54 protein-coding genes (1 of these 54 running past the window's edge) are annotated in these 56,513 nt (G+C 72.3%); 29 read left to right on the top strand and 25 right to left on the bottom strand.

What is annotated here, in order from left to right; all coding sequences use genetic code 11:
* Positions 1-306: transposase (locus D7I43_RS09590; RefSeq protein WP_240032908.1), on the bottom strand; the 306-nt coding region annotated here is incomplete at its 3' end.
* A 230-nt stretch (positions 307-536) separates the two neighbouring features.
* Between D7I43_RS09590 and D7I43_RS09595 the strand changes: the two genes are divergently transcribed.
* The gene (locus D7I43_RS09595; RefSeq protein ID WP_204985179.1) at positions 537-734 is read left to right on the top strand and encodes a hypothetical protein; all 198 of its coding nucleotides are present in this window, start codon (positions 537-539) and stop codon (positions 732-734) included.
* Positions 735-736: 2 nt separating this feature from the next.
* Positions 737-1,051, top strand: a complete 315-nt coding sequence (locus D7I43_RS09600; RefSeq protein WP_120328092.1) for a hypothetical protein — start codon at positions 737-739, stop codon at positions 1,049-1,051.
* 307 nt (positions 1,052-1,358) lie between these two features.
* Here the strand turns inward: D7I43_RS09600 and D7I43_RS09605 are convergent, their stop codons facing one another.
* Both D7I43_RS09605 and D7I43_RS09610 read right to left on the bottom strand, forming a co-directional pair.
* Complete coding sequence (locus tag D7I43_RS09605) at positions 1,359-2,108, bottom strand: DUF2637 domain-containing protein (protein WP_120328093.1); 750 nt, start codon at positions 2,106-2,108, stop codon at positions 1,359-1,361.
* A complete protein-coding gene (locus tag D7I43_RS09610) occupies positions 2,105-2,497 on the bottom strand; it encodes a hypothetical protein (RefSeq protein WP_120328094.1) in 393 nt (130 codons plus the stop codon). Before D7I43_RS09610 ends, D7I43_RS09605 begins: the two co-directional genes overlap by 4 nt.
* A gap of 259 nt (positions 2,498-2,756) precedes the next feature.
* Here D7I43_RS09610 and D7I43_RS09620 point away from each other — a divergent pair, with 259 nt between their 5' ends.
* Together D7I43_RS09620 and D7I43_RS09625 are read left to right on the top strand one after the other, a co-directional pair.
* Positions 2,757-3,032 (top strand): type II toxin-antitoxin system Phd/YefM family antitoxin, encoded by a 276-nt coding sequence (locus D7I43_RS09620; RefSeq protein WP_120328359.1) that lies wholly within the window; start codon positions 2,757-2,759, stop codon positions 3,030-3,032.
* Entirely contained in the window at positions 3,029-3,286 is a 258-nt protein-coding gene (locus D7I43_RS09625) for a Txe/YoeB family addiction module toxin (RefSeq protein WP_120328095.1), read from the top strand. Before D7I43_RS09620 ends, D7I43_RS09625 begins: the two co-directional genes overlap by 4 nt.
* Positions 3,287-3,378: 92 nt before the next feature.
* On the opposite strand, the gene D7I43_RS09630 is transcribed toward D7I43_RS09625, so the two are convergent.
* The 5 genes from D7I43_RS09630 to D7I43_RS09650 form a co-directional block, all read right to left on the bottom strand.
* Entirely contained in the window at positions 3,379-3,609 is a 231-nt protein-coding gene (locus tag D7I43_RS09630; protein WP_120328360.1) for a winged helix-turn-helix domain-containing protein, read from the bottom strand.
* Between the two features lie 189 nt (positions 3,610-3,798).
* Positions 3,799-5,001 carry a hypothetical protein gene (locus D7I43_RS09635; RefSeq protein WP_120328096.1) on the bottom strand — a complete coding sequence of 401 codons (1,203 nt, stop codon included), beginning with the start codon at positions 4,999-5,001 and terminating at the stop codon, positions 3,799-3,801.
* Between the two features lie 346 nt (positions 5,002-5,347).
* Positions 5,348-5,614: a hypothetical protein gene (locus D7I43_RS09640; protein WP_120328097.1), complete on the bottom strand. Its 267-nt coding sequence runs from the start codon at positions 5,612-5,614 to the stop codon at positions 5,348-5,350.
* A gap of 253 nt (positions 5,615-5,867) precedes the next feature.
* Positions 5,868-6,329, bottom strand: coding sequence for a MarR family winged helix-turn-helix transcriptional regulator (locus D7I43_RS09645; RefSeq protein WP_120328098.1), 462 nt, complete (start codon positions 6,327-6,329; stop codon positions 5,868-5,870).
* Between the two features lie 85 nt (positions 6,330-6,414).
* Complete coding sequence (locus D7I43_RS09650; protein ID WP_120328099.1) at positions 6,415-7,377, bottom strand: phosphotransferase enzyme family protein; 963 nt, start codon at positions 7,375-7,377, stop codon at positions 6,415-6,417.
* Positions 7,378-7,539: 162 nt separating this feature from the next.
* Here D7I43_RS09650 and D7I43_RS09655 point away from each other — a divergent pair, with 162 nt between their 5' ends.
* On the top strand, positions 7,540-7,989 hold the full coding sequence (locus tag D7I43_RS09655) for an iron chaperone (RefSeq protein ID WP_120328100.1): 450 nt from the start codon (positions 7,540-7,542) through the stop codon (positions 7,987-7,989).
* A 64-nt stretch (positions 7,990-8,053) separates the two neighbouring features.
* Here D7I43_RS09655 and D7I43_RS09660 read toward each other — a convergent pair whose 3' ends face one another.
* Positions 8,054-8,758: a beta/alpha barrel domain-containing protein gene (locus D7I43_RS09660; RefSeq protein ID WP_120328101.1), complete on the bottom strand. Its 705-nt coding sequence runs from the start codon at positions 8,756-8,758 to the stop codon at positions 8,054-8,056.
* Complete coding sequence (locus D7I43_RS09665) at positions 8,748-9,329, bottom strand: hypothetical protein (protein WP_120328102.1); 582 nt, start codon at positions 9,327-9,329, stop codon at positions 8,748-8,750. Before D7I43_RS09665 ends, D7I43_RS09660 begins: the two co-directional genes overlap by 11 nt.
* A gap of 207 nt (positions 9,330-9,536) precedes the next feature.
* On the opposite strand from D7I43_RS09665, the gene D7I43_RS09670 reads away from it, so the two are divergent.
* From D7I43_RS09670 to D7I43_RS09680, 3 genes are all read left to right on the top strand, one after another.
* Complete coding sequence (locus D7I43_RS09670; RefSeq protein WP_120328361.1) at positions 9,537-10,355, top strand: class I SAM-dependent methyltransferase; 819 nt, start codon at positions 9,537-9,539, stop codon at positions 10,353-10,355.
* Positions 10,352-11,545, top strand: coding sequence for a hypothetical protein (locus D7I43_RS09675; protein WP_120328103.1), 1,194 nt, complete (start codon positions 10,352-10,354; stop codon positions 11,543-11,545). Before D7I43_RS09670 ends, D7I43_RS09675 begins: the two co-directional genes overlap by 4 nt.
* 133 nt (positions 11,546-11,678) lie before the next feature.
* The gene (locus D7I43_RS09680; protein ID WP_120328104.1) at positions 11,679-12,515 is read left to right on the top strand and encodes an SCO4651 family lipoprotein; all 837 of its coding nucleotides are present in this window, start codon (positions 11,679-11,681) and stop codon (positions 12,513-12,515) included.
* Between the two features lie 192 nt (positions 12,516-12,707).
* On the opposite strand, the gene D7I43_RS09685 is transcribed toward D7I43_RS09680, so the two are convergent.
* Positions 12,708-13,388, bottom strand: coding sequence for a type 1 periplasmic-binding domain-containing protein (locus tag D7I43_RS09685; protein WP_120328105.1), 681 nt, complete (start codon positions 13,386-13,388; stop codon positions 12,708-12,710).
* A 173-nt stretch (positions 13,389-13,561) separates the two neighbouring features.
* Here D7I43_RS09685 and D7I43_RS09690 point away from each other — a divergent pair, with 173 nt between their 5' ends.
* From D7I43_RS09690 to D7I43_RS09700, 3 genes are all read left to right on the top strand, one after another.
* Positions 13,562-14,779 (top strand): HupE/UreJ family protein, encoded by a 1,218-nt coding sequence (locus D7I43_RS09690; protein ID WP_120328106.1) that lies wholly within the window; start codon positions 13,562-13,564, stop codon positions 14,777-14,779.
* A 124-nt stretch (positions 14,780-14,903) separates the two neighbouring features.
* Complete coding sequence (locus D7I43_RS09695) at positions 14,904-16,874, top strand: purple acid phosphatase family protein (protein WP_120328107.1); 1,971 nt, start codon at positions 14,904-14,906, stop codon at positions 16,872-16,874.
* An 85-nt stretch (positions 16,875-16,959) separates the two neighbouring features.
* Positions 16,960-18,027, top strand: a complete 1,068-nt coding sequence (locus D7I43_RS09700; protein ID WP_120328108.1) for a COG1470 family protein — start codon at positions 16,960-16,962, stop codon at positions 18,025-18,027.
* 3 nt (positions 18,028-18,030) lie between these two features.
* Here the strand turns inward: D7I43_RS09700 and D7I43_RS09705 are convergent, their stop codons facing one another.
* Both D7I43_RS09705 and D7I43_RS09710 read right to left on the bottom strand, forming a co-directional pair.
* Entirely contained in the window at positions 18,031-19,179 is a 1,149-nt protein-coding gene (locus D7I43_RS09705) for a low temperature requirement protein A (protein WP_120328109.1), read from the bottom strand.
* Between the two features lie 92 nt (positions 19,180-19,271).
* The gene (locus D7I43_RS09710) at positions 19,272-20,846 is read right to left on the bottom strand and encodes a carboxylesterase/lipase family protein (protein WP_120328110.1); all 1,575 of its coding nucleotides are present in this window, start codon (positions 20,844-20,846) and stop codon (positions 19,272-19,274) included.
* Between the two features lie 153 nt (positions 20,847-20,999).
* On the opposite strand from D7I43_RS09710, the gene D7I43_RS09715 reads away from it, so the two are divergent.
* A complete protein-coding gene (locus tag D7I43_RS09715) occupies positions 21,000-21,578 on the top strand; it encodes a TetR/AcrR family transcriptional regulator (protein ID WP_120328111.1) in 579 nt (192 codons plus the stop codon).
* 133 nt (positions 21,579-21,711) lie between these two features.
* Positions 21,712-22,176, top strand: coding sequence for a hypothetical protein (locus D7I43_RS09720; RefSeq protein WP_120328112.1), 465 nt, complete (start codon positions 21,712-21,714; stop codon positions 22,174-22,176).
* A 95-nt stretch (positions 22,177-22,271) separates the two neighbouring features.
* Here D7I43_RS09720 and D7I43_RS09725 read toward each other — a convergent pair whose 3' ends face one another.
* Positions 22,272-24,593 (bottom strand): glycoside hydrolase family 65 protein, encoded by a 2,322-nt coding sequence (locus D7I43_RS09725; RefSeq protein WP_240032909.1) that lies wholly within the window; start codon positions 24,591-24,593, stop codon positions 22,272-22,274.
* A gap of 253 nt (positions 24,594-24,846) precedes the next feature.
* On the opposite strand from D7I43_RS09725, the gene D7I43_RS09730 reads away from it, so the two are divergent.
* Positions 24,847-25,476, top strand: a complete 630-nt coding sequence (locus D7I43_RS09730; RefSeq protein ID WP_120328113.1) for a phosphatase PAP2 family protein — start codon at positions 24,847-24,849, stop codon at positions 25,474-25,476.
* 139 nt (positions 25,477-25,615) lie between these two features.
* Here the strand turns inward: D7I43_RS09730 and D7I43_RS09735 are convergent, their stop codons facing one another.
* Entirely contained in the window at positions 25,616-26,422 is an 807-nt protein-coding gene (locus D7I43_RS09735) for a prepilin peptidase (protein WP_120328114.1), read from the bottom strand.
* A 665-nt stretch (positions 26,423-27,087) separates the two neighbouring features.
* Here D7I43_RS09735 and D7I43_RS09740 point away from each other — a divergent pair.
* The 12 genes from D7I43_RS09740 to D7I43_RS09795 all read left to right on the top strand — a co-directional run bounded on the left by D7I43_RS09740 (position 27,088) and on the right by D7I43_RS09795 (position 36,438).
* Entirely contained in the window at positions 27,088-27,618 is a 531-nt protein-coding gene (locus D7I43_RS09740) for a hypothetical protein (protein WP_420870191.1), read from the top strand.
* A 110-nt stretch (positions 27,619-27,728) separates the two neighbouring features.
* Complete coding sequence (locus D7I43_RS09745) at positions 27,729-28,589, top strand: hypothetical protein (RefSeq protein ID WP_240032884.1); 861 nt, start codon at positions 27,729-27,731, stop codon at positions 28,587-28,589.
* A gap of 31 nt (positions 28,590-28,620) precedes the next feature.
* Positions 28,621-29,280, top strand: coding sequence for an SAF domain-containing protein (locus D7I43_RS09750; RefSeq protein WP_120328117.1), 660 nt, complete (start codon positions 28,621-28,623; stop codon positions 29,278-29,280).
* 2 nt (positions 29,281-29,282) lie between these two features.
* Complete coding sequence (locus D7I43_RS09755; protein ID WP_120328118.1) at positions 29,283-30,083, top strand: CpaE/TadZ family protein; 801 nt, start codon at positions 29,283-29,285, stop codon at positions 30,081-30,083.
* Positions 30,073-31,593, top strand: coding sequence for a TadA family conjugal transfer-associated ATPase (locus D7I43_RS09760; RefSeq protein ID WP_120328119.1), 1,521 nt, complete (start codon positions 30,073-30,075; stop codon positions 31,591-31,593). The genes D7I43_RS09755 and D7I43_RS09760 overlap by 11 nt, the downstream gene beginning before the upstream one ends.
* A complete protein-coding gene (locus D7I43_RS09765; RefSeq protein WP_120328120.1) occupies positions 31,554-32,501 on the top strand; it encodes a type II secretion system F family protein in 948 nt (315 codons plus the stop codon). Before D7I43_RS09760 ends, D7I43_RS09765 begins: the two co-directional genes overlap by 40 nt.
* 52 nt (positions 32,502-32,553) lie before the next feature.
* Positions 32,554-33,438: a type II secretion system F family protein gene (locus D7I43_RS09770; protein ID WP_120328121.1), complete on the top strand. Its 885-nt coding sequence runs from the start codon at positions 32,554-32,556 to the stop codon at positions 33,436-33,438.
* Between the two features lie 24 nt (positions 33,439-33,462).
* Complete coding sequence (locus D7I43_RS09775) at positions 33,463-33,666, top strand: hypothetical protein (RefSeq protein ID WP_120328122.1); 204 nt, start codon at positions 33,463-33,465, stop codon at positions 33,664-33,666.
* Positions 33,667-33,845: 179 nt separating this feature from the next.
* Positions 33,846-34,256: a TadE family protein gene (locus tag D7I43_RS09780; RefSeq protein WP_240032910.1), complete on the top strand. Its 411-nt coding sequence runs from the start codon at positions 33,846-33,848 to the stop codon at positions 34,254-34,256.
* Positions 34,241-34,720, top strand: coding sequence for a TadE/TadG family type IV pilus assembly protein (locus D7I43_RS09785; protein WP_120328124.1), 480 nt, complete (start codon positions 34,241-34,243; stop codon positions 34,718-34,720). The genes D7I43_RS09780 and D7I43_RS09785 overlap by 16 nt, the downstream gene beginning before the upstream one ends.
* The gene (locus tag D7I43_RS09790; RefSeq protein ID WP_120328125.1) at positions 34,717-35,136 is read left to right on the top strand and encodes a hypothetical protein; all 420 of its coding nucleotides are present in this window, start codon (positions 34,717-34,719) and stop codon (positions 35,134-35,136) included. The genes D7I43_RS09785 and D7I43_RS09790 overlap by 4 nt, the downstream gene beginning before the upstream one ends.
* A gap of 9 nt (positions 35,137-35,145) precedes the next feature.
* Positions 35,146-36,438, top strand: coding sequence for a LysM peptidoglycan-binding domain-containing protein (locus tag D7I43_RS09795; protein WP_120328126.1), 1,293 nt, complete (start codon positions 35,146-35,148; stop codon positions 36,436-36,438).
* Positions 36,439-36,442: 4 nt separating this feature from the next.
* Here the strand turns inward: D7I43_RS09795 and D7I43_RS09800 are convergent, their stop codons facing one another.
* Positions 36,443-37,294 carry a Rieske (2Fe-2S) protein gene (locus D7I43_RS09800; RefSeq protein ID WP_120328127.1) on the bottom strand — a complete coding sequence of 284 codons (852 nt, stop codon included), beginning with the start codon at positions 37,292-37,294 and terminating at the stop codon, positions 36,443-36,445.
* An 84-nt stretch (positions 37,295-37,378) separates the two neighbouring features.
* On the opposite strand from D7I43_RS09800, the gene D7I43_RS09805 reads away from it, so the two are divergent.
* Positions 37,379-38,143 (top strand): crotonase/enoyl-CoA hydratase family protein, encoded by a 765-nt coding sequence (locus D7I43_RS09805; RefSeq protein WP_120328128.1) that lies wholly within the window; start codon positions 37,379-37,381, stop codon positions 38,141-38,143.
* A 117-nt stretch (positions 38,144-38,260) separates the two neighbouring features.
* On the opposite strand, the gene D7I43_RS09810 is transcribed toward D7I43_RS09805, so the two are convergent.
* The 8 genes from D7I43_RS09810 to D7I43_RS09845 all read right to left on the bottom strand — a co-directional run bounded on the left by D7I43_RS09810 (position 38,261) and on the right by D7I43_RS09845 (position 53,665).
* Positions 38,261-42,547, bottom strand: a complete 4,287-nt coding sequence (locus tag D7I43_RS09810) for a discoidin domain-containing protein (RefSeq protein ID WP_120328129.1) — start codon at positions 42,545-42,547, stop codon at positions 38,261-38,263.
* 115 nt (positions 42,548-42,662) lie between these two features.
* Positions 42,663-45,494 (bottom strand): discoidin domain-containing protein, encoded by a 2,832-nt coding sequence (locus D7I43_RS09815; protein ID WP_120328130.1) that lies wholly within the window; start codon positions 45,492-45,494, stop codon positions 42,663-42,665.
* A 233-nt stretch (positions 45,495-45,727) separates the two neighbouring features.
* Positions 45,728-47,365, bottom strand: a complete 1,638-nt coding sequence (locus tag D7I43_RS09820) for a glycoside hydrolase family 13 protein (protein ID WP_120328363.1) — start codon at positions 47,363-47,365, stop codon at positions 45,728-45,730.
* 84 nt (positions 47,366-47,449) lie between these two features.
* The gene (locus tag D7I43_RS09825) at positions 47,450-48,337 is read right to left on the bottom strand and encodes a carbohydrate ABC transporter permease (RefSeq protein WP_120328131.1); all 888 of its coding nucleotides are present in this window, start codon (positions 48,335-48,337) and stop codon (positions 47,450-47,452) included.
* A gap of 12 nt (positions 48,338-48,349) precedes the next feature.
* Positions 48,350-49,303 (bottom strand): carbohydrate ABC transporter permease, encoded by a 954-nt coding sequence (locus D7I43_RS09830; protein WP_120328132.1) that lies wholly within the window; start codon positions 49,301-49,303, stop codon positions 48,350-48,352.
* Positions 49,304-49,384: 81 nt separating this feature from the next.
* On the bottom strand, positions 49,385-50,764 hold the full coding sequence (locus D7I43_RS09835; protein WP_120328133.1) for an ABC transporter substrate-binding protein: 1,380 nt from the start codon (positions 50,762-50,764) through the stop codon (positions 49,385-49,387).
* 352 nt (positions 50,765-51,116) lie between these two features.
* Positions 51,117-52,118: a LacI family DNA-binding transcriptional regulator gene (locus D7I43_RS09840; RefSeq protein ID WP_120328134.1), complete on the bottom strand. Its 1,002-nt coding sequence runs from the start codon at positions 52,116-52,118 to the stop codon at positions 51,117-51,119.
* 71 nt (positions 52,119-52,189) lie between these two features.
* Complete coding sequence (locus tag D7I43_RS09845) at positions 52,190-53,665, bottom strand: dihydrolipoyl dehydrogenase family protein (protein ID WP_120328364.1); 1,476 nt, start codon at positions 53,663-53,665, stop codon at positions 52,190-52,192.
* A gap of 189 nt (positions 53,666-53,854) precedes the next feature.
* On the opposite strand from D7I43_RS09845, the gene D7I43_RS09850 reads away from it, so the two are divergent.
* Positions 53,855-54,922: a serine hydrolase domain-containing protein gene (locus D7I43_RS09850; protein WP_240032885.1), complete on the top strand. Its 1,068-nt coding sequence runs from the start codon at positions 53,855-53,857 to the stop codon at positions 54,920-54,922.
* 48 nt (positions 54,923-54,970) lie between these two features.
* Here D7I43_RS09850 and D7I43_RS09855 read toward each other — a convergent pair whose 3' ends face one another.
* Entirely contained in the window at positions 54,971-55,927 is a 957-nt protein-coding gene (locus D7I43_RS09855) for a phytoene/squalene synthase family protein (RefSeq protein WP_120328135.1), read from the bottom strand.
* Between the two features lie 200 nt (positions 55,928-56,127).
* Here D7I43_RS09855 and crtI point away from each other — a divergent pair, with 200 nt between their 5' ends.
* A protein-coding gene (gene crtI / locus D7I43_RS09860; protein ID WP_120328136.1) for a phytoene desaturase family protein crosses the window boundary here: on the top strand, positions 56,128-56,513 show its start. It continues 1,096 nt past the right edge of the window; the window shows 386 of its 1,482 coding nt (coding positions 1-386); its start codon is at positions 56,128-56,130; the stop codon falls past the right edge of the window.

The raw sequence follows: 56,513 nt of genomic DNA on the forward strand, positions 1-56,513 counted from the left end.
GTCGATCACCGCCCGGGACATGTCCAGTTGACCGGCGGCCCGGAGTCTGCCCAGTAGGACCTCGTGCAGTCGTTGCCACACGCCGGCGTCGTTCCAGTCCCGCAACCTGCGCCAGCAGGTCATCCCCGACCCGAACCCGAGTTCCTGGGGCAGGTACTCCCACGGGATCGCGGTGTAGAGCACGAACAAGATCCCGCACAACACCTTCCGGTCATCAAGCGGCTTACGACCGGGATAGCGCTGCCGACGAGGCGGGCGGGGCGGCAGCAATGGCTCGATCTCGGCCCACAGGTCGTCCGAGACGATCCACGGCGGCTGCTCACCTCGCCTCACGGCCGATCACTGTAGTTGATCGTCCACGAGGGACAAATCCACCTCCGCCCAGATCATTCTGTTAGGAGTTCTTAGGATGCGCGATCTGGAGTTTGTTCACCCGTTGACTCGGCTGTGACCAACCGCGCCTGTTAGTCGATCTTCTAACTAGGTAACCTCAAGAGGCAAGGAGCGTTTACCACGTGTCACGTTCCAGGCACACAGTGAAGGAGCTTGAGGATCTCCTCCGGAAAGCCGAGCGACGGGGCTGGAAGATCACCGGAGGGGGGCGCAAGTACTTCAAGATGTACTGCCCCTGCCCGGCAAAACACCTGAAAACAGTGAAATGCACCCCCTCAAACCCGAACTACCTGAGAGATTTGACCGGTCAGCTCAAGAGGGCCACGTGCTGGGAGGACTGATCATGCGACAGCATCGAATCGCGATACAGATGACGTTCGAAAGCACGCCGCACGGCACCGACGAGCAGTTCGAAGAGTTCCTCGACGCAGTGCAGGAACATCTGGACGAACTCGGCTGCGAGGTGCAGATCGCCGCAAGCCTCGCCGACCGCACTGCGGAATTTGCCTCGAGCATCGAGGCGCTCAACTTCGAGAGCGCGGTCAACACCCTGCTTGTCGACATACGTACCGCACTGCACGCGGCCGAGTGCCACACAGACAACTGGCCACAGTACGTGGCAACTGACCGGAACCTGCGGGAACTGCAAGACGTCTGACTCAGAGCCTGCAGAGCGCCCCGCCCACCTTCGGGTGAGCGGGGCGCTCTTGTGCATTGCGGCTACCGTCATATGCACCGTTAGCCCTGACCCGGCACACCGAACGGCCCGCCAGGCGTCATCCTGGCGGGCCGCGTCACTTTCCTTCGGCGACAGACCCCATCGTTGTCAGGGCCTCCTCAATGAGCGGGTACGGCACTGTCGTCCGTTCACACCGCCATCGCTCGTCCTCAGCCAAGCCTGGTCGGTGTGATCGATGGAGCAGGGCCGCGTCCGACACCAGCGGGGATGCTCCTTGGGCGCGCCATCACCTTCGAGAACCGTCTGCTTGTAGTGCCGCATGCTCGGGCTTGCCTGCAATAAGGCGTCGGACATGACGTTCGGACACACCGGCGGCCACGGCTAACTCTGCCGGGCTGGCCTGCGGACGCTCGGCGCGCAGCCGGGCCACGGCATCAGCGGTCTGCTCCGGGCGCACCGTCGTCCGCTTGCGTCGCACGTTGCGCCGACGTGGAGGTGCCGGTACCTGACTTGTCGCCGCACCGTCGGTGATTCCAGCCCGCTGCGCTCCGTTCGCCTCAGTGGTTAAGGAAACCGGTGGGTCTGACTCCGGTGGTGGCACAGACGCGGCGTTGCCAGCAGGCGGCCCCTGCGGGTGGGCGGCATCTGACGTTCGGTGATTGCTCCGTGGGGGCGGTTGCCATTTCGTGAGCATCTCCACGACCAGCAGAAGCGCCACGGCTGGCCAGGCAGCGACGATCCGTGCCCCAGGGCTTGGCTCGGCGGCGGCAATGTTCGCCGCCACGCTGGCCGCCACTCCCGCAACGAATGCGACCCGGGCCGACCAACGCACGCTCCGTTCGGCGCGTTTGTCCTCGACCATGGCCGCCGACGCGACGACGAGCATCCCGTCGACCGACAGCGGCAGCACATAGGCGACCTCGGGACGCTCACCGAACCTCAACGCCACGGCCACCATGTGACTCCACGACGACCAGGCAGCAATCCCGGCCACCGCCACCGTGCTCACGTCTCGGGCAAGCCGGGTCGGCGTCATCGGTCCACCCCCGGACCCATCCGTCGCTCGATGGCCCGGACCTCGGCGGGCTCCACGGACGGACGTCCGCCGATGTCCAGCAGCGTCTGGACATCAGCCCATCGCCGCCACCGTCGGACGACGTCGCTGGCGTCGAGGCCGGTCGCTTCGGCGATGTCCGTCAAGTCCGCACGCGCTCGCAGTGCGGCGTGGATCATCGAGGGTTGCCAGCGAGTCCACCAGGACACCACCGCAGCGGACAACGCCAGCTCCGTCAGTGCGTCATCTCGACCGGATTCCGCCGTCCGAACGACGGCATGGTCGTGAAGATCGAGAAGGAGCTTGAACGGGTTGATCTCTTTCGCATCGGCGAACCGCACCGGCGGTTTGGGCGGTCGGGCCGGGTTCACCGGGTGCCCCCCGACCCCCGTGAACTGGGAAAACTCAGTGGTAGCGGGTCACCGGCGATCGTGGCGGTGTGGTTCGCATGGTGGTACCTCCGGCCCACTCTTCCGCAGGTCACCGTCTCCTCGTGGGGCCGCTTGCGCCGTGATCTTGCCCGTACAGCAGGGAAGTACAGCAGCACCCGTGGATCCACCGCCGGCTCGACCAGGGACGAGACGCAGACCACCCGAGGTACAATTTTCTGTACCTACCCCGGAGGTGATCATGCGGACCGTGAACTTCACCCAGCTACGGCAGAACCTGGCCGCGGAACTCGACAGCGTCATCAACGACGCGGAGGAGGTGGTGGTGACCCGGTCGGGCCACGAACCGGTGGTCATCGTGCCGCTCGCGGAGTACGAGTCGATGAAGGAGACCGAGTACCTCCTTCGCAACCCGGCCAATGCCGCAGCCCTGCGCCGCTCGATCGCGGAGCTTGAGGAGGGCGACGCGGCCGAGCGGGACCTGATCGACCCCGCCACCGTGCGGGACGTCGCGTGAGGCTGGTCTTCACCGCGACGGCCTGGAACCAGTACCTCAGCCACACCGACCGGAAGCTGGTCAAGCGCATCAACGACCTCATCGCGGACGTGATGCGCAACGGATACGAGGGCATCGGCAAGCCGGAACCCCTGCGGGGAGAGCTGTCCGGCTTCTGGTCCCGCCGAATCGATCGCGAACACCGGCTGGTGTATCGGATCACCAAGGACGACGTCGAGATCATCGCCTGCCGCTACCACTACGGCGACCGGTAGCGGGCCGGACACGCGGGGGTGCACGTCCAGGTCGGCCAGGAGCAAGGCGCTCTGAGAAGCGAGGTGTCGCGCCTCGGTGGGCGACCCGGGGCTCACCGGGGATGCGGGTCGGTGACGTAGACGCACTTGCTCTGCCGGCCGTCGATCAGCCCCTCGGCCTTCAAGAGCAGCATGGCGGCACGGATAACCGTGTTACTGACCTTGTAGTGCTCGGAGAGGGCGGCGAACGAGGGCAGCTTGTCGCCCGGCTTCAATTGGCCGGAGCTGACCTGCTCGCGGATATCCCGGGCGACCTGGAGGTAGGCAGCCCTGTCTCCGGACACGGATGCCGCGGTCAGACCTCGTACCGCACCGCAGAAGGCCGGCTCGCCGACGATCCATAGGTTCGAGTCCCTGGCGGCCCACTCCACCGGCGTGACATCGGCGACCTGCGGCGAAGCCCAGGTCGCTGACCTGGGCTCCGCCGGCGTGTCGGTCGGTCGGAACGGTTCAGGCTGAGGGCCCCGCCGCGGTCAGCACTTCGGGGCGCAGGTCCGCGGTTCGTTCGGGCCGCCGGTGTACGGCTCGGGCATGACGATGACGAACCCGCCTCTGTCACCGGCCCGCTTGAGGACCTCGGCGACGTAGTCGCGCCACCGCTGGGTCACACTGACCACGGTGAGGGTGGGCTGGCACTGGTCGGGGGTGGTCAGGGCCACCTCGCTCCCGCACGGCGGGCCGCCTTCGGCGGTCGGCCGGTAGCCCCGGAACTGGCGGGTGTCCACGGTGAGCCCGACGCACGGGTCCTGGCCGGGTTCGGGCTTGATCCGCATGCTGCAGATCAGCGTCTGCGTCTGAATCACCGTTTCGATGTCGGGCTTCTCCTCCTCCTCGCAGGCCTCGTTCTGGTCGGGGCCGGGCATCGCGATGGACGGGTCGCAGCCACTCATCCTGGCGAGCGCCTCCTGGCACGCCGTCGCCTGCCAGTTGGTCGCGTTGCACTGGGCCACCAACATCGCGACCTCGGCGCACGCGTCCTCGCCACCGGGTCGGGCGGCGGCGCCATCGTCGTCATCGTCGCCGGTGCCACTGTCGGCGACCGCCGGCCTCCAGGCGTCCCGCTTCCTGATGGCCTCGTTCGCCTCCTCCTGCTCCTTCTTCATCCTTTCTCTCAGCTGCCGGTCCTTCTCCGGGTCCTCGCCGAACGTGTCGCCCCTCGCCGCCTCCCTGACCGCCTCGACGTACTCCTGCCACTGCCTGTCGGCCTCGTCGGCGAGTTCCTGGTAGGACCCGTCGTTGTACCAGCCCCCGGACTGGCGGCCGGGCGCCTGATAGGGGTCGGAGGAATCGGGCCTGCCGAAAACCCATTGGCCGCTCTGCCCAGCGATGCGCGGGTCCACACTCGACCCGCAGTTGACCGTGCCGTGGTAGGTGTCGTCGGACCCACCGGACCCGAGCGGGAAGAGCACGTGCATCCCCGGCATGACCGGGCTGTCGAAGTCGACGAGCCCGCACCCGGCGATCCCGCTGCCCACCTCGACCCCTTGGGCGGTCTTCTGCAGCACGCATCCGAGCGGGCTCTCCAGGCCGACGTCCCCCGGCGCGACGAGCAGCACCTCCGGCTCGCGGTCGGCCCCGTCGCCCAAGGGGTCGTCCGTGGCACCCATGGCTGGGCCGGCCAGCCCGGCGACAACCAACACCGTACCCAGGCCGATCGCCCCGGCCAGTCTCACCACCCGTTTCACTGTTGTCCCCCTCCTCGTCGCGTCATGAGCTGATCATCGTTCCCAGGTTTCCCGTCCACATCGGCACGGATCCCGGCCCGGCCGGGAATGTGTCCCTCCCGGACGTCGCGCACCCGACCGGTGTCAGCCGCCGGTAGTCACCGAACGCACAAATTGAGTGATGCCCCTCGGGACGGGCATAGCCCGGCCGAGGAGAGCGGGGGCAAAGAAGATGTCGCCGAGGACCAATTGTCATGGGCCAACGTGCCGATCCTCAGAGAGGGACCGGCGGCGACTTCCCGGCAGGGCCCGGGAGCCGCCGCCGTGAGGGATCGGTCGACGGGCCGCGCTGCCAGCGTCAGCAGGTGGCCTGGTACGCGGCGAGGCCCTGCTGGTAACTCGTGAAGTACCGGCTCGCCAGGCTGCCGTAGAAGAGGCGCATTCCCGGGTCGGTGCTGGTGAGTCGCAGCGTGTTGTACTTGAGGTACATGTTGAGGTCGCTGGTGTACTGCGCCTTGAGGCCAGCGCAATACGTACTGGTCGCGTGGGCCGGCCCGGCGATGCCCGCCAGTGCGCCGCCGGCAATGGCGGTGATGAGTGCGATACGGGAGAGGAAAACGCGCACGTCGCTGCTCCTTAACGTACGTCCGGCGGGTCTGTCGTTCGCCGGGCGGGCCAATCTTTCGCAACAACCTGACGCAACCTGATTCCTCGATCGGGCTCGGCGTACTCGATTGCATTCGCTTGTTGCTGACACGGATGTTAGGAACGGCGTACGCGCCGGGTCGTCGGCCGCAGGGCTGATCGGCGGGTGGACGACATCGGGCCGTCGCTCCACCCCTGGGTAAAGCGACGGCCCACCCCGCGCGCGGCGGGAACTACGAGCCCTGGGTGTTCTTCATCAGCTTCCCCAGCACCTTCAGTGCGGCGACGTAGTCGGCGTCGTCGATGCCCTCGTGGATCCGGGCGCGGATGGCCGGCGCGTGGGCCTTCAGGCGTACGCGCGCCTCCTCGCCGGCTTCCGTGATCCACAGCCGATTTTCGCCGTCGCGGCGGAGCCAGCCGCGTTCCAGCAGCACCTCCGCCTCGGCGTGCAGGTCGTCCTCGGGCCTGAGGTACGTGGCCATCGCCTCCCGCAGTTGAGGAATGGTCATGCCCTGGCCGTCCGGGGAGAGGTCGTTGCTCGACAGGTTGCGCAGCAGCCAGAACTGGGGCTGCGTGAACCCGAGTTCGGCCTGCCGGGCGCGGGTGAACGAGATGAGGGCCTCGTAGGCCAGGCCGGTCCAGTAGGCGGCCGGCTGGGCTGCCAGTTCGGCATCGGTCATCTGGTCGAGCGTCATGGCGCTCCTTACCTCGCTTGATCGTCTACGACGTCACGACCGTAGAAGTTCAAGCATGGTTGAGGTCAACACCATCCAGGGAGGGTCAGGGCGCGTAGCTCGGGTCGGCGACCGTCTCGGCGATGCGGGTCAGCCAGTGCAGGTCGTTGGCGCGCGCCTCCGGGCTGGCGTCGGGATCGAGGATGCTGCGCACGAAGGCGGCGGCGTCGTCGAGGTGCCGCTCGCCGCGGTAGTAGCTCAGCAGTGTCTGGTCCGGTTCCTGCGGCCCGTAGCCACGGCGGAAGAGTTCGGCGCGGTGCGCGTCGATCGGGTGGTCGCCGAAGTCCTGGCTGTAGACGAACATGAGGTCGCGCTCGGGCGGTGCGAGGATCGGCGCGTCCCAGTCCACGACGTGCAGCGGGCCGTCGCCGTCGGCGATCAGGTTACCCGGGTGGATGTCGGCGTGGCAGATGACGTGTCGCGCGTGCGTCACGCGGGAGGCGAGGCGGTCGACGGTCTCCGACAACCGGTGCAGCGCGGCGCCGTACCGGTCCCAGAACGCGCCGAGGACCTCGCTCGCCGCGGCCTGAGCGCCGAGGCTCCGCAGCCGGTCGCCCGACGTCGACCGGTACGTCTCGACCGGCAGGACCGCGGCGATGTCGTCGCTCGGCGGGACCGCGTGCAGCCGGCCCAGGAACTCGCCGTACTCGGTCCACTGGCGGTCGGTGAGCCCGCGCGCCCACCGGCTGCCGCCGTCGTGGAACGGGTAGAGCAGCAGCTCGTAGCCCCCGAAGGCACGACTGGTGCCGCCGGCGGGAAGGTCGATCGGTGCCACGACCTGCCGTACGCCGTGCGCCCGGAGGAAGCCGGGCAGCAGGACGGCCGCCTGGGTGAACCTCCCACGGCGGACCTTGAGGAAGTAGCGCTCGCCGGACGTCTCCACCCGGTACGCCCACGCGTCCCCGTCCAGCCCGAGCGGCAGGAACACGAGGTCGGTGACGTCCACGGCCCAGGCGGCGGCCACCTCGGCCGCGAGCGACCGCTCGTTGATGTCCGGCTTGTCGATCATGCACGGAGCGTCGCAGTCGCTGGTCCGACCGGCAAGGGGGATTGCCACCGCCGGCCCGAACGTGATCAGGATTCAAGAAGCGACCGGATGTGCCGCGACCTAGCCTTCCTTCAGACGGCCGGCACCGCGCCGAGCCTTGCAACGTCGAAAGGCAGCCTGGACATGTCCGCTGAGAACGCCAACACCGGATCCGACGGCTTCAGCGCCGAGGAGCGCGCCGCGATGAAGGCGCGCGCCGCCGAGCTGCGCGCCCAGGGCAAGAAGGGCGCCAAGAAGGCCGACGAGCTTCAGGCCGCCCTCGACAGCATCGCGAAGATGTCGCCGGACGACCGGGCGCTCGCCGAGCGCGTGCACATGACCATCACCGCCACCGCTCCGGACCTGTCGCCGAAGACCTGGTACGGGATGCCCGCCTACGCGAACGCCGACGGCAAGCTCATCGTCGCGTTCAAGAACTCCGGCAAGTTCAACACCCGCTACTCGACGCTGGAGTTCCAGGACGCGGCCACGCTCGACGACGGGGACATCTGGCCGGTGTCGTACGCCATCCAGAAGTGGAGCCCCGAGGTGGAGCAGAAGATCATCGAGGTGGTGAAGGCCGCGGTCGCCTGACCGGCGCTGCGGCTCCTGGCCGGTGCGCATCCGCACCGGCCAGGAGGTGGAGCCGGACGGGTCGTCAGGACCGCAGCGCCTGCATCACCTCGACCGCCGCCTCGTACCGCAGGAAGTGCAGGTCGGTGCGGGTGGCGTTGTCGGCGAGCGTCAGCGCGATGCCCCGGATCCCCGGAAGGGTGGCGACGATCTCGCCCACGTTGCGCGGGGTGAAGTTGAACGCGGCCACCAGCGGGTGGTCACGGCCGAGCTGGTTCAGGTCGTCGATCTGGAACTCGTCCTCGAACTCGGGCGCCTCGTCCCGCAGGAACTCCCAGGAGTTCCGGTACTCGGGCAGGACGTCGGCCTGGAAGAGGGCCGCGTTGAGGTCGTTCGTGTCGGCGTACCGGCTCAGCACCCAGGAGGGGTCGTCATCGTGGGCGATCTCGATGCCCGCGTAGACGATGCCCACGCCGGCCCCGCTCAGCGCGGCCCGCATCTCGTCCGGCGGGACCGCGCCGGTGATCGGCTGGACGAGGTCGGGCCGGAGCAGTTCCGCCCTGCGAAGGGCTTCGCGGGGGTCCTCCCGGAAGTCCAGTTCCACGACGAACTTCGCCCGGCTCAACGACCTGCCGATCTCCGCGGCCAGGTCCGGGGAGACAACCCGCCGGTCGGCGAACCGGGGATCCTCGTCGAGCGCGACGCCGACGAGTCCGGCGCCCAGCTCCTCGACCGCCACCGCCTCGGCGACGGAGCGGACGCGATCGACCTTGATGAGCTTATTCGTCATACCGCACCACATTTCCGTTCAGGTCGTCCGCGCCCCGGAAGTCCTCGGGAATCACCCAGATCTTCCCAGCCGTGCTCGTCGAGATCTTCCAGTACGGCGAGCCCTCCGGCGTGTGGCGCCCGCCGCCGGGATGGACCTGGATGTTGGTGATCTCCGGGTGGCCCTGGATCCGCACCTGCACGGCGTTGCCCGAGGTGCCCTTCTTGGTGCTCTGCTGCACCGTGGCCGGGTAACCCGCGTCGTTGAACTGCTGTGCGATGTCCTCGGCGGACCGGCCGGCCACCGACTTCGGGTCGCTGACGATCGAGTCGACGAACGCGTCCGGGGTTTCCCCGTCGGAGGTGGTGGAGTCGGAGTCGGGCTGCTTGGTCGGCTGCTGTCCCTCTTCCTCCGGGCGGCCCCGCTCCGCCGTCTTCGCCAGCTCGTCGTGGGCCTGGCTGATGTTGTCCGGGACCTTGCTGGTGCCGGGCCGTCGCCCGGAAGGGGTACCGGTGTCGCCGTCGCCGTCGCCGTCCGGGCGCGGGTTCCCGCCGTCGCCGTTGCCCCCGCCCGGGTTCCTGGGTCTCGTCATCGTGCGGACCCCGGCGGTCGGCAGTGCGACGAGGTCCGGCTTGCCCCCATGTGTCCCTCCGGTCGCCCAGCGTGATCACGCTCCGCGGCAGACTACCGCACATCCACGTCTCTCACTGCACCGTCGATCCACACCGGACACTGCGACACTCCGGCCGGCTCACGTCCTCGGTTCCGCCCCGTTGTCACCCCGTGGTTCTATGTGGACGTGCGTGACGACGTCGGACTCACTGCCTACCTGGTCAACGAATCGCGAGCGCGGCGCGAGGATCTCGCCGCCGATCCGCTGGCGGCAGAGTGGATCTCCGCGGAGCAACGCGGCGCGGTTCGGGAGCTGTGGGACGAGTTCGCCGCCGAGGTGTACCCGCACGACGACCTGGTCGTGTCGCTGCGCGGCCGGGTCGTCCTGGAGACCCTCGGCCAGGCGCTGGACAAGCGCGGTGACACGGTGCTCGTGGTGTGCGGGGCCGGCTTCTCCTCGTACCCGTGGCTGCTGCCGTTCGCCGCGGCGATGGAGATCGACCTGCCCCACATCGTGGCCGCCAAGCAGCGACGCGCCGCCGAGCTGCGGGCGGCCGGTGTGCTCGACCAGCGGAAGGTCGAGCACGTCGCCGCTGACCTCAACGACGCGGAGGCACGCCGCCGGCTCCTGGACCGCATCCGACGGTTCGCCGACGGGCGGCCCATCGCGTACGTGGCGGAGGGACTGGTGTTCTACCTGCCCCCGGACGACGCGCGGGCGGTGACCGGGCTCGGGGTCTCGGCGGACCCGGACTCCCTCACGGTGGTCAGCTACTGGCCCTCGGCCACCGCGGACCATCCGGTGCTGGAGGCGCAGCGCCGGTGGTTCCGGAGGCGGTCGGTGCCCGAGGACGCGACGTACCTGACGACCAGCGACATCGCGGCGGTCGTGGGCGGTCCGGTCGAAAACCACAGTCCGGAGGACCTCCAGCGCCGGTACCTCGGTGAGGTCGTCGTGCCCGAGACGGAGCTGATCCCGGAGCACGTCGCGGTGGCCGGGATATGACCGATGTCCTGCACGTGCAGACGAGGGCCTACCCGTTGCACTACACGGCCGTCGACCGGACGGTGGACCGCGTGGTGGTCCCGGGACGCGGTGAACTCCGGCCCGTACCGGGAACGCTCGGCTCGGTGGCCTACAACTCGGAGGAGACGGTCGAGGTCGATCTCACGGCGATGGTCCGGGCCGCCATCAGCCTCCCCGACCTCACGATCGTCGCCTGCCGGATCCGGATCCTCGCCGCCGGCGCCGTCCTCCTGACGTACGCCCTGCGCCACGCGAACGATCTCCGGAAGCTGGACGCCCACGAGCTGGCCACCATGGACGCCTCGGTCAACCGCCAGCTCCGCGAGGCCGACCGCGCGCTGCTGCGGGACGTGCTCGCCGGTGCGCGGCAGTCGGGGCTCTTCGCCCACGTGGTGGTGCCGCCGGGCGGGGCCTCCGCCGACGACTGGACGGAGGTCCACCCCCGCGCCGTCCGCTACAACTGCCACTTCATCGCCCGGGACCCCGTATGGGAGCCGGACCGCCGGGTGCCCGGCCTGGTGCTGGGCGCCCACTGCCGGATCCTGCTGCCCTACACGTACGCCTGGGACGACGACCCGGCCCCGGAGAGGATCGACGAGATCCTGACGATGCTGGAGCCGGCCGACATCGCCGTCGCCCAGCAGTCGGTGCTGGTCGGTGCCAGCGTCGGCGGGCTCCAGATACTGACCGAGCTGGCCCGGGCGGCGCCGGGCCGACTGGAGGGGCCGGAGTTCCGGCGTTTCCTCGACGGCGTGTGGGCCGACTACCACCGACTCGACGCGTACCGCGTCGAGTCGGGCCAGGATCACCGCGCCACGTACATAGCGGCCCGCGAGACGATCGGCCTCGACGGTACGCACGAACGCGCGGAGAAGCTGCTCGCCCACGTCAACGCCTCGCTGCTCGCCGAATCCTCGCTGCGCAGCGAACGGCTGGACGGCCGGCTCAACCGGGTGGCCGCCGCGCTGACCGTGGTCGCGTCCGCGGCCTTCCTGCTGGACATCGCCGCCTTCCTGCTGCCCGAGGTGGGCAACGGGACGAAGATGGTGACGGTGTCCGGGGTGATCCTGCTGGCCGCCGGCATGCTGGCCGCGACGATCCTCTGGTCCCGCGAGCGCGACGCGCGCGAGAACGAGTCCCCCGACCGCGGGCCGGCCGGCAACCCGTGACCGGCGGAATCGACGGGTTCCGCCGCCGGTCGTGCGGCGGGAGGGCGGCCGTCCGGGGTTGACCCGTTGATATAGCGTGTCGTCCGTCTATCTGGGGGCTCCCCCAGACTCCTTCGGGGAAAGAAGCTGTCACGTGTCACTGTGGAAGAAGACGACCGTCGTCGCGGTCTCCGCGTTCACGGCGCTCGCCGTGTCGGCCTGCGGCGCGAAGCCCGGCTCGTCGGAGGAGCCGAAGCAGCCCACCGTGCTGGAGCTGCTCGCCAGCGACCTCAAGGGCTCGCTGCAGAAGACGGTCGACGCCACCGACAAGTCCGACTCGGTGACCGTGGCGATGGAGGGCACGGCGGCCGGCCAGAAGCTCTCGATGCAGGGTGTGCTGGACCTCCGTGACCCGGTCAAGGCCGAGATGAAGACCACGGGCCCGGACGGCTCCCCGGTCACCGTCCGGATGATCGGCGCCGTCGTCTACGTGGAGATCCCCGAGGCGGACCGCGCCAGCATCGGCGGGAAGCGCTGGATCAAGCTGGACGTGGCCGCGGCCGGTGCCCCGATGGGCATGGACTTCTCCAAGCAGTTCGAGGACGTCGACCCGACCAAGCAGGTCAAGACGCTGCTCGCCACCGAGGGTGTCACGGTCGTCGGCGAGGAGACGGTGAACGGGGCCCGGACGGTCCACTACACCGTCACCGCGCCCGTGGCGAACTACCTCGGGCAGGTCGACGCCGAGATGCGGGCGCAGGTCGAGCAGGAGCTGACGAAGCAGGGCGTCAAGGAGGTCACGCTCGACCTCTGGGTCGACGAGCAGTACCGGCCGCGCCGGGTCCACATGGTGATGGGCACGATGAGCGACATGACGATGGACTACACCGACTACGGCAAGCCGGTGACCATCGAGACGCCGCCCGCCGGGGAGACGACCGATCTCGCCGACATGCTGAAGGGCCTCGGCGACCTGGCCGCCGGGAACTGACGAGAGCCGGACGACTGCCCGGCCGGTGCGCGTCACCGGCCGGGCAGCGCCGTTTCTGGCGCCCGGCGGGGATCGACGGTGGCGCGCCGGGATCGGACCCGGTGCACGGCGGCGAGTACGTGACCAGCGCCGGCGCTTGGCTGACCGACGCTCGTCGAGCGGCCCGGGTGCGACCCGCGCCGGGGCCGTTCCTCATGCGGGCGGGTGCTCGTCGAGCCAGATCACGACGCCGGTCAGGTCGTGGAGGACGGCCGCCACGCCGGCCCGCACCGCCGCCGCGCAGCGCTCCGCCGTGAACGAGCCAGGGTCGTACGTCGAGGACATGCCCAGCCCCTCCCCCCGGAACGACGCCCCGGACCAGTCGGCCGCCGTGACGTTGTGCGTGGGCTCGGCCAGCTCGGCGCCCACCACGAGGAACTGCTGCGACAGGTGGTTCGGCGTGACCATCGCGAGTGGGTCGACGAGGTCGTTGCCGGCGCTGACGATCAGGTCCGGGCGCATCCGGACGGCCCGGTCGACGCTGGGCACGAAGTCGTGCGCGTCCGCGGGAACGATGGTCCGCAGGTCGACGTCCTCGTCCTCGGCCCAGCTCTTCACCGCCGTCGCGAGCGCCCGGGTCGGGGCGTCGTCGCCGGCGGTGAGCAGCACGACCCGGTACCCCTTCGGCGGGTGGACCGCGTCCCAGCTCCCGGGCCGCGGGGTGACGGTCCCCTCCGGGATCGGCGGGTGGGAGGGGTCGACGAACCCCGGGCCGAGGGCGCCGACGGGGATGGGCTTGGGGCGCGGCTGCGACCAGTCGTCGCCGGAACTGCATCCGGCGAGCAGGGCGGCGGCCGCGGCCAGCACGGCAAAGGCCCGGAGCGGGGGGCGCACGTGGTCGTCCTTTCCAGGCGTACGAGGGTGCGTGCTCCTTCCTATCGCACGGCACGCCGGATACCCGCTGCCCCTGCCCTGGCCTGGGTCTTTGTTTGCCAACGGTTCGTCGGTCGACCGGTTCCCGTTCATCCGGGACGTGCACGGTGCACTGGCCAACCGAAGGAATGAGCATGTCGCAACGGATCGCCAGAAGCATCGTCATCACCGTCGTGGGGCTCGCCGCGGCGGTGATCACTTTTCTGCACGCCGCGCCGGCCCTCGCCCACGGGTTCACGTCGACGGTCTACGGGGACGTCGCCGTCGGCGACGACGGCCACGTACGGACGACGCTGGAACTCGAGTACGACCTGTTCGTCGTCTCCGCCGCCGACAGCGAGGACGACGACCCCCTCTTCCGGCAGGGCCAGCCCGCGTTCGATGACCGCGACGGCGAGGCCATGGCCGCGGCCCTGAACGCGCACCAGCGCTCCACGATCGGGTACGTCACGAAGCGGTTCTCGGTCGCCTCCGGGGGCGCGGAGTGCACGCCGACGCAGGTCGGCGCGTACACGATGGGTGTGCGGGAGGGTGTGCCGTACGCCCGGCTGCTGCTCGATTGGGCGTGCCCGGTGCGGGGCGACGCGCACGAGGTGCGCAGTACCCTCTTCGCCGACGACGAGGGTTACGTCAGGGGCACCAGGACGATCCTCACGTACGAGATCGACGGCGCCTCCGGCAGCGCGGCGCTCGACGCCGGCCACCCGTCCTTCTCCACCGCCCAGTCGTGGTACGAGCGGTTCTGGAAGTTCCTCCGCCTGGGCGCCGAACACCTGCTGACCGGCCTCGACCACATCCTGTTCCTGCTGGCGCTCATCGCCGGGTCCCGGCGCCTGCGCGAGATCGTCCTCGCGGCCACGAGCTTCACCCTGGCGCACTCGGTGACGTTCATGCTGGCCGCCCTCGGGGTGGTCGACGTGCCGGCGGCCGTCGTGGAGCCCGTCATCGCGCTGTCCATCGCCGTGGTCGCCGGCTGGCACCTGTGGCGGATCTGGCGGCGCGGCGACCACGCCACCGACCTCGAAACGGCGGGGCACAGCCACCTCAGTCTGGACCGTTCCGGCTGGATCCGCCTCGGTGTCGTCTTCTGTTTCGGCCTCGTGCACGGGCTGGGGTTCGCGGGCGCGCTGGGCATCGAGGAGGCGTGGTCGTGGCAACTGCTGTGGTCGCTGCTGGTGTTCAACGTCGGCATCGAGGTGGTCCAGCTCGCGATCATCGCCGTGGTCTTCCCGCTGCTGGCGGTGCTGCGCCGTCGCTCGCCGGTGGCCGGCCTCTGGGTGACGGGGGCGGTCTCGGCGGGCGTGACCGTCATGGGGCTGTTCTGGTTCGTGCAGCGGGTCAGCGGGGCGTGAGCTCGCACGGGTCTTCGTGGGAGCGATGCCAGCCGGTCCGGCCGGATTCATGATCGGTTCATCGGACGGGGCCACGTTGAGGACGCTCTCGCAACACCTCTCATCAGGAAAAGGACGGAGATCGATGAGACCGAGCACCACAGCGCAGGCCCCCGGGCGTGCGCGGCGTCGGGTGGCCGCAGGGGCCGCCGCCGCCATCTTCGGCCTGGGCGTGGCCCTGGCCGGCGGTCTGACCACCGCCGCCAGCGCCGCCGAGGCCTCCACCTACAGCGGCATCATCCTCGGGGTGGGCGCGAACGAGACCCAGCGCATCGTGACCTGGTACTCGTCCGCCGACACCGCCCAGAAGGTCCAGGTCGCCCCGACGGCCTCGATCGTCAGCGGCGAGTTCCCGGCCGATGCCGTCAGCTTCGACGCCGTCGGCGCGGCGAACACCTCCACCACCGGCTACAACCGGCACGCCACCATCACCAACCTGAAGGAGAACACGGCCTACTCGTACCGGGTCGGCTCCGAGGGCAGCTGGTCGCCGGCGTACTCCTTCCGGACGCAGGACTTCGAGGGCGACTACGACTTCCTGTTCTTCGGCGACCCGCAGATCGGCTCCTCCGGCGACATCGCGAAGGACCAGGCCGGCTGGGCGGAGACCCTGCGGTACGCCACCACCGCGAACCCGGACATCGAGCTGCTGGTCTCCGGCGGCGACCACGTCGAGTCCGCGAACAACGAGGCCCAGTGGAGCGCGTTCCTCGCCCCCGACGAGCTGCGGAAGTACCCGGTCGCGGCGACCATCGGCAACCACGACGTGGGCGGCAAGTCCTGGGAGCAGCACCACTTCACCCCGAACACGGACCGGTCGAGCCAGTACTACAACGGTGACCAGTCGACCCGCTCCGGCGGTGACTTCTGGTACATCCACAAGGACGTGCTGTTCATCGACCTGAACAGCAACAGCTACGTCAACCCGACCGACGGCTCGCTCGGCGGGGACGCGGCGCACGTCGCGTACGTCACCGACGTCGTGAAGAAGCACGGCGCCGAGGCGAAGTGGACGGTGCTGGTCTACCACCACTCCATCTACTCGCCGGCCAGCCACGCCACCGACGGCGACAACAAGCAGCGGCGGAAGGACTTCACGACCGCGTTCTCCGACCTCGGCGTGGACATGGTGCTGCAGGGGCACGACCACAGCTACTCCCGCAGCTACGCCATCAAGAACGGCCAGAAGGAGAACCCGGCCGAGCAGCCGGGCGCGGCCGAGGTGTTCCCCGGCCCGGGCGGCGTCATCTACGTGACGGCCAACTCGGCCTCGGGCTCGAAGTACTACGACATCAAGAAGCCGAACCCGGCCGACAAGGACCCGCACGGCAACGGGCCCGACCCGCTGAACCCGGACAGCTACTGGTACAACTCGGTGCAGAACCAGGAGCACGTCCGCAGCTACGTGAAGGTCCAGGTCAAGGCCGACAAGCTGGTCGTCGAGAACATCCGCAGCGGCACCTGCGCGGCCCCGAACGCGGCGGTCGAGAAGGGCCTCTCCTGCACCAACACACCGGAGGGCGAGCCGGTCGGTTCGATCGTCGACAAGGTGACGATCCACCCGTACCACGGCAGCGGCCAGGACATCCAGGTCAACGTGCCCACCGCGACGGGTGAGTTCGGCTGGACGATCGACGGCTACAACGGCCTGGTGAACCTGGGCACCGCCCAGGAGCGCAACGGCTGGTACTTCGAGGCGACCGGCTCGATCAACCCGATCGTCGTGTCGGACAGCCGCTTCTCGCTGGCCCCGTGGTCGATCTCGGCCAACGTGAGCGACTTCCGCGACGGCGACAAGACCTTCTCCGGCTCCTACCTCGGGTGGTCGCCGAAGGTCGTCGAGGCCGGCGCCGGGGCCCAGGCCGGCTCGGCCGTGGTCTCCGGGTACGACGACCAGGGCCAGGGCCTCGCGATCTCGCGCGGCCTCGGTGCGGCCGACCAGGGCCACGCCCGCGGCACCGCGAAGCTCGGCGCCGACCTCGACCTCAAGTTCCCGAACGAGGTCGCGAAGGGCAGCTACCGCGCCACCCTCACGATCACTGCCCTGAGCAGCTGACCGATCGGTTCCGCAGAGCGGGGTAGGCACCTACGGGCGCCTACCCCGCCACCCGTTCCACACCCTCCAAGATCAAGGACCAGAGATGCACGCGCCCGCAACGCGCTGGAAGACCACGACCACCACGTTCCTCCGTACGACCGCCCTCCTGCTCGCCGCCGTCGCGGCCGTCGGCGTCGGTGCCGGTCCCGCCTCGGCGGCGGACGGCGACGTCGCCTGGACGGTCCGCACGGCCTCCAACAGCTACGGCGCGACCCGGTCCAGCTTCAGCTACACCGTCAATCCCGGTGGTCACCTCGAGGACGCCATGGTGGTCGCCAACCGGGGTCCCGCGCCGCTGAACCTGACCGTGTACGCCGCCGACGGCTTCACGACCGACGCCGGCCAGCTCGACCTGCTCACCAGGGACAAGAAGTCCGTCGCCGTCGGGGCGTGGGTCCGCGCCGGTGCCGCCAGCGTCGCGATCCAGCCGGGGAAGACCGCCACCGTCCCCTTCACGGTCGACGTCCCCGACAACGCCACGCCCGGCGACTACGTGGGCGGCATCCTGACCTCGCTGACCCAGCCCGACCAGGCCCAGGGCATCAACGTGGACCGCCGCCTCGGCATCCGGATCAAGCTGCGGGTCGGCGGCGAGCTGAAGCCGAGCCTCGCCGTCGAGGACCTGCACGTCGACTACTCCGGCACGTGGAACCCGTTCGGCCGGGGCGACGCGACCGTCACCTACCGGATCCGCAACACCGGCAACGCGGCGCTGTCGAGCCAGCAGAAGGCCACGGTCGCCGGCCCGTTCGGGCTGCTGCGGGCGACGGCCGACGACCTTCCGGCGGCACCGGAGCTGCTCCCCGGCGAGAGCTGGACGGTCACGGCACCGGTCCGGAACGTGAGCCCCGCCATCCGGCTCGCCGCCACCGCCACCCTCACCCCGCTGCTCACCGACCCGTCCGGCTCCGTCACCCCGCTGGAGGCGGTGACGGGCACGGCGTACGGCTGGGCCGGGCCCTGGGCCCTGATGCTGCTGGTGGCCGCGCTGATCGCGGTGGTCGTCGTGACCCTCCGCCTCGCCCGCCGTGGCCGCGCGCGGCGCAAGCAGCGCGAGGACGCCCGCGTGCGGGACGCCGTCGCCCAGGCGCTCCGCGGCCAGGAGGCGTAGCGGTCAGACGACCTGACGTGCGGTGAGAACCCCCGCCCGGTCCACCACGCTCACCACGGACAGGATCACCACGATGCCCGCGCTCGCGGCGAGCAGCGGAAGATCCGCCGCCAGCACGCCGACCGCGGCCAGCACGGGTATCCCGGCCAGCCGCGGCCAGGAGATCCGCCGGTGGATGGCGGCGGAGAGCAGCAACCGCCCGGTGAGGAACAGCGCGGGCCCGGCCACCACGACGGCCACGGCCCCGGCCTCGGCGGGGTGGGCGATGGCCAGCTCCGCTCCGGCGGCGGTGGTCACCACCCCGGCGACGATCACGAAGTGCAGGTATGCGGACGTCGGACCGAGCCGGGTCGGGTCGGCGCGTTCGATGGCCGGGGCGAGCTGCTGGCCGGCCGGGGTGACGTAGAGCAGGCCCAGCAACACCGCCGTCGCGAAGACCAGCAGGAACGCGGCGGTGTGGGCGGGACGGGCGCCGACCTCGCTGTAGACGAGACCGGCCGTCAGGATCAGCTCACCGAGCGAGATGACGAAGACCTGCTGGAACCGCTCGGCGAGGTGGCGACCGGTGAGCCGCAGCTCCTCCGGTGCGGCCCGGCCCAGGCCGGGCACCGGCCAACCCAGGCTGGGCCCGCTGTAGTCGATCACCAGGGCGAGCGTCCAGAGCGGGACGCGGGCCGCCGGCGCGAAGACCCCGGCCGTCCACAGCAGGCCGCCGGCGGTGAACCAGCACAGGATCCGCAGGCTGCGCCGGCGGCGTGGATGGTGGCGCAGCACGACGATGCCGAGCAGGCCCCGGCACACTCCGACCGCCACGAGGGCGCCGGCGAAGAGCCCGGCCCGCTCGCCCAGCGCCTGCGGCGTGGCCGCTCCCATGAGCAGCCCACCGAGCGCGGAGCCGACGAGCAGCACCCGCAGGACGCGCGTGCCCGGGGCGTACCAGTCGGCGGCCCAGGTGGTCGTGACCCACAGCCACCAGATCGCCGCGAGCAGGAGCGCGGTCCGCAGTGCGGCGCCGATGCTGAGGTCGGCCAGCAGGGCCGTGCTCAGCTGGTTGAGCGCGAACACGAACGCGAGGTCGAAGAAGAGTTCGAGGAAGGTCGCGTGCGCCGGATCGTCCCGGTGCCGCAGCAGCCGTTCCGGTCCGCTCACCATCCCCGCTCCTCCGGCCGCTCTCCGTTGTCGTACCACGGGACGGGCGGCGAGCGTGGCGATAGCCGACAGGTACGCCACGCTCGCCGTCGGTCTCAGGCGAGGCTCGACCAGAACGCGTACTCGTGGTCGCGGGTGAAGTCCGTCGCCGTCCAGGCACCCGAGGTCAGCGACTGGACGTACGGGCGCCGCTGCGTGAACGCCCGCCAGCCGCCCTCCCGGCCGCCGTTCGGGTCACCGGCCACGGCGAACCGGGTCCAGGCGCCGATCAGCCGGTCGGCGAGCCGCTCCTGCGTCCGGTCCAACGGCCGGAAGAGGTCCAGGTCGAACAGGTACGCCAGCTCCGCCATGTGCTGGGCGCGCCAGGGGAAGCTCGGCTCGTCGTACCCCACGAACCACGGGGTGTCCTCCTCGGCGAACTCGAACATCCAGGTCTTCGTCCACCTCGACAGCAGCCCGGCCGTGTCGTACGTGGGGTTCGACCAGTTCCGGTCCGTGCCGATGGTCGACAGGGCGAGGCCGGCCGAGTTGCCGTACTCGGACAGGGGGTAGCGGGCCAGGATGGCGTCGGCGTCGGCGCCGTACTCGTCGCGGACCGCGGACTCGTACGCCTCGGCGGGGATGGGTGCCCCGCCCGGGTTGACCTCCAGCCCGCCGTACCTGCCGTTCTCCTCGTCGTGGTTCACGCCGATCAGGACGGGCACCCGGTTGAACCGCCCGGTGCGGAAGGCCTCGGCCGGGGAGAGCGGCAGCAGCGGCGTGCCGGACACCGGTCGCGGCTCACCCCACGGGCCGTACGCCGCCAGCAACTCGGCGATCGTGGTCTCGTCCGACCGCAGGCAGGCCGCCACGTCGGTGGCGTCGGCGCAGCCGACCGCCTCGATGACGGCGGCGCTGTCGGCCTCGGCCTCGGCGCGGGTGCGGGAGCCGCCGGTGGCGCAGGGTGCGCTCTGGACGACGGCACGGTGGAACAGTCCGGCCGACATGGGGGACGCGAGGTGGTCGCAGACCGCGTATCCGCCGCCCGACTGGCCCATGATCGTGACGTTGCCGGCGTCGCCACCGAACTCGCGGATGTTGGCCCGGACCCAGCGCAGCGCCGCCTGCTGGTCCTCGACGGCGAGGCTGCCGGAGCCGTACGCCGTGCCGGCGTCGAGCGCCGGGTCGGTGAGGAACGACATGACGCCGAGCCGGTAGTTCATCGACACGACGACGGCCTCCTCGGCGAGCCGGTCCGGCCCGTACATGTCGCCGGTGCCGTACATCAGGCTGCCGCCGTGGATCCACACGATGACCGGCAGGTCGTCGCCCTTCCTGCCCGGGGTCGTGACGTTGAGGTAGAGGCAGTCCTCCGCCTCGCTCGGCACGCCGACCGGCAGGCCCACGGGCTGCGCGCACGCCGCTCCCGGTCGGGTGGCGTCGCGGACTCCGGACCAGGGTGCGGCGGGCCGGGGCGAGGTCCAGCGACCGGGCGGCGCGGCGTACGGGATGCCCTGGAAGGTCCGGAGACCACCGGCCACGGTGCCGCGCACGGCGCCCTTGTCGGTCTCGACGACGGCGGGACGGCCGGGTGCCGCGGTCGCGGGGCCGGCAACGCCGACCGTCGCCGTGAGGGCGGCCAGGACGAGGCCCGTGAGGAGCCGCCTCCGGCGCCGGGGGGAGGTGTTCATGGTGGTTCTCCTGTCGTGAGACCGGGTGTCGGGGAGAACCGTAGGGCAGATTTGGGCGAACGCGCAAGGCGCTTGCCCAAGACGGTTGCGCAAGGCGATCGCCTGAGTCGGTCGTCTCAGTCGTTCGATCCAGGGCTTGCTAGCCTGTTCGGCATGGGAAACCGGGAGGCCCTGCTGGCCGGGGCGAAGACCTGCCTGCTGGAGAAGGGGTTCGAGCGCACGACGGTCCGCGACATCGCGACCACGGCGGGCGTCAGCATGGCCGCGATCGGCTACCACTTCGGCTCCCGCGAGAACCTGCTGTTCCAGGCCCTGTTCTCGATCCTCGACGAGTGGGGTGACCTGTCCGGGCGGGCGCTCGTCCCCGCCGACGCGCCCGACCTCGGCCCCGCCGAGGCGTACGAGCGGATGTGGGACGAACTCCTCGCGCAGGCCCGCGCCCACCCGAAGACGTGGCTGGCCTCCATGGAGCTGTTCATGCAGGCACAGCGGCAGCCCGAACTCCTCCCGCACCTCACCGACGGGATCCGGCAGGGGCGCAGCGGCATGGCGGCGATCCTGGAGAGCGTCCCCGAGCCGGACGTGTCGGAGCGTTCCGTGCGGACCCTCGGCATGGTCCAGGTCGCGCTCATGTCCGGGGTGGTCATCCAGATGCTCTCCGACCCCGAGCACGCGCCCACCGGCGCCGACGTGGTGGAGGGCCTCCGCGCCCTCGCGAAGATCATCGGCTGACCGGCGTCCGGCGCCCGTTCGGCGGGAGGCCCGCCCGACGGGCGACCCGGCGGGCCGTCGTGTCGTTGATCCGGCTGCACCCCCCGCCAGGGCCGACCCACGGTGGGGGCACCGACCGTCGAGGAGGACGCCGATGACCCGTCAGCGCGAGACCGTCGAGGTCGAACCGGAGCTGTTCCGTGCCGTCTACGACTCGCCCGCCGCGCTGCCCGGCCGGCACCGGTGGACGACCTCCGACGCCGACGTACGGCGGTTGGAGAAGCTGCTCGGCATCCCGCCGCGCAGCATCGGCGCGCCCCTGTGGGTGAGCGGCGACGAACCGGACTGCCCGAAGTGCGGCCGGCGCCTGACCTGGTACGACATCGTCTCGTCGGCCCTCGACGGGGTCCACGACCGCACGATGATCGCCATGGTGATCCTCGGCGACCGCAAGTACGTCAACACCGAGGTGCCCGACGCCATCCCCGGTGTCCGCTGCGCCGACTGCCACACCGCCATCGACGGGCTGCGCAGCTTCAAGTGCCACAACTGGGCGTACGCCTTCGAGGAGCTGGCGAAGGTCCGGGAACGGATGTCCGGCGGGCTCACCGCCGAGTAGCCGCCGCGGGTCCGGTCAGGCGCGGCTCGGCCGGCGCCGTCGCGAGTGTGGTCGAGCCCGGCGGCCCGGCTCGACCGCCGTCGCCGCTGGTCCCGTCAGGCCCGGCGCGGCGGCCGGCGGCCGGGTGGGCAGGGCGGTTCGGGCCCGGCGTCCGGCACCGGGGGCATCGGCCGGGTCACCGGCGCGACGCCGACCCGGAGACGTTCACCGTGGTGCCACACCTCCACGGTGGCCTCCGGTCCCGCGTCGGGCAGCTCGTAGCGGGCCTCCCCGGCGGTCAGCGTGACCCGTAGCCGGTGGCCCCGCCAGCGCAGGTGGAACGCGAGCCGGTCGATCCGGCGCGGCAGCCGCGGGTCGAAGGAGAGCACGCCCTGGTCGTCGCGCATCCCGCCGAAGCCCTGCACGAGTGCCAGCCAGGCCCCGGCCAGCGAGGCGAGGTGCAGCCCGTCCGCGGTCTTGTCGCCGAGATCCGCCAGGTCCTGGAGGACGGACTCGGCGAACAGGTCGTACGCCAGGTCGAGGTGCCCGACCTCGGCGGCGAGCACCGCCTGCGGCGCGGCCGACAGCGAGGAGTCGCGGACCGTGCGGGGCTGGTAGTAGGCGACGTTGCGGGCCTTCTGCTCGGCCGTGAACTCGCCCGGACAGCGCAGCATGGCCAGCACCAGGTCGGCCTGCTTGACCACCTGCCGGCGGTACAGCTCCAGGTAGGGGTGGTGCAGCAGGAGCGGGTAGTCGTCCTCGCCGGTGTTCGCGAAGTCCCACTCGGGTTGCGCCGTGAAGCCGGCCGACTGCTGGTGCACGCCGCGCTCGTGGTCGTACGGGACGGCCATCGCGTCGGCGGCGGCCCGCCAGGCGGCCACCTCGGCGGCGTCCACCCCGAGCGCGGCGGCGGCCTCGGGACAGCGCTCGGCGGCGTCGGCCGCACCGCGCAGGTTGCGCCGCGCCATGAGGTTGGTGAAGACGTTGTCGTCGGCCAGCGCGCTGTACTCGTCCGGGCCGGTGACGCCGAACAGATGGAAGGCGCCGTCGTCGGAGCGGTGACCGAAACGGTGCCACAGCCGGGCCGTCTCCACGAGCAGTTCCAGGCCCGGCCCGGCGAGGAATCGGGTGTCGCCGGTGGCCGCCACGTACCGCAGGACGGCGTCGGCGATGTCGGCGTTGACGTGCAGTCCCGCCGTGGCCGCCGGCCAGTAGCCGCTGCACTCCCGGCCGCCGATGGTCCGCCACGGGAACGTGGCGCCCGCCAGCCGCAGCTCGGCGGCCCGCTCCCGCGCCTCCGGCAGGTGAGCGTGGCGCCAGCGCAGCGCCGACCGGGCCACCTCCGGGGCGAGGTAGGTGAGCACCGGCAGGACGTAGCCCTCGGTGTCCCACAGCACGTGGCCGTCGTAGCCGTTGCCCGTCAGCCCCTTCGCGGCGATGGTCCGGTCGCCGTCGGGGCGGCCCGCCTGGAGCAGGTGGAAGATCGCGAACCGGACGGCCTGCTGGAGCTCCGGGTCGCCGTCGAGTTCCACGTCGGCGGTGCGCCACGCGGCGTCCAGCGCCGCCCGCTGCGCGGCCAGCAGGGTGTCGAAGCCGTCCGCGCGGGCGGCGGCCGCCTCGGCCACCACGAGGTCGGCCAGCTCGTCCGGAGGCGTCCCGTCCACCGGGGCGCACTCGTACGCGGCGAACTTCGTGAGGCGCACCCGCTCGCCAGGCGCCAGCGGACCGGTGAGCGTCAGCCGCAGCCGGTCGGGCGTGCAGTCACCGTCGACCGCGACCACGGCCGGCGCGTCGACCAGGTGGGCGACCGCCACGGCGACCCGCTGGGCGCTGCGGTCCGTGCGGTGCACGAGCACGCCGTCGAGTCCGTCGGAGCGGCGGGCCTCGGCGGTCAGCGGGTCCTGGACGACCGTGGCGGCCCGCGGGTCGTCGGAGCGTTGCGGCACGTTCTCGTTGGCCAGCAGGTCCGAGCAGACCCGCAGCTCGACCGGCCCGTCCAGCGGCTCCACCTCGTAGCGGACGGCGGCGACCGGGCGCCGGGGCAGGGACACCAGCCGGGTGCTGCGGATCCGCACGCCGTGGCCGCCCGGTGAGATCCACTCGGTCTCCCGGCGCAGCACACCGGCCCGCAGGTCCAGCACCCGTTCGTGGGTACGCAGCGTGCCGGTGCGGATGTCCAGCGGCTCCCCGTTGACCCAGAGCCGGATGAGGGCGGCGTTCGGCGCGCTCACCACCGTGTCGCTGGCCTCCGGGAACGCGTACCCGCCCTCGGGGTAGTCGAGCTTGCGCCGCTCGTGGAAGCCGTTGAGGTAGCTGCCCGGCATCCCGTACGGCTCGCCCTCGTCGAGCGTGCCGCGCCAGCCGACCCAGCCGTTGGCCAGCGCGAAGATCGATTCTGTCTCGGCGAGCCGGTCCAGGTCGGCCCCGGTACGCCGGATCCGCCAGCTCTCGTCCTCAGGCGACGTCCCCGCCGGCGGCTGACCCGACGTGGCGGCTGCCGGCTGGCCGGCCGTGGCGACGATGTGCACGCGACCTCCCGTGGTGTCGACGTCCTCCGGTCGTACCCCGGCGGGCCCCTCCCTACGACAAAGGTCGTACGGATCTCCTGGCCTTCGGGCCTGCCGCCGGGTTCCCGGTGATTGGCACCCTTCTTCCAGGTGAACGGAGTATGAACGAACAGTGAGGTGAGACATGGTGGAGACCGGCGCGACGGGCGTACCGGACATCAGCGTCGACTGGTACCACGACATCGTCGACGTGGCCGACGGGAGCCCGGAACCCGTGCAGTGGTTCGCCGGGCACTTCACCGAGGGGGCCATCCTGCTGCTCGGCCTGCTGCTGCTGGTCGCGGCGCTCACCCGCCTCGGCGGCGGCCCGCGCGACCGCGCACTCGCCCTGGTCGCGCCGGTTCCCGTGGTCCTCGCGTACGTGTGCAGCGAGTGGCTCAAGACCGTGGTGGACGAGGACCGGCCCTGCCGAGCGGCCACCCGGGCGATCATCGCCGGCACCTGCCCCGCGCCGGGTGACTGGTCCTTCCCGAGCAACCACGCCACGGTCGCCGGTGCGCTGGCGGTGGCCACGCTGCTGCTCTCCCGGCGCATCGGGCTGGTCGCGTTGCCGCTCGCGGCGCTCGCGGCGTTCTCCCGCGTCTTCGTGGGCGTGCACTACCCGCACGACGTGGTGGCCGGCATGCTGCTCGGCGCCATCGTGGTCCTGCTGCTCGTGCCGCTGCTCGCCCGTCCGGCCGCCGCGCTGCTACGGCGCCGGTCCCGCGCCGAGCGCCCGGTCGCCGATCCGGTGGGCGGCTCCACCCGCCGCTAGCCCGCGCCGCCGCATCGCCGCCTCGGCCGGGGCGTCGCCGGATCGCCCCGGCCGGAGCGTCGCCGGGCCGTCGCGGCCGGGGCGACGCCGCGCCGCCTCGGCCGGGGCGCGCCGTCGCGGCCGGGGGCGCTCGGCGCGGTCAGCCGGCCAGGAGCAGGGCGGCGACCGTCCCGAGCACCAGGAACGGCCCGAACGGGACGTGCCCGGTCCACCGGACCCGTCCGGCCAGCAGCAGTCCGACGCTCGCCAGCGCGGCCAGCCCGAGGGCGGACATCAGCCCGGCCACCAGCACCGCCCAGCCGTGCCAGGCGAGCAGCGCGCCGACGCCGAGCGACAGTTTGGCGTCGCCCAGCCCGAAGCCTCGCGCGCCGAGGAGCAGGGTGGTGGCGGCGAAGAAGATCGCCAGCCCGACGCCGCCCAGCACCGCCCGCAGCCACGGTTCCGCGCCGGCGCCGGTCAGCGCGGCGAGGCCGAGCAGGACGCCGACACCGGCCGCCGCGGGCCAGGTGAACCGGTCGGGCAGCCGGTGCACGGCCACGTCGACGAAGCACAGCGGCAGCGCCCAGCCGAGCCACCAGGCCACCGCCGCCAGCTCGGCGGCGGGCGGGCCGAGCACCGCCAGCACCGCCACCGCGGCGAGGGCGGCCAGCTCGACCGTGGCCGGTGGCGGCCCGACCCGGGCGCGGCACACCGCGCAGCGGCCCGGCGGACCGAGCGCCGGCCACGGGTGCCGCAGGTCGACGGGCGTGCCGCAGGCCGGGCAGCCGGCGCGAGGTTCGGCGCCCGCCGGTACCGCGTGGCGCAGCACCGCCCGCCGCAGGATCGGGGTGAGCGCCAGCGCCGCGACCACCGCGGCCAGGCGCCCGGACCCGGAGGCCGCGTGCGGGTGGGTGCGCGGCCCCCGTCCGGCCTCCACCGGGGTGGCGGGTGGCCCGGTCAGCGCCATGACGACCTCCGTAGGGGGTGCCCGGCCGCGTCCGGTGCGCGCGTGCCGTGGGCGTCACGCAGGCCGGAAGATGCGGACACGGAGCGTAACTTAACGATCGCTCGGGTGTGGCGGATGGCGCGGAAAGTGACGACCCGCTCCGGCCACCCGGGCGGGTGTGCCCATCTGCGGGAATCCCGCCATGAGCCACCGCGTGCGACCGCACGGACGGGGGACGGATCGGGCGAGACGCCACGAGGGGGTCGACTCGCCTCCGCCGTCCGGCCACCGAGACCGCCACCCGGCGACGACCCCGGCCGGCCGTCCGGAGGCGCCGGGCATCGCCGCGGCCCGGCCACACGGCACCCCGGCGCCGGCACCGGCCGCCACCACCCGTCATCACACCCAGTAGTCACATGAATTTCCTCTGTTGCATCGGCGAACGTCAGCCTATGCTCGCCCCTTGGGTGTGACGCAAGCCTCACGAGACGACAGGACGGCATCGAACTTCACTTTTGTAAGGAATCCGTAGCGGTAAATGCGACAGCGCAATCCACGACCCCGGATGTGACCATTCGGGTGCGCTTCCGCATGCCCGGCGGTGTCAACGAGGTGGCCGCCGGGCGGGCCACCGAGGAGGCAGGGCGGTGCGAGGAAGGCAGCTCGGCCGAGCGGCAATCTGCCTGATGACGGTCGGGGTGACGGCATCCGTCACGGCGTGCGGCGCCGGACGGGAGGCGGCGGTGGCACCGCCGCGGCCACCGACGACCGGCGACGTCACGGCCCACGGGGAGGCCGACGAGCAGGCCGCGGGAAAGGCTGCGCTCGATGCCTATTCCGGCTATCTCGCGGCATCCCGTACGGCGAGTCGACGGGGAGATCCGCACGCGCCGGAACTGTCCCGGTTCCTCGCGGATCCGCTGTTGACCCGAGTCCGAATGGCAATTCGTGACGCGAAGGAGCACGGCGCGATGCGTACCGGAACGTTGAGGTCCGCCCCGACGGTCACCGCGGTCAGTCTCGACTCCGATCCGCCGACGGTGGAGATCCAGGACTGTCTCGACGCCACCGGCTACCGCCTCGTCTACACGAAGGACGGGCGGGCGGTTCGCGGCAGCGGCGGGAAACGCTACCTGGCCACCGCCACCGCCACCCGGTACCCCGACGGCCGCTGGCTGATCAGCGCCGGCGCGGCACACCAGGACCAGCCGTGCTGACCTGGGGAGGAAGGGCTGCCCCGCCCCGGACCCGGTGGGGCGGGGCAGCCCGCCGGTGCGTCGCTCGCCTCGCGGGTCTCGGCCTGGCGGTCACGCTGGTGGCCGCCGCCATGGGACCGGCGACGGCCGCCCGGCGGGCGGGCCCGGGCGCCGAGTGCCCGCCGGAGCAGCACGACTGCAGCGTCTGGGACGACGACCCGGGCACGCCCGGCGGTGGCGGGGACGGCGGGAACGACGGCGGTGACGGCGACTCCGGCGGGGGCGGCGGCGGTGGCACCTGCCAGTGGAACGGCCGCACCCTGCCGTGCTACGACGACGTGCTCGGCTGGTTCAACAACGGGGACGGCTGCTACTACAAGCTGGATGAGCCACGCTCGGGCGAGACGCCCGAGGGCAAGCAGTGGTACCTGGCCACCTGCAACGGCGGCGACCTCGGTGACCAGCACTCGGTCCTGCTCGACGCCCCGCCGCCCGGCTTCGGCGCCCCGCCCGACCCCGAGGAGCTGGCCCGCCGGGCGCTGGCCCGGATCACCATCCGGCCGCCCCGGATCGCGGTCGCTCCCCGCCGCGACACCGGCCCCGGCCTGGTCGGGCTGCCCGTCTGGATGTGGGCGGAGAACGCCCTGGAGACGTTCGGCCCGGAGATCTCCAGGACGGCGACCGAGCGGGGCCTGACCGTCGAGATCACGGCGGTCTTCGACCGGATCGTCTGGGACATGGGCGACGGCCGGACGGTCACCTGCACCGGCCCCGGCACCGAGTACAAGGTCACCGGACGGCACGCCGGCCAACGCTCACCGACCTGCGGATACCACCGCGGTTACGCGAAGGCCGGCGACTACGTGGTGCGCGCCAGCACCCACTGGACGGTGACCTGGCGGGGCGGCGGCGAGAGCGGAGAGATCCCAGTGACCCGGACGACCGGGACGGTGCCCATCCAGATCGACGAACTTCAGGTGGTGACGCGATGAGCGCGACCGACGAGCGGACGGCGGTGGCCCGGTGAGTCTGGCGACGCGGAACGCGACGGCCACGACCGAGACGCCGGTCAACCCGCCGAGGGTGGTCCGGCAGCGCCGGGTGCGCCCGGGGTTGCTCGGCCTGGCCGTGCTGCTGATCGCCCTCGGCGGGCTGGGCGCCGCGTTCGCGGTCACCTCGGTACGGGCCACCGGCAGCTACCTGGCGGTCGCGCGGCCGGTGGAGGTGGGTCGCCAGCTCACCGCCGACGACCTGCGGCCGGTGCAGGTGGCCGGTGGTCAGGGCCTGGCTCCCGTACCGGCCGACCGGATCGACGAGGTGGTCGGCAAGCGGGCCGCCGTCTCGCTGGCCCCGGGCACGCTGCTCACCCTGGCGCAGGTGACGGACGACCCGCTGCTCGGCCCCGGCGAGCAGCAACTGGCGCTCGGGCTCGAGCCCGCCGAGGTGCCCGCCCGGCAGTTGCACCCGGGCGACAAGGTGCTGCTCGTCAGCACCCCTGACGACGAGGCCACCGGCCCCACCGCGCCCGGGACGCGCTTCCCGGCCACCGTCATCGACACCCGCGCCTCGGAGACCGACGACGAGGTGGTGGTCTACCTCGCGCTCGCCGTCCGGGACGTACCGGCGGTGGTGGCGTTGAACGCGCAGGACCGGATCGCCGTCGTGCTCACCAGGGTGGCCTGAGCATGGCGATCATCGCGCTGGTCTCCGCCAAGGGCTCGCCGGGCGTCACCACCTCGGCGCTGGCCGCCGCGCTGACCTGGCACCGGCGGCTGGTCCTCGCCGAGTGCGACCCGGCCGGCGGGTCGATCCTCGCCGGTTTCCTCGGCGGAGCACTCGACGGACCGCGCGGCATCGGGGAGCTGGCCGTCGCCGAGCTGCGCGACGGCAACCTGGAGACGGCGTTCTGGTCGCAACTGGTCGACCTGGACGCGCCACGACGGGAACGACTGCTCCTGCCGGGCGTGGTCGATCCCGCCCAGTCCGGCAGCGTGGCCCCGCTGTGGCAGCGGTTCGCCGACTACTTCGCCGGTCTGGAACACGGCACGCCGTCGTACGACGTGCTGGTCGACTGCGGCCGGCTGCACGTCCCCCACCCGCCCTGGCCGCTGCTGCGCGCCGCCGCGGTGGTGCTCGTGGTGACCCGGGCCGAGCTGCCCGACCTCTCCGGCACGCGGGCCATGGTCCGGGCGATCGAACGGGACTTCTCCGAGCACCGGGTGCCACCGGGCACCCTGCGGCTGCTGCTGGTCGGCGACGGGCACGGGCGTACGGAGGTCAGCCGCGCGCTGCGGCTGCCGGTGATCGCGCGGCTGCCGCACGATCCGCGTACCGCCCGGGTGCTCACCGTCGGCGGGAACGTGCGGGCCGGACGGCCGTTGATGCGCGCGGCGTCCGCCCTCGAGGTGCCCGTCGGCGCGCTGCTCGACCGGCGCCGGGCACGGCTGTCCTGGCCCGTCCAGCAGGGGGTGCCGGATGCGTTTTGAGCCGGTCTCGGCCGACCCGCGCCAGCACCCGCCGGCCGCCACCTCGACCGCGCCGCCGCTCGCGAACGGGCACCACGGACCGCCGCTGCCCGTGCCCGTCGCCGCGCCGGCCCCGCAGCCGCCCCGCCACCGGGTGGACTTCGCGGTGGTGCGGGAGCTGCGCCGGCAGCTCAGCGAGCGCCTCACCCGCTGGCAGCGCGGTCGGGAGTTCACCCCCGACGAGGAGGAGACCGAGCGGGCCCGGCTCGCCGTGGCGGTGGTGGCCGAGTACGCCGACTCGGTCCGCCGGGCCGGCACGCCGATGCCGGCCGAGGAGGAGCGGCTCCTGCTCGACCAGGTGACCGCCGAGCTGGTGGGGCTCGGCCGGCTGCAGACCCTGCTGGTCGACGACACCATCGAGGAGGTGCACATCCTGGGGTGCGACCAGGTGCGCATCACCCGGCACGGCGGCGGGGTCGACTGGGCCGAACCCATCGCCGACAGCGACGACGAACTGGTGGAGATCCTCCAGGCGGCGGCCCGCCGGGCCGGGGCCACCGAACGCTCCCTCTCCACCTCGAAGCCCACCCTCGACCTGCAACTGCCCGACGGCAGCCGGCTCGCCGCCGTGTTCCTCGTCAGCCACCGCCCCTACGCGGTGATCCGCAAGCACAACACGCTCGACGTGAGCCTCGACGACATCGCCGGCTCGCGGCCCGACCTGGACGAGATGATCGACCCGCTGCTGCGTGACTTCCTCCGCGCGTCCATGCGGGCCGGTCTGAACATCATGGTGGCCGGGCTCGCCGGCGCCGGGAAGACCACGATCATCCGCGCGCTGATGAACGAGATCCCGCCGGACGAGCCGTACGTGCTGCTGGAGGAGAGCCGGGAACTGCTGCCCGCGCGCCGTAACCACCGACACCGGGCGGTGATGAGCTTCGAGGCCCGCGAGGGGCACGGTGAGCGGGGGCTGGACGGCCGCCCCGCCGGCGAGGTGACGATCGCCGACCTGATCCCGGTGTCGCTGCGGATGGGCGTACTGCGGATCATCGTGGGCGAGGTCCGGTCGCGGGAGATCGTCCCGATGCTCCAGGCCATGACGACCAGCCGGGGCTCGATGTGCACGATCCACGCCCGTACGCCGGCGGGGGTGGGCGAGCGGATCGTGGAGCTGGCGCTCGCCCACGGCCGGGAGATGACCGTCGACCAGGCGCGCCGCATGGCCGGCAACGCGCTCGACCTGATCGTGTACGTGACGGTCGAGGACGAGACCGCCATCGGCGGGCGCAAGCACCGCTTCGTCTCCCACGTCGAGGAGGTGATCGGCGCCGGGGACACCGGGCGGATCACCACGACGACGGTCTTCGGTCCCGGGCCGGACGGCCGGGCGGTGCCGTTGCACCTGCCGGAACGTGTCCGCGACCAGTTGCTCCGCGTCGGCTACGACGCCCGGCTGCTGACCCGGTGGATCGAGGCCGGCACCGGCGCGTGGCGGCGACCCCGGCAGACCCGGCTGGCCCGGAGGTGACGGGCGTGCGCGACGACATCGAGCTGATCGCGGTGGTCTCCGGTGCCGCGTGCGTGGCCGGCCTGGTGCTGGCGGTCGTCGCCCTGGTCGGCACCCGGCGGCCACCCGGTCCACGCCCTGGGGCCGGCCACGGCCTGCGCCGGCTGTGGGAGGGCCCGGGCAGCACGCCTCGGGAGCGGCGCAACCACCAGGCCCTGCTGGTCGGCGCGCTGGTGGCCGGGGCGGCCGCCTTCCTGCTCACCGGCCTGCCCGTCGTGGGGCTGCTGGTCGCCGTGGCGGTGCCCGGCACGCCCTGGCTGTTCAGCGTGGGCCGGGCCGAGCAGCGGGCGATCGCCCGGATCGAGGCGGTCGGCGAGTGGACCCGCCGGCTCAAGGACGTCACCGCCACCGGCCAGGGGCTGCAACAGTCGATCATCCACACCGTCGGCACCGCGCCCGAGGAGATCGAGGAGGAGGTACGCCTGCTGGCCGCCCGCCTCCAGGCCGGCTGGCTGACCCGTTCCGCCCTGCTCGCCTTCGCCGACGAGATCGGTGACCCGGTCTGTGACCAGGTGGTGGCCGCGCTGATCCTGCACCTCACCGACCGGGGCGAGCGCCTCGGCGACGTGCTCGGCTCGATCGCCGCCGCCGCGGCGGCCGAGGTCGCCACCCGCCGCGAGGTGGAGGCGAAGCGTACGCAGCCCCGGTTCGCGGTGCGCTTCCTCACCGGGATGACCCTCGCCACCGTGGCGTACGGGCTGCTCAACACCGAGTACATCCGCCCGTACGGCACACCGGCCGGCCAGCTCGTGATGGCGGCGCTCGGCGCCGCGTTCGTCGGCCTGCTGGCCTGGGTGCGGTCGATGAGCCAGCCACAGCGGCCGGCCCGGTTCCTGCCGCCGCCCGACCCCGAGGAGGCGATCGCGTGAGCGCGAGGAGTGAGCTTGCGAGCCCCGCAGTCGCGAACGAAGGACTGGCACCGTGAGCCCCTTCGGCGCGTACCCCGACTGGCCGTTGGCCATCGCCGTCGGCGCCGGCGCGGCCGTCGGGCTCGGCCTGTTCCTCGTGGTCCGCGAGCTGGTGCCGGCGGCGCCCGCGCTCGGCCCGGCGCTGCGCCGGCTGCACCAGCCGGCCGGCGGGACGCTCGGGGCACCGGCCAGCCGGAGGCTGGAGTGGCTCAGCGGCTTCTCGCGGTGGCTGCGGCCGCCGCACCGGCAGCTCGCGCTCATCGACCAGACGCCCGAGCAGTACGCCCTGTCGGTGCTGCTCTCCGCGCTCATCGGGCTGGCCGCGCCCACCCTGATCGGCGTGGCCGGCTTCCTGCTCGGCATCCACCTGCCGCTGGCCGTGCCGGTGCTGGGCAGCCTCGGCCTGGCCCTGGTGGCCGCGCTGCTCGCGCACCGCGCGGTGCTCAGCCGGGCCGCCAAGGCACGGGACGAGTTCCGCCAGGCGGTCTGCACCTACCTGGACCTGGTGGCGTTGCAGCTCTCCGCCGCGCACGGCCCGGTGCAGTCGCTGGAGCGGGCCGCGGCGGTCTGCGAGGGCTGGGTGTTCGACCGGATCGCCGAGGCGCTGCGGATCGCCCAGATGCAGATGCACTCGCCCTGGGACGAGCTGCGGGACCTCGCCGACCGGATCGGCATCCCCGAGCTGGGCGACGTGGGGGCGATCATGCGCTCCTCCGGCAGCGAGGGAGCGCAGGTGCACGAGACCCTGCGCAGCCGGGCCGACTCGCTGCGCGACCAGATCCGGACCGACAACCTGGCCCGCGCCGAGGGGGTGACCAGCCGCCTCGACATCCCGGGCGCCCTGCTCGTCTTCGTCCTGCTCGGCTTCGCCATCTACCCGTTCATCGCCCGCCTCTGACCCCGCACCGAGAAGGAGTACGCCATGCCGCTCATCACCTACCTGCACGCCGCGCTGACCGCGCGCCTGGCCGAACTGCGCCGCCACGGCGAGCGCGGCGACAGCCCGGTGCCGACCGCGGTGATCATCTTTGGTCTCGTGGCGGTCGCCATGGCGGTCACCGCGGCGGCCCTGGCCAGCGCCAACGACTGGATGGACAACATCCCGAAGCACCAGGACCCGAAGTAAGGGCCATGCACCGAGTCGCTTCCGGCCGGGTGCGCCGGGCGGCACGCGCCGTCCGGCGCACCCACCCGGCCGTCGCCGTACGCGGGACGGGCCCCCGCGCCCACGGCGGCCGGCGCGCGGAGCGGGACGCCTCCCGCGTCGCGGCTCGCCGCCGAGCCGCTCCCCTCGCGGCCCGCCGCCTGGCCGCTCCCGTCGCGCGGCGGCTGGTGGCCGGCGGTGCGGACCGGGGCGCCAACCCCGTCGAACTGGCGGTGGTGATGCCCGTGATCCTGGTGCTGCTCTTCGCGTCGGTGCAGGTCGCCGTCTGGTTCGTGGCCCGGTCGACCGCGCTGAACGCCGCGCAGAGCGCGGTCAACGCGCAGCGGGTGTACCAGGCCCCCGCGGACGCGGGGCCGCAGCGCGCCACCCGGTTCCTCCGCGCCTCCGGTGACTGGCTCGTGGGATGGGACCGGCCGGGGCCGGTGTGCGAGACCACCGCCACCGAGGTGACCTGCACGGTGCGGGGCCGGTCCCTCTCGGTGATCCCCCTGGTGAGATTCCCGGTGACGCAGACCGCGCACGGGACGGTGGAACGGTGGACCACGCCGTGACCCGCGACGGCGGACGGGGCTCCGTCTCCATCGAGGTGGCGGTGCTCGCCCCGGCGTTCATCGCGCTGATCGTGCTGGCCGGGGCCACCGGGCGTACGGCGGTGGCGGCCGAGGCGATCGACGCGGCAGCGCACGACGCGGCCCGCGCCGCCTCGATCTCCCGGGACGCCTCCACGGCCCGCGCGGCGGCCCGCGCCGCGGCCGTCCGGCAGCTCGGCTGGCGCGGCCTGGCCTGCACCGAGCCGCCCGAACTCACCTTCAGCGGCTCGGTCGGAGGCCGGACGACGAGCTTCGCGGCGGCCTTCCGCAGCCGCGCGGGGCAGGAGGCGACGGTCACCGTCCAGGTCAGCTGCACCGTGTCCTTCGAGGACATCCACCTCTCCGTGCTGCCCGGGATGCCGGCGGGCAACCGGGTCGCGGCGAGCTTCACCTCGCCGCTGGACCGCTACCGGAGCCGAGGATGAATCGGGACGCGGGACGGGTGAGCATCTTCCTCGCCGTGGCGATGGTCGGGGTACTCGCGCTCATCGGGCTCTCGTACGACGGCGCCGGCCAGTTGCGGAGCCTGCAACGCGCCGACAACCTCGCCGCCGAGGCCGCCCGCACCGGCGGGCAGGCGATCGACCGGGCCACCGCGATCGCCGGCGGGCCGAAGCGCATCGACGAACGGCAGGCACGCGCCGCCGTGGCCGACTACCTCGCCGCCGCCGGCGGCGTCCGCCGCCACACAGTCAGCTTCCCCGTCGTCGGGGGCGAGACGCTGGTCAGGGTCCGGGTCGAGGTCACGTACCGGCGGTCGATGCTCGGCCTCTTCGGCTTCGGCGACACCGTCACCGTGACCGGTGAGGCCACCGCGCGGGCCCTCACCGGGGAACCGTAGGGAGGCAGCATGGTTCGTTCGGCCGTACGCCGCACCGGGCGCGTCCTCACCGGGCTCGGCGCGCTCGTCGTGCTCTGCGCGGTGGTGGTGGGCGCGCCCGTGGCGCTGCTCGCCTTCGCCGGCAACCCGCTCCCCGACCACGTACCGTCGCTCGCCGAGGTCGGCGCCACGCTGACCAGCCGCGACGACGGGCAGCTGTTCCTGCGGGCGCTGGCGGTGGCCGGCTGGTTCGGCTGGGCCACGTTCACCCTCTCGGTGCTCGTCGAACTCGGCGCCCAGGCGCTGCGCCGCCCGGCGCCCCGGCTGCCCGGCATGAGCCGCCAGCAGCGGGCCGCCGCCGCGCTGGTCGGCTCGGTCGCGCTGATCGTCGCCGCCGCGCCGGCCGCCGCCAGCGCCGCCGCGGTCACCGGCACCCAGGCGTACGCCGGGCCGACCGCGGTCACCGGCACCCAGGCGTACGCCGGGCCGACCGCGGTCACCGGCACCCAGGCGTACGCCGGGCCGGCCGCCGTCGCGCGGGCGGCTTCGTCCGGTCCGGCCACGGTCGCGAGCCCGATCACGCGGGACGCGCCGGCCGGGGGCGCACCCGTCTACCGGGTCGCGAAGGGCGACTACCTCGGCGCGGTGGCCGAGCGCTACCTGGACGAGTTCGCCGACTACCGCGAGCTGGCCCGGCTCAACCGGCTGGCCGATCCGGACCGGATCCGCCCGGGTCAGTTGATCAGGCTCCCGGAACGCGCGACCGACCAGGGCGTACGGCCGCACGCCACGGGCCGTCTCGTCGCCCGTCCCGTTCCCGAGCGGGTGGCCCCGGCACACGGTGACCGGGAGGCGGCACCGTCGCCGGGCGCCGGCGAGCGAGCCGGGGTGGGCGATGGCGGCCGGCAGGCGGAGGTGGTGTCCGGCCAGCCGGGTGGGCACCGGACGGGCACCGGGTCGTCCGAGGCCGGGTCGCCGGCGATGACCGTGGGCGCGGCCCGGGCCACCGAGCCGGACCGGTTGAACCGCCCCCTGGCGATCTCGGCCGTGCTCGCCGTGGCGAGCATCGTCGGCGCCCAGGTGGGCGCGGTACTCGGGCTGCGCCGCCGCCCGGCCACCAGCGGCGCGCGAACCGGTCGGGGCACCGCCGGGGCGAGGGCCGCTCGGGGCGCCGCCGGGGCGTCGACCGCTCGGGGCGCCGACCGGGCGGATGCCGTCGCGGGCCGCAGAGCCGGCCGGGCGCTGCCGAGCGGGCAGGCGGGCGCCCACGCACGCGCGACGGGCGAGCTGCCAGCCGGGCGGCACCGGAAGGACCGGCCCTGAGCTGTCAGGGCAGCCGGGCCTCCAGCACGCCGTCGCGGATCCGCGTCGGCAGGACCTGCTGGTCGTTGCCGGACGGGCCGTGCACGACCTCGCCACCGTTGAGCCGGAACGTGCTGCCGTGCCAGGGGCAGACCACGCAGGCGTGCCCGTCGATCTCCTGCACCTCGCCCTGGCCGAGCGGGCCGCTCTGGTGCGGGCAGCGCTCCAGCATCACGGTGACGTCGTCACCGTGCCGGTAGAGGATGACCGACACGTCGTCGATCTCCCGGGTGATCAGCTGCCGTTGCGGCAGGCTCGCCATGTCGCCGAGCGGGTGCCACCCCTGGCTGATGAGGTGCATCTCGGAGATGCTCTGGTTGACCTGCGCGCCCTGCTTGTACGCGAGGTGCCCGCCGATGTAGGCGCCCATGCTCGCGGCGCCGAGGCCCGCGAAGCTGAGCATCCGCCCGAGGCTGTGCCGGCCGGAGAAGCGAGCCGCCAGCGAACCGGCGTAGCACGCCAGGCCGATGCTGTTGGCCGCGGCGTGGACCAGGCCGACCCGCCGCTGGTCGGGGGCGAGCGCCGCCCAGTCGTTGAGGCCGGCCACGGCCGCCGGCACGGCGCTCACGGTGCCGACCGCGGTCAGCGTGGTGGCCGCCCGGCGCTGACCGGGCATCAGGTCGAGGATCGCCGCGCTGATCCACGAACCCACCGGCACCTGCACCATCGCCGGATGCAGCGGATGGCCCAGCGGGACGCCGTGCAACAGGTCCCGCAGCCACTGCGGTCGCAGGGTCGCCTGGACGGCGCGCTGCAACCGGTCACCCACCCCGTCCAGCCGGGTGTTCTGCTCGATCTTCGTCAGGAGTGCTCGCACGGCTACCCACTTCCCGCCAGAGACGACGGCAAACCGCCCAAGTCGGGCCTGGTACGCCGGCCGCGCGCCGGGCATGCTGTGCCGATGGGCGTACGGGTCGAACGCGACGGGCCGGTGACCACCGTGATCCTGGACCGACCGGAGGCGCGCAACGCCGTCGACGGGCCGACCGCGCGGGCGCTCGCGGACGCGTTCCGCGCCTTCGACGCCGACTCCGACGCGTCGGTGGCCGTGCTCTGGGGTGCCGGCGGCACGTTCTGCGCGGGCGCCGACCTGAAGGCGATCGGCACACCGCGCGGCAACCGGGTCGAGCCGGACGGGGACGGGCCGATGGGCCCGACGCGGATGGCCCTCGGCAAGCCGGTGATCGCGGCGATCTCCGGTCACGCCGTCGCCGGTGGCCTGGAGCTGGCGCTCTGGTGCGACCTGCGGGTGGCCGAGTCCGACGCGGTGCTCGGGGTGTTCTGCCGGCGCTGGGGGGTGCCGCTCGTCGACGGCGGCACGGTACGGCTGCCCCGCCTCATCGGCGAGAGCCGGGCCATGGACCTGATCCTCACGGGCCGCCCGGTGTCCGCCGAGGAGGCGTACGCCATGGGGCTGGTCAACCGCCTGGTCGCGCCGGGAACGGCGCGGGCGGCGGCCGAGGAGCTGGCCGCGGAGCTGGCCCGGTTCCCGCAGACCTGCCTGCGCAACGACCGGGCCGCGGTGCTCGCGGGCGCCGGGCTGCCCGAGCCGGAGGCGATGGCGGCCGAGCTGGCGTACGGGATGGAGTCGCTGGCCACGGACGCGGCGGCCGGGGCTGCCCGGTTCGCCGCCGGGGCCGGCCGGCACGGCGCACCGGCCACCTGACCCGGACCTCGGCCAGGGCTGTCGTCAGCAGCCCCACAGCGGCCGCGCGGGTGCGGATGAAGCGGGGACGCCGCCGGGAGGGTGGGTCCTCCCGGCGGCGCCCCGCGGTCGGGGTGGTCAGTTGCGGATGATGGTGAACGTCGAGGTCGTGTTCCTGATGTCGACGTCGTTGTCGGTCAGGCGGAGGTTGTTGAAGGTCGCGGAGCCGACCGCCGGGCCCTGGCCCTGCTCGGGCATCTCGTTGACCCAGATGCCGAAGCCCGACTTGTGGTCGAAGGCGTCACCGCTGCGCCGCGCCCCGGAGATCGAGACGTTGGTGAAGACGGTGTCGGTGACCGGGTTCTCCGGCTGGCTGCCGGTGTACTTGGTCTGGAACATGATCCCGGAGTACGTCGGGTCCACGATGTCCACGTCGGACACCCGGATGCCGCGGAACTCCTTCGACGCCGAGAAGATCCAGATCGCGGGGAAGGTCTGCGCTCCCCAGAAGTGGCCGCCCGACCGGATCAGGGAGATGTTCTCGAACCGGGTGGGCGGGCTGGCCCCGAACCCGATGAACGGGTAGCCGAAGTCCAGCGAGCTGATCGTGATGCCGGAGTACGTCAACTGGTCCGCGATGTAGAGGTTGCGGAACACGTTGTCGTAGCCGCCGTACACCGCGATGCCGGCCGCCCGCCAGGTCAGCGTTGCGGTCAGGTTCTCGAAGACGTTCCCGTGGTTGCCGGTGGACGCGCCCTGGTCCGTGGCGGAGAAGAGCGCGAACGCGTCGTCGCCGTTGGAGCGCCCCTCCGAGTTGGCGACCAGGTTGCCCGTGCTGCCGTTGGTCATGTTCACCGCGTCGGCGAACGTGTTCCGGAAGCGGCTGTTCGTGATCTTGAGGCCGCTCACGCTGACACCCCAGTACGCGCAGACCGTGTGCTCGACCCAGACGTTGTCGAGGGTCAGGTTGTCCACGTCCTTCAGCTCACCCCAGACCTTGCCCGGCCCGTCGATCCGGTTGGTGTAGTTGCCGAAGAAGGCGAGGTGCTCGAAGGACGACCCGCTGGCCGAGGGCTCCACGCGGAAGCCGGCGTCGGTGTTCTGCTGCCCCGTCGGCGTCTGGAAGCGGGTGTACCACATGCCCGCGCCGACCACCTTGACCGGCTTGCCGTAGACCTGGAACTTCTGGGAGGTCTCATACGTGCCGGCCGGCAGGTAGACGCCGACGAGGGTGCCCGTGGTGTCCATCCGGACGGCGTCCAGCGCGTTCTGCACGTCGGAGTGGCTGAAGCCGTTCGGCACCTTGTACCGGGCCGGGTCCGGGTTGGCGCGCGGCGCCACCTGCTCCAGGTTGACGAAGTCGATGGCGTACGTGGTGCTGTTCGCCGGGTCCTTCTGGAGCCGGATCCGGCTGCCCGCCGGGATGGTCGAGTCCAGCAGGACGTTCGCCTCGTCGTAGATGTGCCGGGGCGGGCCGGCGCTCGGCGAGTCGCTCGGTCCGGCCTCGGCGCCGTACAGCCAGATGTGCTTCGAGGTCAGGCTGATCGGCTTGTGCAGGACACCGTTGACGTAGATGTTCAGCGTCGAGGTGATCCCGCCGCCGCCCGGCGCGTCCGGGATGGAGAAGCGGGTCACCAGGGCGTTGGCGGGCGCCTTGGTGGTCCACTCGACGTACGCGCCGGTCGTGTTGAGGGTCACCGCCCGGCGGCCGGACGCCTCGCCGGCCAGGTCGCCGATGGTCCGGTTCGGCCCGACCACCTGCGCGCCGCCGCCGACCGAGCCGTCCTCCGCCTCGTACATGTCGTACGGCAGGTTCGCACCGCGACCGACGAAGAGCGCCCGCTCGCTCGTGTTGTTCTGCCGCTTCACCGGCAACTCGTTGGCGTCGTCGGCGAGCACCACCCGCACGGTGTACCGGCCGTTGGCCGCCGTCCAGGTGCCGAGGTCGACCGGGCCGGCCGTCGCGCCCGCGCCGATGGTGCCGCTGTACGAGCCGGTCAGCGTCCGCACGACGGCGCCCGAGTCGTTCAGCACGGTCAGCGTGACGCCGTGGGCGCCGCTCGCCGACGCGATCGTGCCCTGGTTGCGGATGGTCACCGCGAAGCTCACCGTGGCGCCCGCGCTCGGCGTGCCGGGCGACCAGGTGACCGCGGACGCGACCAGGTCGGAACTGGCCACCGGGCTGACGGTGAGCGGGGTCGGGCGGGTGTAGGTGTTGTTGGCCTCGTTCTGCTCGATGACCGTGTTCGCCTCGTCGACCTTCGCGACCAGCTCGTAGCTGCCCGCGTTGCGCGGCCCGACGTTCGCCGAGACGGTGGTGGACGCCCCGGCGGCCAGCGCACCGACGTTCGCCGTGCCGACCTTCGTCGTACCCAGGTAGAGGCCGACGGCGGTGGCGGCCGAGGCCGCCGTGCCGGCGTTGCGGACCGTGGCGCTCAGCGTGATCGCGTCGGTCTCGACGGGCGTGGCCGGTGACGCGGTGATGCCGGTGACGGTCAGGTCGGGGTTCGGCGCCGGCACGCCGATCACCTGGAGTTCGGCGACCTGCCCGTTGGACGAGCCGGAGTTGGCCGTGAACTGGAGCCGCACGTCGGCGGCGGTCGCCGAGACCGGGATGGTCACGGTGTTGCCGCTCGCCGGGTTGAACGAGTACGTGGCCGAGCCGACCAGCGTCGTGAACCCCGACGCCGACTGCTCCCGGCCGAGCACCTGGAACGTCTGCGTACGCGGCCCCCAGACCGGGTCGGGGTTGAGCTTGACCACCAGCGAGCTGATGGTCGCGTTCGCGCCCAGTGCGACGGTCAGGGTGCTCGGGTACGCCCCCGGCGCGCCCTCCCAGTAGGTGGTGACGTCGTCGTCGTTGGCGTTGACCGCGTTGAAGATGTGCACCACCGACGAGGCCGTGATCGGCTTGCCGACCGCCAGGTTGGTGCCGCCCGGCGTGCTGCCGGGGCGGGTCACCGTGTTGCTGTTCGCCGACACGTTCCCCGCCGCGTCGCGGGCACGCACGACGTAGGAGACGGTGGCCGACGCCGGCTGGGTGTCGGTGTACGTGAGGGTCGTGCCGTTGACGCTGCCGCGCAGGGAGCCGTTGGCGTACACGTCGTAGCCGGTCACGCCGACGTTGTCGGTGGACGCCGTCCAGGTCAACCGGATCTGGCCGCTCGCCGGCTCGGTGTACGCCAGGTTGCCCGGCGCCGTGGGTGCCACCGTGTCACCGGTGTTGCCCGTACGGGTGACCGTGTTGCTGTTCGGCGACTGGTTGCCGGCGGCGTCCCGGGCCCGGACGTGGTAGGTGACCGTGGCGCCGGCCGGCTGGGTGTCGGTGTACGTGAGCGTCGAGCCGCCGACGCTGGTGCGCAGCACACCGTTGGCGTAGATGTCGTAGCCGGTCACGCCCACGTTGTCGGTCGACGCCGTCCAGGTGAGCCGGATCTGGTCGGGCGCCGGCTCGGTGAAGGCGAGGTTGCCGGGCGCCGAGGGCGGCTGCGTGTCGCCGGTGGCCGGGCCGTACACCTCCAGCTCGGAGAGCTGCCCGGCGGGCCAGCCGGTGTTCGCGGTGAACAGCAGCCGGACGTACCGGGTGGACGCCGTCGGCACGGTCACGGTGACCGTGTTGCCGGAGCCCGGGTTGAAGGCGTACGCCGCCGAGGCGACCAGGGTGTTGAAGGTCGACCCGTTGGTGCTGCCCTGTACGGTCAGCGTCTGGCTGCGCGCCGGCCAGCCGGCCGGCAGTTTGAGCACCAGCCGGTCGACGTTCACGGTGGCGGCCAGGTCGACCTGGATCCACTGCGGGAAGGCGTTGTTGACGCTCTCCCAGTAGGTGGCCGCGTTGCCGTCGTTGGCGTTGGCGGCGCCGTACACGTCGGCGTGCCCGCTCTCGGCCATCGCCTTGCCGAGCGCCAGGTTGGTCGAGGAGGTGGCGGCGCCGTACACCTCCAGCTCGGCGAGCTGGGCGGCCGGCCAGCCGGTGTTCGCCGTGACGGCGATCCGCACGAACCGGGTGCTGGTGGCCGGGAAGCTGAGGGTCACGGTGTTTCCGCTGGCCGGGCTGAACGACCGCCCGGCGGAGGAGACGATGGTGCTGAAGCCGCTGCCGTCCGCGCTGCCCTGCACGGAGAGCGTCTGGGTGCGGGCCTCCCAGCCGCCCGGCAACTTGAGCGTCACCTGGTCGATCGACTGGCTGGACCCGAGGTCGACCTGGGCCCACTGCGGGAGGGCGCCGCTGCTCTCCCAGTAGCTGCCCTGGTTGCCGTCGGTGAGGTTGGCGGCGACGTACGGTCCGTTGGCGCTGCTGGCGGAGGTGCTGCGCCCGGCGGCGAGGTTCGGGCCGCCCGCGGCGGCGGCCGGCGGCGCCGGAGCCGCGGTGACGGCCAGGCCGACCGCGGTGAGCACCGCGATGAGTCGGGTGCGGAATCTGGACATGGTTGCGGACACCTTCTTCCCGGGGGACGTGGAGAGGCGTGTGCGGTGGTGGTGCGGGGGTGTTGCGGGCGCGCCGGTGGGGCCCCGATCGGCGGCAGGGCCCCACCGGCGCACGTCAGGTGGCGTGGACCTCGAACTCGGCGAGCTGGCCGGCGGGCCAGCCGGTGTTGCCGGTGAACGTCAGCCGGACGAACCGCCGGTCACCGGCGGGCAGGGCGATCGTCACGCTGTTGCCGGACGCCGGATCGAACGTGTAACCGGCCGACCCCTTCAGCGTGCCGAACGACGACCCGTCTGTGGAACCGTGCACGGCCAGCGTCTGCGTACGCGTCTGCCAGGCCGCCGCGGGCGGGAGCTTCAGCACGAGCCGGGACACCGGGCGGGCGCTGCCCAGGTCGACGGTCACCGACTGGGGAAAGGCGTTGTTGGCGCTCTCCCAGTAGGTGTTCGGGTTGCCGTCAACGGTGTTCGCGGGCACGTACACGTCGGTGTGGCTGGTCGCCGAGACCGGCCGCCCGGCCGCCAGGTTTCCGCTGGGCGGCGGGGTGGTGGGCGGTGGCGTGGTGGGCGGGGTGCCATCGCCGTGCACCTCGAACTCGGCGAGCTGGCCGGCCGGCCAGCCGGTGTTGCCGGTGAACGTCAGCCGCACGAACCGCCGGTCACCGGCGGGCAGGGCGATCGTCACACTGTTGCCGGACGCCGGATCGAACGTGTAACCGGCCGACCCCTTCAGCGTGCCGAACGACGACCCGTCTGTCGAACCGAGCACGGCCAGCGTCTGCGTACGCGTCTGCCAGGCCGCCGGCGGCGGCAGCTTCAGCACCACCCGGTCGACGGCGCGCACCGCGCCCAGGTCGACGGTCAGCGACTGGGGGAAGGCGTTGTTCGCGCTCTCCCAGTAGCTGGCGGTGTTGCCGTCCACGGCGTTGGCCGCCACGTAGGTCTGCGTGGAGCTGGTGGCGGTGACGGGCCGGCCGAGGGCCAGGTTGCCGCCCGCGGGTGGCGGGTCGGTCGGCGGCGGATCGGTGGGCGGCGGGTCGGTGGGACCGCCGCCCCACTGCGGCTCGGGCCAGGGGCCGCAGTACGGCGTGGGCGTGTACCAGCCGGAGTTGCCGGGGCCCTGGGTGATCTGGAAGCCGCTGCCCACGCAGTTGTGGATCGGGTTGGCCTGCGCGATGCCGGTGGCCCGCACGTTCGTGAACGAGACCTGGCTGGGTGCCTGCACCTGCAGGGCGTACGTCCCGGCGCCGTCGATGCGGACGTTGCTGAAGCTGATCCCGCTGGTGGCGCCCTCGATCCAGTGCAGGGCCGCGTACGAGCTGTCGAGGATGTCGGTGTCGGTGACCGCGATCGTCGCGTTCTGGATCGGTTCGTTGAGCGCGGAGAACCAGATCGCGCCCACGCCGAACCGCCAGTTGTAGTCGGAGTTGCCGTTGCGGATCAGCGTGTTCCGGGCGACGGTGATCGTCCCGGAGACGGCGGTCGGGCCGTTCACCCCCGGGTAGCGGTTGGCCACGTGGATGCCGCCGCCGTTGGTGACCGAGTCGGCGGTCACGTTGTCGGTGATCCTGATGTCCCGCCCGCCGTACGTGACCAGGTGGTTGGCGAGGATCGTCACGCCGATCGTGTTGAAGGTGAACGAGTTGTTGACGTTCGGCACGTTCTGCGCCCACATGGCCAGCGCGTCGTCGCCCGTGTTGCGGACGAACGTGTTGGTCACCGTGGAGTTCGTGACTCCCCAGTGGAAGTTCACCCCGTCGGCGGTCTGGTCCAGGATCCGGCTGTTGCGGATCGTGAAGTTGTTCATCGGCCCGTCCATCCAGGCGCCGACCTTGGTGTGCTGGAGCCAGACGTTGTCGACCACCGAGTCGGACATGGCCCCGCCGATCGCGTTGACCTGGTGCTCGTCGACGCGTTCCCGGATGTCACCGATGATCGCGAAGTCGCGCAGGGTCACGTTGCGGCTCGGGCCACCGGCCTCGTGCGGGCGGATCTCGCCGCCGTAGCCGCCGCCCGGGACGTACTTGCCGTAGATGCCGGCGGCACGTTTGCGGTCGGTGGGGTGGCGACCGCCGAGCACCGAGTACCACGGCCCGGCGCCGCGCAGGGTCACCCCGTCGACCACCACGTGGTCCCAGAGGGTGAACGTGCCCCGCGGGATCCACACGGTCCGCCCCTGCGCCCTTCCGGCGTCCACGGCGGCCTGGAACTTGGCGGTCGAGTCGGTGGCGCCCGTCGGGTCGGCGCCGAAGTCGGCGACCACGTCGAGCGCGCCGGCGGGCTTCGGGATCTCCGGCCCGACCAGCTCGAAGTCGGCCAGGTCGATGGTGAAGCTGGGTGACTGGGCGGTCGAGGAGACCTGGAGGCGGATCTTCGTGCCGGCCGGGTAGGTGGTGCCGAACATGGTCCGGGTCTCGTCGTAGAAGTGGTGCGGGTTGACGTCGCCCGGGTTGTTGTTGAACGGGTAGCCGCCGTAGTACCAGCCATACCGGGACGTCACGGGAACGGACTTCACGAGGGCGCCGTTGGCGCGCAGGTCGATGCTCGCGTCCCGGCCCGTGCCGGCGGCGTTGTCCGGGATGCTGTACCGGAACGTGACCGCGTTCGCGGGTGCGGTCAGCGTGAACTCGACGTACTCGCCGACCGCGTCGAGCGTGACGGCCTCGCGGCCGGACGCCTCGGACGGCAGCGTGCCGTAGCGCCGGTCCGGGCCGATCCTCGTGCCGGTGTGCGCGGCCTCCTCGGCCTCGTGCTCGACGAACGGGACGGTGGCGCCGCGCCCCGGGATGTCGAACGGGGAGAGCCCGGCCGCCTGGGCCGGGGTGGCGGTGCCGGTCAGCGCGACGACCGTGAGCGAGGTCGCGGTGAGGGCGGCCGCCGCGAGGGCGGCCGTGCCCGTGCGGATGCGGGCTCTTCGGGGTGGGGTGTCGGTGGCGTGGTCGGGCATGAGCGAAGCTCTCCCTCTCGTCGGTGGTCCAGATCCCCCGTGCGGTGCGGTCCCCCCGAGTTGCTCTTGCGGTCCCCCCGAGTTGGTGGTGCGGCGGATACCTCCTGTCCGTCTCGGCCGGCCGGCCCGGCGGGTCGGCGCGGTGGCCCTGGGCGGCGCCGGCGGCCGGGACGGGCCGCCGGCTGGTCGATGCGGCGTCGGCGGCCGGGACGGGCCGCCGACGCCGCGGGGTGTCAGGTCGCGGTCGTTTCGGTGGTACGCAGCCAGACGGCGGTGTCCGGCGGCAGCAGGTCGTCGTCGAGCGGCCCGCTGGCGAGCAGCCGCTCGGTGTGCGGCGGCAACGGCACCGGGGCGCCGGCAAGGTTGACCACGCAGGTGAAGCGGGGCGACCGCTGGTAGGCGAGCACGCCGTCCGGTGCGGGCAGCCAGGTCAGCTCCCCGTCGCCGAGCGCCGGCTCGGCCCGGCGGATGGCGATCGCGGCCCGGTACAGCTCGAGCATCGAGCGCTCGTCGCCGGCCTGGGCCTCGGCGGTGCGGTCCTTCCAGTCCGCCGGCTGCGGGAGCCAGGGCCGGGCGGTCGCGCCGTCCGGGCTGAAGCCGAACGGCGGCGTCTCGCCGGACCAGGGCAGCGGCACCCGACAGCCGTCCCGACCGGGGTCGACCCCGCCGGACCGGAAGTACATGGGGTCCTGGCGCAGCTCCGGTGGGATGTCCTCGACCTCCCAGAGACCCAGCTCCTCGCCCTGGTACACGTACGCGGCGCCGGGCAGCGAGAGGGACAGCAGCGCCGCGGCCCGGGCACGGCGGGTGCCCAGCTCCAGGTCGCTCGGGATCCCCTCCCGCTTGGCCGCGAAGCTGAACGTCGTGTCCTCCCGCCCGTACCGGGTGACGTGGCGGGTCACGTCGTGGTTGGAGAGCACCCACGTCGCGGGGGCGCCGACCGGGAGGTGCGCGGCCAGCGTGGCGTCGATACAGGCGCGCAGCGCCACCGGATCCCAGGCGCAGCCGAGGAAGTCGAAGTTGAACGCCGCGTGCAGTTCGTCCGGGCGCAGGTAGTTGGCGAAGCGCTGCTGGTCGGGTAGCCACACCTCGCCGATCAGGGCGCGCCCGCCCGGGTACTCCTCGACGATGCGCCGCCAGCTCCGGTAGATCTCGTGCACCGCGTCCAGGTCGATGAAGGGGCTCGGGCCGTCCGGGGTGGCCTCGGGCAGCGCCGGGTCCTTGGCCAGCATCGCGGCCGAGTCGATCCGGATGCCGTCGATGCCCCGGTCGAGCCAGAACCGCAGGATGTCCTCGAACTCGGCGCGGACGCGGGGGTGGTCCCAGTTGAAGTCGGGCTGCTGCGGGGCGAAGAGGTGCAGGTACCAGTCGCCCGGCGTGCCGTCCGGGTTGGTCGTACGCGTCCACGTGTCGCCGCCGAACGGGGAGACCCAGTCGGTCGGCTTCTGCGAACCGTCCGGGCCCCGACCCGGGCGGAACCAGAACAGCTCCCGCTCGGGGGCGTCCGGGCTGGCGAGCGCCGCCTGGAACCACGGGTGGGCCTCCGAACAGTGGTTCGGCACCAGGTCGATGATCACCCGTAGGCCGAGCCGGTGCGCCTCGGCGATCAGCTCCTCCGCCTCGGCGAGCGTGCCGAAGACGGGGTCGATGTCGCGGTAGTCGGAGACGTCGTACCCGGCGTCGGCCATCGGTGACGGGTACCACGGGCTGAACCACACGGCGTCCACGCCGAGGCCGGCGAGGTACGCGAGGCGCTGCCGGATACCCGCGAGGTCGCCGATCCCGTCACCGTCGGCGTCGGCGAAGCTGCGCGGGTAGATCTGGTAGATCACCGCGCTGCGCCACCACCGGGGGTCGTCTGCTGTGGACACGGGCACCTGCTTTCTGCGTCGGTTCGTCGGCGGTTCGCCGGCCTGAATGGGGGGGTCGGTGGGGTGGTCGTGGACCGCCGCGGGTCATCCCTTGAGGCTGCCCGTGGTCAGGCCGGACATGATGTTCCGCTGGAAGAGCAGGAAGATGACGACGGTCGGGATCGCCGCGATGACCGACGCGGCGACGACGACGTTCATGGGTGTGCCGCCGGAGAAGGCGTAGATGCCGACGCTGACCGTCCGGGTCTCGGGCGACGGCATGACCAGCTTCGGCCACAGGAAGTCCTTCCACACCGCCGTCACCGCGAAGATCGAGACGACGCCGAGGATGGGGCGCGACATCGGCAGGATGATCGACCACAGCGTGCGCAGCGGTGTCGCCCCGTCCACGACGGCGGCCGCCATGAGGTCCTCCGGGATCGAGTCGAAGAACCGCTTCAGCAGGAAGATGTTGAACGCGTTCGCGACGAGGGGCAGCCAGATGGCGAACGGCGAGTCGAGCAGGTTGAGGTGCAGGATCGGCAGGTCGATGACCGTGACGTACTGCGGGACGATGAGGACCATCGCGGGGATCATCAGCGTGGCCAGCATCAGACCGAGGATCGCGTTGCCGAACACCGGCCGCAGCTTCGACAGCGAGTACGCCGCCGCCGTGTCGAGGACGAGCTGGAAGAACAACGCGCCGGCCGCGTAGTAGAAGGTGTTGAAGAGCAGCTTGGCCAGGTCGAGGTTGTTCCACGCGTCGACGTAGTTCTGCGGCTGGGGATCCCGCGGGAACAGCGACGGCGGGGTCTGGGCGATCTCCTGGCCGGACTTGAGCGCGCCGGTGACCATCCAGTAGAGCGGCCCGAGGAACACGAGCGTGAACACCACGACGACGACGGTGAGCAGCGTCCAGTAGACGACCTTGCCGCGTCCCCGCCGGAGCTGGGCGTGGGAGATGAGGGTCCGGGTCCCGGAGTCGTGTGCCATTGCTCGCCCGTCCTAGTCCTGTTTCGAGGTCAGCCGCGCGTAGACGGCGGAGAACCCGGCGAGCACCACGAGCATGATCACGCCGAGCGCCGCCGCGCCGTTGAGGTCGTTCTGGAAGAACCCGTGCTGGTAGATGAGGTACGCCACCGAGGTGGCGGAGTCCTCGGCGCCCGCGCCGTTGGCGAGGATCAGCGGTTCGATGAACAGCTGCATCGTGGCGACGATCTGGAGCATCGCCAGGAGCAGGAGGATCAGCCGGGTCTGCGGGATCGTCACGTTGACGATCCGCCGCCAGATCCCGGCGCCGTCCAGCTCGGCCGCCTCGTACAGCTCGCCGGGGATGTTCTGCAACGCCGCCAGGTAGATGAGCACCGCGCTGCCCATGTTCATCCAGGTGGACGCGAGCACCATGGCGGGCATCGTCATCCCGGGCGACTGCATCCACTCCGACGTCGGCAGGTGCAGCGCCGCGAGGACCGCGTTGAACAGGCCCGCCTCGCTCGGGTCGTACGCGTAGTACTTGAAGAGGAACAGCGCCGAGGCCGGCGGCAGCATCACCGGCAGGTAGACCAGGATCCGCAGGTAGCCCTTGGCGTGCCGGAACTCGTTGAGCAGGATCGCCACGAAGAACGGCACCGCGTAGCCGAGGACGAGCGCCAGCGCCGTGAAGTAGAGCGTGTTCTTCCAGGCGGTCCAGAAGCTGGGGTCGTCGAGGATGCGGGCGTAGTTGTCCCAGCCCACCCAGGTGGTCTCGCCCCGGCGGGTGCGCTGGAAGCTCATGACGACGCCGCGGATCATCGGGTACCAGGAGAAGACCGCGAAGCAGAGCACCGCGCCGATCAGGAACGCGTGCCCCGTGAGGTTGTCCCGTACCTTGCGGCCGAGGCTCGTACGCCGTGGCCCTGCCGCGTACGGCGTGGCGGAGCGACCCGGTCTGGTGGTTCCCGGGACGGTGGTGATCGCCAAGGCAACTCCTGCGGAAGTCGGTGACCGGACGGGTGCGGGGGACGCCGTGGGGGCCGGGGCGCCGGCCCCCACGGCACCGGGTCAGCCCTCGGCGGCGAGGAGCTGGTTGACCTTGCCTTCGGCGGTCTTGAGGAGTTCGTCGATGTTGGCGTTCGGGTTGGTGAGCACGCCGGACATCGCCGCGTCCAGCACCGCGTAGATGGCCTGCGCGTTGCGCGGCTCACCCTTGATCGGCACGGGCGTCGCCTCAAAGGCGGTGAAGTTCTCCACCGGCAGGTTGGCGTTCGCCTTGCGGAGCTCCACCTCCTGCTTCTGCGCGTCGCTGCCCACGGAGAACAGCGTCGGCTGCGGGAGACCGACCGGCTGGTTCTGCGGCTTGGCCCGGACGTAGTCGAACTGGCCCTTGCCGGGCGTCAACTTCTCGTACGCCAGCCACTTCAGACCGGCCTCGACCTGCTCCTTGGACAGGCCCTTCTTGAAGAAGTAGCCCTCGCCACCGCCGAGGGTTCCCTTCGCCGGGCCGTCCTGGCCGGGCATCGGGGCCATCGCCCAGTCCTGGTACTTGCCCTGGAACTGCGTGACGATCGCGGTCGTGGCGTCGGGCGCGCCGATGAACATGCCGACCTTGCCGGCGGCCGCGTTGGTCAGCAGGTCGGCCCACTGCAGCAGCTGGCGGCTGCCCATGCTGTTGTCGCCGTACCGCATGTCCTTGAGGTTCTGGAGGACCTGCCGGCCCATCGCGTTGTTGAAGTCGGCCTTCTTGCCGTCCTCGGTCAGCACCTGGCCGCCCTGGGAGTAGAGCAGCGCCGTGAAGTGCCACCCGCCGGTGTTGCCGGCGCTGTACTCGGCGTACCCCGCGATGCCGTTGCCGAGGGCCGAGATCTTCTTGGCGGCCTCCCGGACCTCCGGCCACGTCTTGGGCGGGTTGTTCGGGTCGAGCCCGGCCTGCTGGAACAGGGTCTTGTTGTAGAGCAGGCCCATCGAGTAGTTCTTCGTCGGGACGGCGTAGAGCTTGCCGTCCTCGGTGAAGACCTCCTTGAGCGCCGGGTCGACGCTGTCCCAGGTCGGGATCGTCTCCTTGTTGGCGAACTCGGTGATGTCCATCGCCTGACCGGAGTCGAGCACCTGCTGGAGATCGGTCATGTACCCGTAGAAGAGGTCGGTCACCGTGCCGCCGGCGAGCCGGGCCGTGAAGTCCGGCGGGTTGTTGCACTGCTCGCCGACGCTGACGCTCTTGACGACGATGTTCGGGTTCTGTCGCTGGAACTCGGCGACGTCGTCGTTCCAGTTCTGCAACAGGTCTTTCTGGGAGCCGACCGGCTGGCAGTCGACGGTGATGGTGACCTTGCCACCTGCGTCGCTCGTCGCGTCATCGCTCTTGGTGGAGCAGGCCGTGAGGCTGAGCCCCAGGCCGGCCACGAGCGCCAACGCCGCAGTCTTCCGGTACTGCGGTACGGACATCTGTCCATCCCTTCGGGAACGGGTGTCTCCATGACCTCGCTGGACCTGCGGTGGACGTCACCGCAGCTGCTGATCTGTATCCGTCATGCGACCTGACCCTCCGTGGCGACACGGCGGCCAGTTGTGAGTGGAGTCACTGTAACGACGTGGACATGTTCCGGCAAGATGTCGATCCTGTTTTGAAAGGACACGACTGGATCACGAGAGATCCCGACTGTCGCTGGCCGCAGTGGTCGATCCGGGAGTTCTGTCCCGCTTGGGGGCACGACGAGAAAGGCCGCCGACCGCGGGCAGCGGTCGACGGCCGAAGGGAGCGATCAGTCGGTGGGGACGGCGGTGCGCCGGGCCGGCGTCAGCGGCCGGGGGCGGGTGCGGTGGAGCCGCGCACCACCAGCTCGGGCTCGAACAGCAACTCGTCGTGCAGCACGCCGGCACCCTCGATCTGGGTCACCAGCAGGTCGACGGCGGCCTGGCCCATCGTCTCGATCGGCTGCCGCACCGTCGTCAACGGCGGGTCGGTGCAGGTCATGAACGCCGAATCGTCGTAGCCCACGACCGACACGTCACCGGGCACCGAGCGGCCGAGCCGGCGCACCGCGCGGATCGCGCCCAGCGCGAGCACGTCGCTGGCACAGATCACCCCGGTGACGCCGCGGTCCACGAGCTTCGTGGCCGCCACCCGGGCGCCCTCCATCGAGAAGCTGGACCGCTCGACCCACTCGCTCGGGTCGGCCCACCCGGCGATCCGGGCCACCGCAGCGAGCTTGCGTCGTGACGGCACGTGCCCCTCGGGCCCGAGCACCATGCCGATCCGCTCGTGCCCGAGCGACCGCAGGTGCCCGTACGCCTGCTCGACGGCCACCGCGTCGTCCGTGGAGACCCGGGGAAAGCCCAGCTCGTCCACGCCCGCGTTCACGAGCACCACCGGCAGCCCCCGCTCGGTCAGCCGCCGGTAGTGGTCGTGCGGCGCGTCGGCCAGCGCGTACGACCCACCCGCGAAGATCACCCCGGACACCTGGTGGTCGAGCAGCATCTCGACGTAGTCCGCCTCGGAGACGCCACCGATGGTGCGCGCGCACAGGGCCGGGGTGAACCCGCGCTGCGCCAGCGATCCGGTGACCACCTCGGCGAGCGCCGGGAAGATCGGGTTCTGCAGTTCCGGGAGGACGAGGCCCACCAGCCGGGCCCGCTCACCCCGCAGCTTCGTCGGCCGCTCGTAGCCGAGCACGTCGAGCGCGGTGAGCACCGCCGCACGGGTCGATTCGGAGACGCCACCGCGACCGTTGAGCACCCGGCTCACGGTGGCCTCGCTGACGCCCGCCTTCCGGGCCACCTCGGTCAACCGCTTCGTCACGGCCGCAATCCTATGTCACAACGCTGCAAGAACCGAACAGCCGCATGCCCTCGCTCGTCAGATCCCGGCAGTCAGTGCAGGTTTCCGAGCGCCGCCTCGATCGCCCGGTGGAAGGTCGGGTACGCGTAGATCATGTGCCGGAGCTGGCTGACCGGCACCGCCCCGTGCACGGCCACCACCAGCCCGGACAGGACCTCCCCGCCCGCCGGCCCGACCGAGGTCGCCCCGATCAGCACGCCCTGGTCGGCGTCCGCCACCACCTTGATGAAACCCTCGTCGCCCACCCGGTGGATCCAGCCCCGGGTCGAGTCGGCGAGCTTGCTGAAGCCCACCTGGACGTTGATCCCCCGGGCGCGCGCCTGCTCCTCGGTCAGACCCACGGCGCCCACCTCGGGGTCGGTGAAGGTCACCCGCGGCAGGGCCCGGTAGTCGGCACGCGGCACCGTGCCCGCCGACCCGCTCGACCCGCTGGCGCTGAGCGCGCTCGCCGCACCCATCGCGCCGCCGACCACGCTCGCCGTGCCGCTCGGGTCCGCTCCCGCCCGGGCGTGCCGGGCCCGGTCCAGCAGGTCGGCGATGACGATCGCCGCCTGGTACATGGCGACGTGGGTGAACGCGCCCTCGCCGGTCACGTCACCGACCGCCCAGAGCCCGTCGGTGACCTGCATGCGGTCGTCGACCGGCAGATACCGCTGGCTCGCGTCCACCCCGACGGTGTCCAGCCCCAGCTCGTCCAGGTGCGCGCGGCGGCCGGTGACCACCAGCAGCCGCTCCCCGGTGAACTCCACCCCGCCGGCGCCGCGCAGGGTGAACCGCTCGCCGTCGTGGTCGACCCGCTCCGCGCGTACGCCGGTGTGGATCTCCACGCCGTCCGCGCGCAGCGCGGCGGCGGCCACCTCGGACGCCTCGGGCTCCTCCACGGCGAGCACCCGGTCCATCGCCTCGACGACGGTGACCCGGACGCCGAACCGGGCGAAGACCTGGGACAACTCCAGGCCGATCGCGCCGCCGCCGAGCACGAGCAGCGACTCCGGCAGTTCCTCGACCTCGATCGCCTCGCGGTTCGTCCAGTACGGCGTGCCGGCCAGACCGTCGATCGGCGGCACCGCCGGACGCGTACCGGTGCCCAGGACGACGCCGTACCGGGCCTGGAAGACCTGGTCACCGACGCGGACGCGACCGGGTCCCTCCAGCCGGCCGCTGCCCCGGACGAACCGGCCGCCCCGGCCGGTGAACCGTTCGACGGCCACCCGGTCGTTCCAGGTGTCGGTCGCCTCCTCGCGGATCCGCTTCGCCACGGGTGCCCAGTCCGGCCGCACCTGCGCGGTGCCCGCCAGCCCGTCGACCCGGCGCGCCTCGGCGAGCGCGTTCGCCGCCCGGATCATCATCTTGCTCGGGATGCAGCCCCAGTACGGGCACTCGCCGCCCACCAGGTTCCGCTCGATGCCGACGACGCTCAGGCCGGCCTCGGCGAGCCGCCCGGCCACCTCCTCGCCCCCGACGCCCAGCCCGACAACGACCACGTCCACCTGCTCCGGCTCAGCCACCCGCACAGCATCCCCCAGATCCCAACCCCCCACCACCACCCCCCACCCCCACCCGCGCCCCCGCCCGTGGCCCCGGTGATCATGGAGTTGTCGCCGTCCGGCACGGCGTGTCGCGGCGACAACTCCATGATCGACGCGCCTGGACCCGAGGGCGGGCGCGGGGGCGGGCACGGGGCCTACCGTGGCGGGGTGCATCACGCTCGGTTCGCCGCTGTCCGCGACCGCTTCCACGACCTGCTCGCCGAGGGGCGGGAGACCGGTGCCGGGCTCGCCATCTGGTACGACGGCGAGCCCGTGGTCGACATCGTCGGCGGCGAGCGGACTCCAGGACGTCCGTGGCGAGCCGACACCCTCGTGAACGTCTACTCGGTCGGCAAGCCACTGGCCGCGCTCTGCCTGCTGCTGCTCGTCGACCGCGGGCGGCTGGGCCTGGACGACCCGGTCGCCGCGCACTGGCCCGGCTTCCGCGCCCCGGCCACCGTCCGGCAGGTGCTCGACCACACCGCCGGCCTGCCCGCCTTCCCGGTGCCCCGGCCGGCTGCCGCCGTCGGGGACTGGAACCTGCTCTGCGGAGACCTGGCCGGCGCCGAGCCCGAGTGGGAGCCGGGCAGCGTCGCCGGCGAGCACGCCTGGACGTACGGGCACCTGGTGGGTGAGCTGGTCCGGCGCGTCGACGGCCGCCCGGTGGGCCGCTTCCTGGCCGAGGAGATCGCCGGACCCTGGGGGCTGGACCTGGGCTTCGGCCTGGGTGAGGCGGACCAGCGCCGGTGCGCCGACCTGACGTACGGCGACCCGGGCTGGCCGACCCGGACGGCGAGTGAGCCGGGTTCCCTGCGCCACCGGGCGGTGACCAACCCCGCGGGCGGCCTGGACCTGGCCGTGCTGAACAGCCCGCTCTGGCGCGGCGCCGAGGTGCCCGCCGTCAACCTGCACGCCACCGCGACCGGGTTGGCACGCCTCTACGCCGGCCTGCTCGCCGGCGGCACCCTGGACGGCGTCCGCCTGTTCAGCCCCGACCTGGTCGCCGAGGCCACCCGGGTCCAGTACGACGGCGACGACCTGCTGCTCGGGCGGCGTACCCGGTGGACGCTGGGCATGCAGTGGGAGGACGACGGCAGCTGGGGCATGGGCGGCCTCGGGGGCAGCTGCGCCTGGGCCGACCCGGTCCGGGGCTACGCCTTCGCGTACGTGACGGCCCGGCTCGCCGACTTCGACCGGGTCGAGACGCTGGTGGACGCCCTGCACGACTGCCTCTGACCAGCAGCGCGGGACGCACCGGCACGGCGGGGCACACCGGGTGGCGGCTCAGGACGCCGCCGTCCTCGGCAGCGTCGGTTCGGCCGGCACGGCGCGGGGCAGCGGCGGCCCGGGCACCACGACGGGCGTGCCGGTCGGCGTGAGCAGCGCACGGGCGGCCACCGCGAGCCGGCGCCGCCGTGGCACCACGGCCCGGCGCGCGAAGACGTCGTAGTCCTGGGCGGCCACCTCGTCGAGGATGCCGCCGTAGAGGGCGTACGCCGTGCGCATGCAGGCCTGCGAGGCCGGCGCGAGCAGGGTGATCCCCGGCGCCGCCGCCGCGTAGTGCGCCTGCGCGCGCCGCACCTCGTACGCGATCAACGCCCGGATCGCCGGGGTGGCGCGGCCACGGCGGGACGCCTCGGCAAGGTCGTCCCTGCTCACTCCGAACCGGTCCAGGTCCTCGTCGGGGAGGTAGGTCCGGCCGCGGGCCAGGTCCTCGCCCACGTCGCGGATGAAGTTGGTGAGCTGGAAGGCGAAGCCGAGCTGCCGGGCGGGTTCCCGGGCCGCGGCCGGGTCGCTGCTCTCCAGGACGGGCAGCATCATCGTGCCGATGGCCGCCGCCGAACCCTCCATGTAGTCGAGCAGGTGCGCGTAGCTGGGGTACGAGGTGACGCTCAGGTCCATCGCCATGCTCTTGAGGAACGAGGCGAAGTCGTCCCGGTCCAGGTCGAAGACGGCGATGGTGTGCAGGACGGCGGGGAGCAGCGGGTCGTCGACCGGCTCGCGGTGCAGGCCAGCGAGGAACCGGCCCGCCCAGTCGTCGAGCCGGGCGGCGCGCTCCGCCGGCGGCAGAGCGTCGGTGCGGTCGACGATCTCGTCCGCGTAGCGCGTGAAGCCGTAGAGGGCGTGCACGTGTCGCCGTTTCCACGCGGGGAGCAGCCGGGTGGCGAGATAGTAGGTGCGGCCGTGCCGTCTGTGCAGCTCACGACACCGGTCATAGGCAGCGGCCAACTCCGCTTCCACCCGACCCTCCTCATCGACGCATCAATCGACGCAACTCGTCACTCTAGGGTACGCTCGGCCGGACGGCCACAGATGCGGACGCGGCCGACGTTCACCCCGGCCGGGGGATCGTCCCGCCCGCTCGCGTCGCTTTCGCCCGGTCGGTCACCGCCGACCGGGATCGACAGGCATGATGGGCGCTCGCGCGAGGAGGTGGTGGCGTGCGGACGGTGGACGGACGAACGGACCGGGTGGTCGTCGTCGGCGCCGGCTTGGGCGGCCTGGCCTGCGCGCTGCACCTCGCCGGGCGTGGTCGCCAGGTGACCGTGCTCGAACGCGAGCCGGTGCCGGGCGGCCGGGCGGGTCGGCTCGGCGTGGACGGCTACGAGTTCGACACCGGGCCGACGGTGCTCACCATGCCGGAGCTGATCGCCGAGGCGCTCGGCGCGGTCGGTGAGGAACTGGGCGACTGGCTCGACCTGACCCCGCTCGACCCGGCCTACCGGGCGTACTACCCGGACGGCTCGACCCTCGACGTCATCACCGACACCGCCCGGATGGCCGCCGAGATCTCCCGGGTCTGCGGGCCGCGGGAGGCGGACGGCTA

Origin of the sequence: Micromonospora globbae, assembly GCF_003610785.1 — a bacterium.
GTDB classification, from domain to species: domain Bacteria; phylum Actinomycetota; class Actinomycetes; order Mycobacteriales; family Micromonosporaceae; genus Micromonospora; species Micromonospora globbae.

Bases quoted from the DNA above. Each gene is read 5' to 3' on its own strand.
- D7I43_RS09720 (WP_120328112.1), top strand. From the start codon at position 21,712: ATGACCCGTCAGCGCGAGACCGTCGAGGTCGAACCGGAGCTGTTCCGT.
- D7I43_RS09660 (WP_120328101.1), bottom strand. From the start codon at position 8,758: ATGACGAATAAGCTCATCAAGGTCGATCGCGTCCGCTCCGTCGCCGAG.
- D7I43_RS09695 (WP_120328107.1), top strand. From the start codon at position 14,904: ATGAGACCGAGCACCACAGCGCAGGCCCCCGGGCGTGCGCGGCGTCGG.
- D7I43_RS09600 (WP_120328092.1), top strand. From the start codon at position 737: ATGCGACAGCATCGAATCGCGATACAGATGACGTTCGAAAGCACGCCG.
- D7I43_RS09605 (WP_120328093.1), bottom strand. From the start codon at position 2,108: ATGACGCCGACCCGGCTTGCCCGAGACGTGAGCACGGTGGCGGTGGCC.
- D7I43_RS09790 (WP_120328125.1), top strand. From the start codon at position 34,717: ATGAATCGGGACGCGGGACGGGTGAGCATCTTCCTCGCCGTGGCGATG.
- D7I43_RS09815 (WP_120328130.1), bottom strand. From the start codon at position 45,494: ATGCCCGACCACGCCACCGACACCCCACCCCGAAGAGCCCGCATCCGC.
- D7I43_RS09825 (WP_120328131.1), bottom strand. From the start codon at position 48,337: ATGGCACACGACTCCGGGACCCGGACCCTCATCTCCCACGCCCAGCTC.
- D7I43_RS09805 (WP_120328128.1), top strand. From the start codon at position 37,379: ATGGGCGTACGGGTCGAACGCGACGGGCCGGTGACCACCGTGATCCTG.
- D7I43_RS09745 (WP_240032884.1), top strand. From the start codon at position 27,729: ATGGGACCGGCGACGGCCGCCCGGCGGGCGGGCCCGGGCGCCGAGTGC.
- D7I43_RS09835 (WP_120328133.1), bottom strand. From the start codon at position 50,764: ATGTCCGTACCGCAGTACCGGAAGACTGCGGCGTTGGCGCTCGTGGCC.
- D7I43_RS09675 (WP_120328103.1), top strand. From the start codon at position 10,352: ATGACCGATGTCCTGCACGTGCAGACGAGGGCCTACCCGTTGCACTAC.
- D7I43_RS09690 (WP_120328106.1), top strand. From the start codon at position 13,562: ATGTCGCAACGGATCGCCAGAAGCATCGTCATCACCGTCGTGGGGCTC.
- D7I43_RS09775 (WP_120328122.1), top strand. From the start codon at position 33,463: ATGCCGCTCATCACCTACCTGCACGCCGCGCTGACCGCGCGCCTGGCC.
- D7I43_RS09740 (WP_420870191.1), top strand. From the start codon at position 27,088: ATGACGGTCGGGGTGACGGCATCCGTCACGGCGTGCGGCGCCGGACGG.
- D7I43_RS09665 (WP_120328102.1), bottom strand. From the start codon at position 9,329: ATGACGAGACCCAGGAACCCGGGCGGGGGCAACGGCGACGGCGGGAAC.
- D7I43_RS09760 (WP_120328119.1), top strand. From the start codon at position 30,073: ATGCGTTTTGAGCCGGTCTCGGCCGACCCGCGCCAGCACCCGCCGGCC.
- D7I43_RS09810 (WP_120328129.1), bottom strand. From the start codon at position 42,547: ATGTCCAGATTCCGCACCCGACTCATCGCGGTGCTCACCGCGGTCGGC.
- D7I43_RS09730 (WP_120328113.1), top strand. From the start codon at position 24,847: ATGGTGGAGACCGGCGCGACGGGCGTACCGGACATCAGCGTCGACTGG.
- D7I43_RS09705 (WP_120328109.1), bottom strand. From the start codon at position 19,179: ATGGTGAGCGGACCGGAACGGCTGCTGCGGCACCGGGACGATCCGGCG.
- D7I43_RS09650 (WP_120328099.1), bottom strand. From the start codon at position 7,377: ATGATCGACAAGCCGGACATCAACGAGCGGTCGCTCGCGGCCGAGGTG.
- D7I43_RS09735 (WP_120328114.1), bottom strand. From the start codon at position 26,422: ATGGCGCTGACCGGGCCACCCGCCACCCCGGTGGAGGCCGGACGGGGG.
- D7I43_RS09645 (WP_120328098.1), bottom strand. From the start codon at position 6,329: ATGACGCTCGACCAGATGACCGATGCCGAACTGGCAGCCCAGCCGGCC.
- D7I43_RS09700 (WP_120328108.1), top strand. From the start codon at position 16,960: ATGCACGCGCCCGCAACGCGCTGGAAGACCACGACCACCACGTTCCTC.
- D7I43_RS09620 (WP_120328359.1), top strand. From the start codon at position 2,757: ATGCGGACCGTGAACTTCACCCAGCTACGGCAGAACCTGGCCGCGGAA.
- D7I43_RS09795 (WP_120328126.1), top strand. From the start codon at position 35,146: ATGGTTCGTTCGGCCGTACGCCGCACCGGGCGCGTCCTCACCGGGCTC.
- D7I43_RS09755 (WP_120328118.1), top strand. From the start codon at position 29,283: ATGGCGATCATCGCGCTGGTCTCCGCCAAGGGCTCGCCGGGCGTCACC.
- D7I43_RS09710 (WP_120328110.1), bottom strand. From the start codon at position 20,846: ATGAACACCTCCCCCCGGCGCCGGAGGCGGCTCCTCACGGGCCTCGTC.
- D7I43_RS09655 (WP_120328100.1), top strand. From the start codon at position 7,540: ATGTCCGCTGAGAACGCCAACACCGGATCCGACGGCTTCAGCGCCGAG.
- D7I43_RS09715 (WP_120328111.1), top strand. From the start codon at position 21,000: ATGGGAAACCGGGAGGCCCTGCTGGCCGGGGCGAAGACCTGCCTGCTG.